Origin of the sequence: Mesorhizobium xinjiangense, from assembly GCF_009749525.1 — a bacterium.
In the GTDB taxonomy this organism is placed as follows: Bacteria; Pseudomonadota; Alphaproteobacteria; order Rhizobiales; family Rhizobiaceae; genus Mangrovimarina; species Mangrovimarina xinjiangensis.
In genome coordinates this window covers 1-56,618 of sequence record NZ_WOAC01000007.1, presented here as the reverse complement: position 1 = coordinate 56,618, position 56,618 = coordinate 1, and the positions used below count along the sequence as shown (strand labels likewise).

General features: G+C 64.2%; 53 protein-coding genes (1 of these 53 running past the window's edge). 35 read left to right on the top strand and 18 right to left on the bottom strand.

Annotated elements, in window-relative coordinates; genetic code table 11:
* Positions 1-269, bottom strand: the beginning of a protein-coding gene (locus GM909_RS09565; protein ID WP_157016158.1) for a fatty acid desaturase. It extends 691 nt beyond the left edge of the window; only the first 269 of its 960 coding nucleotides appear in the window; the start codon lies at positions 267-269; the stop codon falls past the left edge of the window.
* A gap of 256 nt (positions 270-525) precedes the next feature.
* Here GM909_RS09565 and GM909_RS09560 point away from each other — a divergent pair, with 256 nt between their 5' ends.
* A complete protein-coding gene (locus GM909_RS09560; RefSeq protein ID WP_157016157.1) occupies positions 526-1,368 on the top strand; it encodes a helix-turn-helix domain-containing protein in 843 nt (280 codons plus the stop codon).
* Between the two features lie 4 nt (positions 1,369-1,372).
* Here GM909_RS09560 and GM909_RS09555 read toward each other — a convergent pair whose 3' ends face one another.
* Positions 1,373-1,810, bottom strand: a complete 438-nt coding sequence (locus GM909_RS09555) for a YybH family protein (protein WP_198174190.1) — start codon at positions 1,808-1,810, stop codon at positions 1,373-1,375.
* A gap of 154 nt (positions 1,811-1,964) precedes the next feature.
* Here GM909_RS09555 and bmt point away from each other — a divergent pair, with 154 nt between their 5' ends.
* A complete protein-coding gene (gene bmt, locus GM909_RS09550) occupies positions 1,965-2,984 on the top strand; it encodes a betaine--homocysteine S-methyltransferase (protein ID WP_157016155.1) in 1,020 nt (339 codons plus the stop codon).
* Between the two features lie 353 nt (positions 2,985-3,337).
* Complete coding sequence (locus tag GM909_RS09545; protein ID WP_157016154.1) at positions 3,338-5,137, top strand: adenylate/guanylate cyclase domain-containing protein; 1,800 nt, start codon at positions 3,338-3,340, stop codon at positions 5,135-5,137.
* A 34-nt stretch (positions 5,138-5,171) separates the two neighbouring features.
* On the opposite strand, the gene GM909_RS09540 is transcribed toward GM909_RS09545, so the two are convergent.
* Together GM909_RS09540 and GM909_RS09535 are read right to left on the bottom strand one after the other, a co-directional pair.
* The gene (locus tag GM909_RS09540; RefSeq protein WP_157016153.1) at positions 5,172-5,804 is read right to left on the bottom strand and encodes a LysE family translocator; all 633 of its coding nucleotides are present in this window, start codon (positions 5,802-5,804) and stop codon (positions 5,172-5,174) included.
* A 167-nt stretch (positions 5,805-5,971) separates the two neighbouring features.
* Positions 5,972-7,546, bottom strand: coding sequence for a trimethylamine methyltransferase family protein (locus tag GM909_RS09535; RefSeq protein ID WP_157016152.1), 1,575 nt, complete (start codon positions 7,544-7,546; stop codon positions 5,972-5,974).
* Between the two features lie 281 nt (positions 7,547-7,827).
* Between GM909_RS09535 and GM909_RS09530 the strand changes: the two genes are divergently transcribed.
* Positions 7,828-8,529, top strand: a complete 702-nt coding sequence (locus GM909_RS09530) for a corrinoid protein (protein ID WP_157016151.1) — start codon at positions 7,828-7,830, stop codon at positions 8,527-8,529.
* A gap of 142 nt (positions 8,530-8,671) precedes the next feature.
* Here GM909_RS09530 and GM909_RS09525 read toward each other — a convergent pair whose 3' ends face one another.
* The gene (locus GM909_RS09525) at positions 8,672-8,806 is read right to left on the bottom strand and encodes an EncA/B family entericidin (protein WP_157016150.1); all 135 of its coding nucleotides are present in this window, start codon (positions 8,804-8,806) and stop codon (positions 8,672-8,674) included.
* Positions 8,807-8,872: 66 nt separating this feature from the next.
* Here GM909_RS09525 and GM909_RS09520 point away from each other — a divergent pair, with 66 nt between their 5' ends.
* From GM909_RS09520 to GM909_RS09485, 8 genes are all read left to right on the top strand, one after another.
* The gene (locus tag GM909_RS09520) at positions 8,873-9,496 is read left to right on the top strand and encodes a DUF1638 domain-containing protein (RefSeq protein WP_157016149.1); all 624 of its coding nucleotides are present in this window, start codon (positions 8,873-8,875) and stop codon (positions 9,494-9,496) included.
* Positions 9,497-9,808: 312 nt separating this feature from the next.
* Positions 9,809-10,468 (top strand): exopolysaccharide biosynthesis protein, encoded by a 660-nt coding sequence (locus tag GM909_RS09515; protein WP_157016148.1) that lies wholly within the window; start codon positions 9,809-9,811, stop codon positions 10,466-10,468.
* Between the two features lie 143 nt (positions 10,469-10,611).
* Positions 10,612-10,914: a virulence factor gene (locus GM909_RS09510; protein ID WP_157016147.1), complete on the top strand. Its 303-nt coding sequence runs from the start codon at positions 10,612-10,614 to the stop codon at positions 10,912-10,914.
* Entirely contained in the window at positions 10,907-11,494 is a 588-nt protein-coding gene (locus tag GM909_RS09505) for a methylenetetrahydrofolate reductase C-terminal domain-containing protein (protein ID WP_157016146.1), read from the top strand. Before GM909_RS09510 ends, GM909_RS09505 begins: the two co-directional genes overlap by 8 nt.
* A complete protein-coding gene (locus tag GM909_RS09500; RefSeq protein WP_157016145.1) occupies positions 11,491-12,579 on the top strand; it encodes a methylenetetrahydrofolate reductase in 1,089 nt (362 codons plus the stop codon). The genes GM909_RS09505 and GM909_RS09500 overlap by 4 nt, the downstream gene beginning before the upstream one ends.
* Before the next feature lie 65 nt (positions 12,580-12,644).
* On the top strand, positions 12,645-13,616 hold the full coding sequence (locus tag GM909_RS09495; protein WP_157016144.1) for a methyltetrahydrofolate cobalamin methyltransferase: 972 nt from the start codon (positions 12,645-12,647) through the stop codon (positions 13,614-13,616).
* A gap of 34 nt (positions 13,617-13,650) precedes the next feature.
* Positions 13,651-15,714 (top strand): ASKHA domain-containing protein, encoded by a 2,064-nt coding sequence (locus tag GM909_RS09490; RefSeq protein ID WP_157016143.1) that lies wholly within the window; start codon positions 13,651-13,653, stop codon positions 15,712-15,714.
* An 88-nt stretch (positions 15,715-15,802) separates the two neighbouring features.
* Complete coding sequence (locus GM909_RS09485; RefSeq protein WP_157016142.1) at positions 15,803-16,747, top strand: alpha/beta hydrolase; 945 nt, start codon at positions 15,803-15,805, stop codon at positions 16,745-16,747.
* Here the strand turns inward: GM909_RS09485 and GM909_RS09480 are convergent.
* A complete protein-coding gene (locus GM909_RS09480; RefSeq protein ID WP_157016141.1) occupies positions 16,725-17,621 on the bottom strand; it encodes a LysR substrate-binding domain-containing protein in 897 nt (298 codons plus the stop codon). The two genes, GM909_RS09485 and GM909_RS09480, sit on opposite strands and share 23 nt — an antisense overlap.
* A gap of 233 nt (positions 17,622-17,854) precedes the next feature.
* On the opposite strand from GM909_RS09480, the gene GM909_RS09475 reads away from it, so the two are divergent.
* The 4 genes from GM909_RS09475 (at position 17,855) to GM909_RS09465 (ending at position 19,905) form a co-directional block, all read left to right on the top strand.
* Complete coding sequence (locus GM909_RS09475; protein WP_157016140.1) at positions 17,855-18,037, top strand: hypothetical protein; 183 nt, start codon at positions 17,855-17,857, stop codon at positions 18,035-18,037.
* A gap of 109 nt (positions 18,038-18,146) precedes the next feature.
* The gene (locus tag GM909_RS09470) at positions 18,147-18,305 is read left to right on the top strand and encodes a hypothetical protein (protein WP_157016139.1); all 159 of its coding nucleotides are present in this window, start codon (positions 18,147-18,149) and stop codon (positions 18,303-18,305) included.
* A 213-nt stretch (positions 18,306-18,518) separates the two neighbouring features.
* On the top strand, positions 18,519-18,659 hold the full coding sequence (locus GM909_RS25730) for a hypothetical protein (RefSeq protein WP_198174188.1): 141 nt from the start codon (positions 18,519-18,521) through the stop codon (positions 18,657-18,659).
* Between the two features lie 307 nt (positions 18,660-18,966).
* Positions 18,967-19,905, top strand: a complete 939-nt coding sequence (locus GM909_RS09465) for a GlxA family transcriptional regulator (protein ID WP_407941274.1) — start codon at positions 18,967-18,969, stop codon at positions 19,903-19,905.
* Positions 19,906-19,951: 46 nt separating this feature from the next.
* On the opposite strand, the gene GM909_RS09460 is transcribed toward GM909_RS09465, so the two are convergent.
* The 4 genes from GM909_RS09460 to GM909_RS09445 form a co-directional block, all read right to left on the bottom strand.
* On the bottom strand, positions 19,952-20,815 hold the full coding sequence (locus GM909_RS09460) for a DUF1194 domain-containing protein (protein WP_235911787.1): 864 nt from the start codon (positions 20,813-20,815) through the stop codon (positions 19,952-19,954).
* A gap of 113 nt (positions 20,816-20,928) precedes the next feature.
* A complete protein-coding gene (locus GM909_RS09455; protein ID WP_157016137.1) occupies positions 20,929-23,442 on the bottom strand; it encodes a GcvT family protein in 2,514 nt (837 codons plus the stop codon).
* Between the two features lie 285 nt (positions 23,443-23,727).
* Positions 23,728-23,991: a hypothetical protein gene (locus GM909_RS09450; RefSeq protein ID WP_157016136.1), complete on the bottom strand. Its 264-nt coding sequence runs from the start codon at positions 23,989-23,991 to the stop codon at positions 23,728-23,730.
* A gap of 157 nt (positions 23,992-24,148) precedes the next feature.
* Entirely contained in the window at positions 24,149-26,608 is a 2,460-nt protein-coding gene (locus tag GM909_RS09445) for a mechanosensitive ion channel family protein (protein ID WP_235911785.1), read from the bottom strand.
* A gap of 192 nt (positions 26,609-26,800) precedes the next feature.
* On the opposite strand from GM909_RS09445, the gene GM909_RS09440 reads away from it, so the two are divergent.
* The 4 genes from GM909_RS09440 to soxG are packed head-to-tail and all read left to right on the top strand — an operon-like array spanning position 26,801 to position 31,984.
* Positions 26,801-28,060, top strand: coding sequence for a sarcosine oxidase subunit beta family protein (locus tag GM909_RS09440; RefSeq protein ID WP_157016135.1), 1,260 nt, complete (start codon positions 26,801-26,803; stop codon positions 28,058-28,060).
* Positions 28,061-28,075: 15 nt separating this feature from the next.
* Positions 28,076-28,399: a sarcosine oxidase subunit delta gene (locus GM909_RS09435; RefSeq protein WP_157016134.1), complete on the top strand. Its 324-nt coding sequence runs from the start codon at positions 28,076-28,078 to the stop codon at positions 28,397-28,399.
* Positions 28,396-31,404 carry a sarcosine oxidase subunit alpha family protein gene (locus tag GM909_RS09430; RefSeq protein WP_157016133.1) on the top strand — a complete coding sequence of 1,003 codons (3,009 nt, stop codon included), beginning with the start codon at positions 28,396-28,398 and terminating at the stop codon, positions 31,402-31,404. The genes GM909_RS09435 and GM909_RS09430 overlap by 4 nt, the downstream gene beginning before the upstream one ends.
* A complete protein-coding gene (gene soxG, locus GM909_RS09425) occupies positions 31,397-31,984 on the top strand; it encodes a sarcosine oxidase subunit gamma family protein (protein ID WP_157016132.1) in 588 nt (195 codons plus the stop codon). Before GM909_RS09430 ends, soxG begins: the two co-directional genes overlap by 8 nt.
* Before the next feature lie 39 nt (positions 31,985-32,023).
* On the opposite strand, the gene GM909_RS09420 is transcribed toward soxG, so the two are convergent.
* Positions 32,024-32,764: an SDR family NAD(P)-dependent oxidoreductase gene (locus GM909_RS09420; RefSeq protein ID WP_157016131.1), complete on the bottom strand. Its 741-nt coding sequence runs from the start codon at positions 32,762-32,764 to the stop codon at positions 32,024-32,026.
* A 101-nt stretch (positions 32,765-32,865) separates the two neighbouring features.
* Here GM909_RS09420 and GM909_RS09415 point away from each other — a divergent pair, with 101 nt between their 5' ends.
* Positions 32,866-33,480, top strand: coding sequence for a TetR/AcrR family transcriptional regulator (locus tag GM909_RS09415; protein WP_157016130.1), 615 nt, complete (start codon positions 32,866-32,868; stop codon positions 33,478-33,480).
* Positions 33,481-33,508: 28 nt separating this feature from the next.
* Here GM909_RS09415 and GM909_RS09410 read toward each other — a convergent pair whose 3' ends face one another.
* Positions 33,509-33,805, bottom strand: a complete 297-nt coding sequence (locus GM909_RS09410) for a MoaD/ThiS family protein (protein WP_157016129.1) — start codon at positions 33,803-33,805, stop codon at positions 33,509-33,511.
* A 9-nt stretch (positions 33,806-33,814) separates the two neighbouring features.
* A complete protein-coding gene (locus tag GM909_RS09405; protein ID WP_157016128.1) occupies positions 33,815-34,903 on the bottom strand; it encodes a WD40/YVTN/BNR-like repeat-containing protein in 1,089 nt (362 codons plus the stop codon).
* 93 nt (positions 34,904-34,996) lie between these two features.
* On the opposite strand from GM909_RS09405, the gene GM909_RS09400 reads away from it, so the two are divergent.
* Together GM909_RS09400 and GM909_RS09395 are read left to right on the top strand one after the other, a co-directional pair.
* The gene (locus GM909_RS09400; RefSeq protein ID WP_157016127.1) at positions 34,997-35,437 is read left to right on the top strand and encodes a MarR family winged helix-turn-helix transcriptional regulator; all 441 of its coding nucleotides are present in this window, start codon (positions 34,997-34,999) and stop codon (positions 35,435-35,437) included.
* Between the two features lie 18 nt (positions 35,438-35,455).
* Complete coding sequence (locus GM909_RS09395) at positions 35,456-35,815, top strand: TraR/DksA family transcriptional regulator (RefSeq protein ID WP_157016126.1); 360 nt, start codon at positions 35,456-35,458, stop codon at positions 35,813-35,815.
* Positions 35,816-35,825: 10 nt separating this feature from the next.
* Here GM909_RS09395 and GM909_RS09390 read toward each other — a convergent pair whose 3' ends face one another.
* Positions 35,826-36,536 (bottom strand): nitroreductase, encoded by a 711-nt coding sequence (locus tag GM909_RS09390; protein WP_157016125.1) that lies wholly within the window; start codon positions 36,534-36,536, stop codon positions 35,826-35,828.
* Positions 36,537-37,127: 591 nt separating this feature from the next.
* Between GM909_RS09390 and GM909_RS09385 the strand changes: the two genes are divergently transcribed.
* On the top strand, positions 37,128-38,318 hold the full coding sequence (locus GM909_RS09385; protein WP_157016124.1) for a pyridoxal phosphate-dependent aminotransferase: 1,191 nt from the start codon (positions 37,128-37,130) through the stop codon (positions 38,316-38,318).
* A 21-nt stretch (positions 38,319-38,339) separates the two neighbouring features.
* Here the strand turns inward: GM909_RS09385 and GM909_RS09380 are convergent, their stop codons facing one another.
* Genes GM909_RS09380 through GM909_RS09370 form a run of 3 tightly spaced genes read right to left on the bottom strand, consistent with a single transcriptional unit; the run spans position 38,340 to position 41,427 of the window.
* A complete protein-coding gene (locus tag GM909_RS09380; protein ID WP_157016123.1) occupies positions 38,340-39,932 on the bottom strand; it encodes a 5-guanidino-2-oxopentanoate decarboxylase in 1,593 nt (530 codons plus the stop codon).
* A complete protein-coding gene (locus tag GM909_RS09375; protein WP_198174187.1) occupies positions 39,929-40,582 on the bottom strand; it encodes a TetR/AcrR family transcriptional regulator in 654 nt (217 codons plus the stop codon). The genes GM909_RS09380 and GM909_RS09375 overlap by 4 nt, the downstream gene beginning before the upstream one ends.
* The gene (locus GM909_RS09370) at positions 40,579-41,427 is read right to left on the bottom strand and encodes a dimethylarginine dimethylaminohydrolase family protein (RefSeq protein WP_198174186.1); all 849 of its coding nucleotides are present in this window, start codon (positions 41,425-41,427) and stop codon (positions 40,579-40,581) included. The genes GM909_RS09375 and GM909_RS09370 overlap by 4 nt, the downstream gene beginning before the upstream one ends.
* Before the next feature lie 240 nt (positions 41,428-41,667).
* On the opposite strand from GM909_RS09370, the gene GM909_RS09365 reads away from it, so the two are divergent.
* From GM909_RS09365 to GM909_RS09325, 9 genes are all read left to right on the top strand, one after another.
* Positions 41,668-42,480, top strand: coding sequence for an ABC transporter ATP-binding protein (locus GM909_RS09365; protein WP_157016121.1), 813 nt, complete (start codon positions 41,668-41,670; stop codon positions 42,478-42,480).
* A 58-nt stretch (positions 42,481-42,538) separates the two neighbouring features.
* On the top strand, positions 42,539-43,321 hold the full coding sequence (locus tag GM909_RS09360; protein WP_157016120.1) for a transporter substrate-binding domain-containing protein: 783 nt from the start codon (positions 42,539-42,541) through the stop codon (positions 43,319-43,321).
* Between the two features lie 218 nt (positions 43,322-43,539).
* On the top strand, positions 43,540-44,958 hold the full coding sequence (locus GM909_RS09355; protein ID WP_157016119.1) for an ABC transporter permease subunit: 1,419 nt from the start codon (positions 43,540-43,542) through the stop codon (positions 44,956-44,958).
* 135 nt (positions 44,959-45,093) lie between these two features.
* Entirely contained in the window at positions 45,094-47,022 is a 1,929-nt protein-coding gene (locus GM909_RS09350) for an LTA synthase family protein (RefSeq protein ID WP_235911783.1), read from the top strand.
* 153 nt (positions 47,023-47,175) lie between these two features.
* Positions 47,176-48,213 carry a BMP family protein gene (locus GM909_RS09345; protein ID WP_157016118.1) on the top strand — a complete coding sequence of 346 codons (1,038 nt, stop codon included), beginning with the start codon at positions 47,176-47,178 and terminating at the stop codon, positions 48,211-48,213.
* A gap of 68 nt (positions 48,214-48,281) precedes the next feature.
* Positions 48,282-49,919: an ABC transporter ATP-binding protein gene (locus tag GM909_RS09340; RefSeq protein ID WP_235911782.1), complete on the top strand. Its 1,638-nt coding sequence runs from the start codon at positions 48,282-48,284 to the stop codon at positions 49,917-49,919.
* Complete coding sequence (locus tag GM909_RS09335; protein ID WP_157016117.1) at positions 49,909-50,958, top strand: ABC transporter permease; 1,050 nt, start codon at positions 49,909-49,911, stop codon at positions 50,956-50,958. Before GM909_RS09340 ends, GM909_RS09335 begins: the two co-directional genes overlap by 11 nt.
* Before the next feature lie 194 nt (positions 50,959-51,152).
* Positions 51,153-52,094, top strand: coding sequence for an ABC transporter permease (locus GM909_RS09330; RefSeq protein ID WP_157016116.1), 942 nt, complete (start codon positions 51,153-51,155; stop codon positions 52,092-52,094).
* Positions 52,091-53,371, top strand: coding sequence for an amidohydrolase family protein (locus GM909_RS09325; RefSeq protein WP_157016115.1), 1,281 nt, complete (start codon positions 52,091-52,093; stop codon positions 53,369-53,371). The genes GM909_RS09330 and GM909_RS09325 overlap by 4 nt, the downstream gene beginning before the upstream one ends.
* 24 nt (positions 53,372-53,395) lie before the next feature.
* On the opposite strand, the gene GM909_RS09320 is transcribed toward GM909_RS09325, so the two are convergent.
* Positions 53,396-54,565, bottom strand: coding sequence for a DUF3095 domain-containing protein (locus GM909_RS09320; RefSeq protein WP_157016114.1), 1,170 nt, complete (start codon positions 54,563-54,565; stop codon positions 53,396-53,398).
* A 196-nt stretch (positions 54,566-54,761) separates the two neighbouring features.
* Between GM909_RS09320 and aztA the strand changes: the two genes are divergently transcribed.
* Together aztA and aztB are read left to right on the top strand one after the other, a co-directional pair.
* Positions 54,762-55,589: a zinc ABC transporter ATP-binding protein AztA gene (aztA, locus tag GM909_RS09315; RefSeq protein ID WP_157016113.1), complete on the top strand. Its 828-nt coding sequence runs from the start codon at positions 54,762-54,764 to the stop codon at positions 55,587-55,589.
* 5 nt (positions 55,590-55,594) lie between these two features.
* Positions 55,595-56,461 carry a zinc ABC transporter permease AztB gene (gene aztB, locus GM909_RS09310; protein ID WP_157016112.1) on the top strand — a complete coding sequence of 289 codons (867 nt, stop codon included), beginning with the start codon at positions 55,595-55,597 and terminating at the stop codon, positions 56,459-56,461.
* The last annotated feature ends 157 nt before the right edge of the window (positions 56,462-56,618 follow it).

The window sequence follows — 56,618 nt, the reverse complement described above, 5'->3', positions numbered from 1 at the left end:
AAGGGATCCGTCAGCCGCTCGTCGGCATGATGCATCAGATGCAAGCGCTTGAAGCGGCGATAGGGATAGAAGACCCCGATCGGCAGGCCAACAAGCGCTTCGTTGATGCGCGCATCGCGCGTCGGGTGCCCGTGCAGCACCTCGTGCATGAGCGAGGACTGCAGGGCCAGCAACACGCCGAGCGCCAGGCAGGCGACAACCGGCCAGTGCGGCCACACATAGACTCCGGCCGCGGCCCAGCCGCCATAGCAAAAGACAATAAGGGCCATGGTCGGCCACTCGATTTTCAAGGGGCGTCGACCCCGCGAATGAGGCTTCATAATCTCGTCAATCGTGCAAGTGCCCGGAATCGAACGATTCCTGACACGATACTGTCAGGAGGACTTGCCTCGCTCAATGAGACAACGTGCACAATTCGGTTACATTGCGCTACTTGCAAGCAATGTGTTTTCTATTATAAACAAATGAGGTTCACGTTACCCGATGCCTCTGCGATGGGCACATATGTCGGATGAAGGAACCGAAATGGACAAACGTGATCTTTCAGGACTTTTCCGCGAGCGGCTGAGATTCCTGCTCGAGCGGTCCGGAATCAACCAGTCGGCCTTTGCCACGAGCGTCGGCATCGACCGCTCGGCGCTCTCGCAGCTCCTCTCCGGCACGTCGACGCGGCTGCCGCGCGCCGAAACGCTGCTCAACATCGCCGAAAAGCACAAAGTGTCGCTCGACTGGCTGCTCGGCCTCAGCCAGGACGAGGTGCTGACCGGTGAAATCCGCGACAGCGTCGAGATCGAGGAAGGGTCCGGCGGCTATGAACGCACCCTTCTGGCGCGCTGGCACGCCGAGGCCGCCGGCACCAAGATACGCTATGTGCCGGCCGGCATTCCCGACCTCCTGCGCACCGATGCGGTGGTCGAATACGAGGCCGACATCTCCAACCGCAGCCGCGAGGCGCAGATCGACGAGACGCAGTATCGCGTCGATTACAGCCGCAGACCCGAAACCGACATGGAGGTCTGCATGCCGCGCCATACGCTGGAGATATTCGCCAATGGCAACGGCATCTGGGCCGGCCTCGGCGTCAAGGCGCGGCGCGCCCAGCTCGAGCACATGGCCGGCCTGCTGGAAGAGCTCTACCCGGCCTTTCGGCTCTACCTCTATGACGGACGGGCGCGCTATTCGATCCCCTATACGATCTTCGGGCCCTACCGCGCCGCGATCTATGTCGGCGACCTCTATCTGGTGCTCAATGCCACCGCGACCATCCGCACGCTCGCCCGCCATTTCGACAATCTGATCCGTGCCGCCGAGGTCAACGCCCACGAGACGGCGGCCTATGCGGCCTCGCTCGCCGAACGCTGCCGGTAACCCGTCACGGCTCGAGATCGACCGCCGCGCGGAAGCTGCCGTCCATGTAGAATGGAACGGACGAATGGTCATGGACGATTTGCCATTGGCCGCTTGACCTAACAAGGCAGAGTGTCGACCTGACCCAGAACATGACCACCTGACCCGATGTCTTTTGCCGAGCCTTGGTTCGAACAAGGCCGTGGCAAATGGCCAAATCGCCATTGGTATGGATTTTGAGATCGCGCCAGTCCTGCTCGATCGGCCCGTCCCAGGTGTCCATCCATCCTTGAAACTTGGCCTCGTCGGTCCCGATCTCCGAGACGAGCGGCGGCGCCAGGTCGTAGACGACCGCATCGCGGGCATGCTGCGACAGCGCGCCGGCAGCGTCCCGCCGGCGCATCGCTTCATTGATAGTGTCCAGAACGGCCCGCACTTCGCCTTGCATTTCTTCGCGTTTCATGTCGTTTCTCCATGCGACGGACATTGGTCCTCCAAGGACGAATGACCGTCGGGCGAGCCGACATGGGCCACGCATTGTCCGCGCCGATTGACGGCGACAGACGGCCCATCTTTAATCGCTGTTCCTGTTCCTCCGCCCTTGCAGGTCAAATGTCATGGCAAATCCGATCGACGCGCTGATTGCCGAACGAGGCGTGCTGCTGGCCGACGGCGCCACCGGCACCAATCTCTTTTCCATGGGCCTGGAATCCGGCGAGGCGCCTGAATTGTGGAACGAGACCGCGCCGGAAAAGATCGCAGCCTTGCACCAGGGCTTCGTCGATGCCGGCGCCGACATCATCCTGACCAATTCCTTCGGCGGCACGCGCCATCGGCTCAAGCTCCACGATGCCCAGGATCGGGTCTTCGAACTGAACCGGCGCGCCGCAGAGATCGCCCGCGCGGTGGCCGACAAGGCATCGCGCAAGGTCATCGTGGCCGGTTCCGTCGGCCCGACGGGCGAATTGCTCGCGCCGCTCGGCGCGCTTGCCTACGAGGACGCCGTCGTCGCCTTCGCCGAGCAGATCGCCGGGCTCAAGGCGGGCGGCGCGGAAGTCGTATGGATCGAGACGATGTCGGCTCGCGACGAAATTCGCGCCGCGGCCGAGGCCGCGATCGACGCGGGGCTGCCCTACGCTTTCACAGCCTCGTTCGATACGGCCGGGCGCTCCATGATGGGGCTGGCTCCGAAGGACATACACAGCGTCGCCGACGGCCTTTCCGCCCCGCCCCTCGCCGTTGGCGCCAATTGCGGCGTCGGCGCGCCGGATATCCTGGCCTCGCTCCTCGATATCACCGCGGCCGAACCGGGCGCCACCGTGATCGTCAAGGGCAATTGCGGCATTCCGGAATTCCACGGCACCGAGATCTGCTATTCCGGCACACCGGAACTGATGGCCGACTACGCACGACTTGCCGCCGACGCCGGAGCGAAAATCGTCGGCGGCTGCTGCGGCACCTCCTTCGCGCATCTCAAAGCAATGCGGCAGGCGCTCGACGAGCACGTCAAGGGCAGCCGCCCGACGATCGACGTCGTCGTCGCCCGAATCGGCCCGCTGCGCAACAAGACGGCGGATCAAAGCGGCCCCGGTGGATCCGACACGACGCGAAGCGCTCGACGGCGGATACGCCGTTGAGATTGTCGATTTTAAGGGAGGTTCCGATTCGCAGGCGAAAGCGATCGCCTGTCCGACGCTCTTGAGCTGGCAATGTCGTTTTCACCAGGAAAGGCATATACTTCGCCCTGCCGCCGCAGGCGCTGCAATGCCGCGTGGCGCAAGGCTTCGCGCATGAGATGTAAAGCCGTGCTCGCGCATTTTTGACAGGAGACCGCAATGGTGCCCTTGGCAAAGCGGTCGCCAGCGACCACATACCGGTGGCGTTTGCCGTCCCCGCTCGAAGCCAGGCCCGCGGCGGCGCATGTCGAGCCCGATCGGTAGCGAATGGGCGCGGCCTCTCCTCGAAGGAACGTATCAACGGTCCCGCCACCATGCAGAATGAAGCCGATCACGTCACGACCGACAACGCCGGCCCGCCGCGCGTGCAACGCAGGCTCGCGGCCATCCTTGTTGCCGACGTCGTCGGCTACAGCCGCATGATGCGGGCCGACGAGACCGACACGCTGGCAAGACTGATGCGGCTGCGCCGTGAACTGGTCGATCCCAAATTGGACGAATATGGCGGCCGCATGGTCAAGTCGACCGGCGACGGCATGCTGGCCGATTTTCCAAGCGCCGTCGACGCCGTGCAATATGCCATCGAGGTGCAAAAAGAGATCGCAAGCGCGAGCGCGGATCTTCCGCCGGAAACGGCCATGCTGCTGCGCATCGGCATCAATGTCGGCGACGTCATCCTGGAGGGCGACGACATATATGGCGACGGCGTCAACGTCGCCGCCCGCCTGGAAGGCGTGGCGCCGCCAGGCGGCATATGCCTGTCCGCCACCGTTCACGACCAGGTCAGCAACAAGCTCGACCTCTCATTCGATGACAGCGGCCTGCAAATGGTCAAGAACATCTCCGAACCGATCCGGACCTATAGCTGGCGGGTCGACGGGACGCATCCGGCGCCGGATTCGGGCGCCAGGCGGACGACCGTCACGGACGCACCCTCGATTGCTGTCCTGCCCTTCAACAATATGAGCGGCGATCCGGAGCAGGACTATTTCTCCGACGGCATCACCGAGGACATCATCACCGACCTCTCCAAGGTGTCGGGGCTGTTCGTCATCGCCCGCAACTCCTCCTTCACCTACAAGGGGCGCGCCGTCGACGTGAAGGAAGTGGCACGCGAGCTCGGCGTGCGCCACGTTCTGGAAGGCAGCGTGCGCAAGGCCGGCAACCGGCTGCGCATCACCGCCCAGCTCATCGACGGCGCAAGCGGCGGCCATGTCTGGGCCGAGCGCTATGACCGCGTGCTCGAGGACATCTTCGAGATCCAGGACGAGATCACGCTCAGTATCGTGAACGAATTGAAGGTGCGCCTCGACCTCCTGGAAAAGGACCGGCTGAGCTGTCCGCCCTCGCACAATGTCGAGGCCTACGACCTCGTGTTGCGCGGCCGCGACCACCTACTCGCCCATGCCAGCCGCACAGGCATGGAAGAGGCGTCTGCAATGTTTGAACGGGCAAGGGCGCTCGATGCAAAATGCAGCCCCGCCTATTCGGGTCTCGCCTTCGCCAACATCATGTCCTACACGAACGATTGGACACAGGACCCTGACAAGACACTCGAATATGCCGTAAAAATGGCGCGCACGGCCGTCGAAGTCGGCCCCAAGGATGCCTTGGCCCGACGCGCCCTGGCGGTCGCCCTGTTGTGGAATCGCGAAATCGAGGCGGCCTGGGATGAGCTCAAGAAGGCATCGGAACTGTCGCCGGGTGACGCCGAACTGCTTGCCGTCAAGGGCAACATGCTTGTCTATCTGCATGAGCCCGACCACGCGATCACCTGCCTCGAGAAGGCGATCAAGCACAGCCCGCATCATTCGAGCATGTGGCTCTATTTCCTCGGCCACGCCTATTTCATGAAGGGCGATTTCGAGACGGCGGAACGCTATCTGAAAAAGCGCATCGAAGCCTACCCCGAGACCGACATCGCCCGGGTCATGCTCGCCTCCTGCTGCGGTTATCAGGGCCAGGATGAAGAGGCCGGACGCCTGTGGGACGAGGTCATGCAGGTCAATCCGGGCTATTCACTGGAACAGAAGAGCCGCGTCCTTCCATACAAGGACCCCGGCGACTGGGACTACTTCGTCGCCGGACTGACCAAGGCCGGCCTGCCGAAATAGCGGTCGGCCGGCGCGCTTTCACGGCACCTTGCGATCAGGTCGAAAGCGGGTTGCGGCTATCGGCCAGGATACGCGTTCCAATTCCCACGAAGCACACGCCTGCCGCCCGCTCCACCCAGTGCTTGGCGCTCGACAGTGACCGCACGACCGGTCCCGACGACATGCACAGGCTGACGAAGGAATACCAGGCGAGCGCGCAACCCGTGACCAGGACGATCATCAGCGCCATCAGCCAACCGGGCGTGCTGGCCGTAACGGATGTGGCGAACACGCTGGCAAACAGTACGATCGCTTTCGGATTGGTCAGCGTGACGAAGAGGCCGAGCAGCAGCGCGTTGCCCCGCACTCCCCTTTCCTCGCGCGATATGTCGATTTCGGCCGACTTCGTCATCAACAGCCGTATGCCGAGATAAATCAGGTAGCAGCCGCCGGCGACGCGGACGGCCCAGGCCAGCCACTCATACTGGGTCAGCACCGCCGACAGGCCCAGCATGCTGACCGCGGCGTAGAACCCCAGCCCGATCGCAACGCCGACCGTCGTCATGAGGCCGGCGGCCGTACCGCGCATCATGGAGGCGCGAACCACCGCGATAAAGTCCGGCCCCGGCAGGATCAGAGCCGGGATGTATATGGCGAAGACGCTGAGGAACGAAACGGCCGGGTCCATGGTCATCCTTGAGCGCGGTTTAGCCAAGTCACGACTCAACCATTGCCGTCGTCAGCTTGCAACGGGCTTGTGAAGAATCACCGCGAGCCCGGTCCGCGCATGGCGCTGCGCCAGACTTCGCTATGGATGATGTCGGCCACTTTAGCCCGGCCGTCCTCGGGCTTCTTTCACGTGAAGGCGTCGGGCATGGACTCCTTCTTGCGCGCCACGAAGTCCTCCAGCCCCTCGGCGATGCCCGGATCGATCGGCGGCGCCTCGTAGCTCTCCAGCCAGCGCCGCGCCAGTTCGTTGGCCCTTTGCGGTGCGGTCTTCTCGCCTTCGGCCTGCCATTGCTCGAAGGAATTGTTGTCGGCAATGATCGAGCGATAGAAAGCCGTCTGAAAGTTCGCCTGCGTGTGGCTGCAGCCCAGATAGTGGCTGCCCGGCCCGACCTCGCGGATGGCGTCCATCGCCTGGCCGTTTTCCGACAGGTCGACGCCCTCGGCCAATTTCTGGCTCATGGCGAGCTGATCGACGTCCATGATGAACTTGTCGAAACTGGACACGAGCCCGCCTTCCAGCCAGCCCGCCCCGTGCAGGACGAAATTCGTGCCCGCCAGCACCGTCGAATTCAGCGTGTTGGCGCTTTCATAGGCGGCCTGGGCATCGGTTGTCTTGGAGGCGCACAGCGAACCGCCGGTGCGGAACGGCAGGCCGAGACGGCGGGCGAGCTGGGCCGCACCGTAGGAAACAAGCGCCGGCTCCGGCGTGCCGAATGTCGGCGCGCCCGACTGCATCGAGATCGACGAGGCGAAGGTGCCGAAGACCACCGGCGCGCCCGGCCGCACGAGCTGCGTGAAGGCCGCGCCCGCCAGCACCTCGGCCAGCACCTGCGTCAGCGTACCGGCGACCGTCACCGGGCTCATCGCGCCGGCAAGGATGAAGGGCGTGATGATCGTCGCCTGGTTGTTGCGCGCATAGACCTTGGCCGCCCCGAGCATGGTCTCGTCGAAGACCATCGGCGAATTGGCGTTGATGAGGTTGATGAGGACGGTGTTCTCGTCGACGAATTTTTCACCGAAGAGGATCCTGCACATCTCCACCGTGTCCTCGGCGCGCTCCGGCGCCGTCACCGAACCCATGAAGGGCTTGTCCGACAGCGTCATATGCGCGAGCACCATGTCGAGATGGCGCTTGTTGACGGGAACGTCGACCGGCTCGCACACCGTGCCGCCGGAATGATGGATCGACGGCGCCCTGTAGGCGAGCCGCACGAGATTGCGGAAATCCTCGATCGTGGCATAGCGCCGGTTGCCGTCGAGATCGCGCACGAAGGGCGGACCGTAGACCGGCGCGAAGACGGTCGCGTCGCCGCCGATCTGCACCGAGCGCTCGGAATTGCGCGCCTGCTGAATGAATTGCGATGGTGCCGTCTTCAACAGCTCCCGGCACAGACCTTTTGGGAAATGCACCCGCTCGCCGCGCACATCGGCGCCGGCGTCCTTCCACAGCTGGAGCGCCTCGGCATCGTCGCGAAACTCGATGCCGATCTCTTCCAGAACCCGATCGGCATTGGTCTCGATGAGGCTCAGGCTCTCCTCGTCCAGCACCTCATAGGGCTTGATTCTGCGCCGGATATAGGTCTGTTGCGCGCCCGGCCCGCCGCCGCCGCGCGCCACCCTGCGCGCCGACGCTCCACCGCGCTCGCTGCGTCCACGCCGACCCGTGCCGGCTTGCCCGTCGACTGCCAGATTCTCGCCCATCATCGTCATCCCGAAATGCGTTGCGATCCAGTCAATTGCCGGCCTTTTCCGGTCGGCGGGCCATGGCTGGAATCCTCCTCGGATCGTAGCCGTTGGCCCATGCGAAACAGTCTTGCAAACGCCAAGACCTGTCGCAAAATCGACACCAAAGACGCGAAAATCGCAGTCGTTTTCGTCATGCACAGCGTCGCAAATCGGCTATGAATCGACCCGGTCTTGCTGGTTAATTAGCGAAGAATGGGAGGTCGAAAAAGGCCTCCGAGCAGCATGTGGGGCCCACGATGTCCGACGACGAAATCATCTTGTCCGAACTCTCCGACGAGGAACTCGTGCAGCAGATGCACGACGACCTTTACGACGGCTTGAGGGAGGAGATCGAAGAAGGAACGCGGATCCTGCTCGATCGGGGCTGGATGCCCTACAGGGTGCTGACCGAGGCGCTGGTCGAAGGCATGCGCATCGTCGGCGAGGATTTCCGCGACGGCATCCTTTTCGTGCCGGAGGTGTTGCTGTCGGCCAATGCGATGAAGGCCGGCATGGCCATATTGCGCCCGCTTCTCGCCGCCACCGGCGCGCCGAAGCAGGGTAAGATGGTGATCGGAACGGTCAAGGGCGACATCCACGACATCGGCAAGAACCTTGTCGGCATGATGATGGAAGGCGCCGGCTTCGACGTCGTCGATCTCGGCATCAACAATCCGGTCGAGAAATATCTCGAGGCGCTGGAGACCGAAAAGCCCGACATTCTGGGCATGTCGGCGCTTCTGACCACCACCATGCCCTACATGAAAGTCGTCATCGACACGATGAAGGAAAAGGGCATTCGCGACGACTATATCGTGCTCGTTGGCGGAGCGCCGCTGAACGAGGAGTTCGGACGGGCCGTCGGGGCCGACGCCTATTGCCGCGACGCCGCCGTCACCGTGGAGATCGCCAAGGATTTCGTCAAACGCAAGCACAATATGCGTGCCGCCGCATCCTGAGATGCCGCATGCGATGACGGGGTGGCCGTCGGACCGCCCCCTAGATCGGCCAACCTTTTCACGGAATCGGTTCGCCGATCTAACCTTTTGATTCGACGCAATTCCGAACGGAGAACCGGTTTCCACTTCTCCTGGAATTGCTCTAGTTGATGGAGTCGCCGATCGCGTCTGCGGTCTCGTTGACGTCGCGGCCGATCCCGCGCACCGTATTGGCACATGCGGTGACACCGATCGCCAGGACGACGAACAGCACCGGGACAAGGCGGGCAAGTTTCATTTCGGGGCACTCCGCATTGGATTCCTATTGGGCACTTGTGATGTGGTCCCGCCAGGAGCGTGAATTATGACACCGCGCATAGCAACTGGCCAGCGAGGCGACAAGATGTTGGTGATCGCCTGCGGCATGCTGGCGCGCGAGATCCTCGCCATAAAGACGCGGCTCGGGCTCGGCCATCTCGAACTGACATGCCTGCCGGCCGAACTTCACTATTATCCGGACCGAATCCCCGCGGCCCTCGACAAGGCGATCGTCGAGGCGAAAGCGGCGGGCTATGGCAGCATTTTCGTCGGCTATGGTGACTGCGGCACCGGCGGCGGCCTCGATCGCGTGTGCGACAGGCACGGCGTGGCTCGCATCGACGGTCCGCATTGCTTTGCCTTCTACCAGGGCAACGCGGCCTTCGCGCGGATTGCGGACGAGGACATGACCGCCTTCTATATGACCGATTTCCTGTGCCGGCATTTCGACGCCTTCTTCATGAAGCCGCTGGGCCTCGATCGGCACCCCGAACTGGCCCAGGACTATTTCGGCAACTACGAAAAACTGGTCTATCTCGCCCAGACCGACGATCGCGATCTCGACAAGGTGGCCGAAGACGCCGCCGGGATGCTCGGGCTGGCCTATGAGCGCCGATTCACCGGCTATGGCGAACTCGAAACGGCGATGCGGCAGACCGTATCTGACTGAGTGAATCGGAACCGCCGGACACCAGTGCTCAAATAACCACCATGAAAGCGTCCAACTCTTTGCGCAGGACTCTGCCGGCAAGCCGAATCGCCTGCATATCGCATGAACGTCGGGTCCGGCCACCGTCATCACGATTGCGGGCTCGATAATCCTCCCGTCTCTCGCTAAGCGCACCATATCCGCATGACAATCGAAGCTCAGTCTCCCCGACCCGCCGAAGTCCCGCCACAGGGATCGCCCACGGCGGCAAGAGCGAGAGACAATACGGCCGATCGCAGCGGGACGAGGAGGCGGCCGACGGCAAGCTCGGATATGGACAAAGTCAACGAAACGATCGTTCCGGTGCCCGTTCGGCGGCGGCGGCCGCGCCATCTCTCCGAAGTCCTGACGCTGATGGCCTGCGAAGCCACCGGGCCGGTGACGATCGGCGCCATACGTGACGCATTGGGCGATCGCAGCTTCGCCGCCCTGCTCGTCTTCTTCGCCTCCTTCAACCTGCTGCCGCTGCCGCCCGGCGCCTCCGTCCTCCTCGGCCTGCCGCTGGTGATCGTCTCGGCCCAGATGGTCTACGGCAAACGCACCGCGTGGCTGCCGCGCTTTCTCATGCGCAAGTCGCTGAGTGCGGAACAGTTCCGCGGTCTTGCCGACCGCCTCGTGCCGCGCCTGCGCCTTCTCGAACGGCTCATCCGGCCGCGCTACTGGCCCTTCTGGCGCCGGCAGGGCGACCGAATCATCGGCGCCATCGCCCTGGTGCTGGCGATCGCGGTGGTCCTGCCCGTGCCGCTCGGCAACTGGCTGCCGGCCTTCGCCTCGGCGCTTGTCGGGCTCGCCCTTTCGGAGCGCGACGGCATCCTCTTCGCCATTGGCGTGACCCTCGGCGTCATTTCGCTTGCCATCATCGCCGCCGTCGTCCTTTCGGCCGGCGCGATCCTGCATTTCCTGTGGCAGCACATGGGCATATTCCACTGGTAGCAGGCTGACGCCGGCGAAACACCGCCGATTGTCCTTTCGCGGTGTCCGCAACGTCGCTTTTGAATGCCCCCGCGTCGTCTCATAACAAGCGAGCCGCGCGGCAATGCGGCAATGCTCGGTCAAGGCAACCGAGGAGATGGCCGATGGCCGACCTGATCGTCGTCTACTGGCGCGACATACCCGCCCAGGTCATCGTCAAACGTGGACGCGCCAGCGCCAAGCGCGAACTGCCCGTGCGTTTCATCGAGGCGATCGACATGTGCGCCATGCGCTCCGGCGCGGCCGACAGCGATGCCTATCTGGCCGAATGGCGCAGGGCCCGGCCGGTCGCCGTCGGCGACGATATCGAAGCCGAAGCCGACCGTGCGGTGAGCGCGCTCGACGACAGGTATGACCGCCAACGGCTCATCGCCCTGGTCAAGGCAGGCGGACGGGACAATGTCTGACAAACGTCCGGTCGTCACCCAGGCAATGCGGGTCAAGGAAGCCGCGGCCAACAAGAGCGCCTACAATCCGGCCGACGTCTCGCCGCAACGCCGCGTGCGTTCGCATTATACCGTCCGCCTGTGGTCGGTTCGCCATTCGCGCTTCCTCGAATGGCTTTACGCGCGTTTCGCCAGCATCTTTCTGCTCTTGCACCCCTTCTGGAAGGCCGTCGGCTACGAGCGTGCTGAACGCCCCGTCAAGTTCGTCGAGCGCCATGTGAAGGGCTTTCTGTTCGACTGCCGCATGTGCGGGCAATGCATTTTGTCGTCGACCGGCATGTCCTGTCCGATGAACTGCCCCAAGCAATTGCGCAACGGCCCCTGCGGCGGCGTGCGCGCGAATGGCAATTGCGAGGTCGAGCCGGACATGCCCTGCGTGTGGGTCCAGGCGTGGACCGGTTCGCGCCAGATGATCGCCGACGATGCCATCTTCGACGTCCAGAAGCCGGTCGACCAGTCACTGCGCGAGACCTCGGCCTGGTTGCGGGCAACAGCCGAAGCCGCCGCCCAGAAAGAGCATGGCCGGAAGGAGGCCGCATGACCCCGGGCGACGTCAATCCGGCCGGCGTCGATCTGCCGCTCGAGCCGCTGCCGGGCCATTCCTCGCGCGGCAGGCTCGAACGCGTGCTCCGACGCGGCGAATTCGCCGTCACGGCCGAACTCAATCCGCCCGACAGCGCCAACGCGCAGGACGTCTTCGAGCGTGCCGCGGTCTTCGAGGGGTGGGTCGACGGCATCAATGCGGTCGACGCCTCGGGCGCCAACTGCCATATGTCGTCGGTCGGCATCTGTGCTCTCCTGACCCGCATGGGCATTGCCACGATCATGCAGATCTCCTGCCGAGACCGGAACCGCATCGCCATCCAGGGCGATGTTCTGGGTGCGGCGGCCATGGGGGTCTCCAACATCTTGTGCCTGACCGGCGACGGCGTGCAGGCCGGCGACCAGCCCGGCGCCAAGCCGGTCTTCGATCTCGACTGCATGTCGCTTATGGAAACCGTGCGCATCATGCGCGACAACGGCAAGTTCCTGTCCGGGCGCAAGCTGACGACGCCGCCGGAGGTCTTTTTGGGTGCGGCCATCAATCCGTTCGCCCCACCCTTCGATTTCCGCCCCCACCGCCTGGCCAAGAAGATCGCCGCCGGCGCCCAGTTCGTTCAAAGCCAGTATTGCTACGACGTGCCGATGTTCCGCGATTACATGCAGCGGGTGCGCGATCTCGGCCTGGCCGAGCAATGTTTTATTCTGTGCGGCGTCGGCCCGCTGGCCTCGGCGCGCACCGCACGCTGGATGCGCGCCAACGTGCCCGGCGTTCACATTCCCGACTCCGTGGTCGAGCGGCTGGAAGGCGCACAGGACCAGAAGAAGGAAGGCAAGCGGCTCTGCATCGACATCATCAACGAGGTCAAGGAGATCGGAGGCGTCTCCGGAATCCACGTGATGGCCTACAGACAGGAAGAGTTCGTCGCCGAGATCGTCGCCGAATCCGGCGTCTTGAAGGGGCGTCAGCCATGGCGACGCGAGTTCCGCCCCGACGACGTGCTGGTGGCCGAGAAGCTCGACCACATCCTGCATGACGAAGAAGCCCAGTCACCCGTCGACATGGTCAAGCAGGCGGCGCATTGACCCTGACGACGACACCACGACACGCAACGGCCGCGCGGCCGAAGACCAAATTCGGAGAATATTGAATGACCCGCACCATCGTCGCCTCCGCAACCAGGGAAGTCGTTATCGGCTTTGATCGGTCCTTCTGCGTGATCGGGGAACGCATCAATCCGACCGGGCGCAAGAAGCTGGCGGCCGAGATGATCGAAGGCAATTTCGAGACGGTGAAACAGGATGCGCTCGACCAGGTCGCGGCCGGCGCGACAATGCTCGACGTCAATGCCGGGGTGACCGCGGTCGACCCGAACGCCACGGAGCCCGGCCTTCTCGTCCAGACGCTGGAGATCGTCCAGGGCCTGGTCGACGTGCCCCTTTCGATCGACAGCTCGGTCACCGCGGCGATCGAGGCGGCGCTGAAGGTTGCCAAGGGGCGCCCGCTGGTCAATTCGGTCACCGGCGAAGAGGAGAAGCTCGAGGCGATCCTGCCGCTGGTGAAGAAATACGACGTGCCGGTGGTGGCGATCTCGAACGACGAAACCGGAATTTCCATGGATCCCGACGTGCGCTTCGCCGTCGCAAAAAAGATCGTCGAGCGGGCCGCCGACCACGGCATCGCGCCCCACGACATCGTCGTCGATCCCCTTGTCATGCCGATCGGCGCGCTGGGCGACGCCGGTCGTCAGGTCTTTGCGCTGCTGCGCCGCCTGCGCGAGGAGCTCAAGGTCAACACCACCTGCGGCCTTTCAAACGTCTCCTTCGGTCTGCCGCATCGCCACGGCATCAATGCCGCCTTCATCCCGATGGTGATCGGCGCCGGCATGACGAGCGCCATCATGAACCCCTGCCGTCCCCAGGAAATGGAGGCCGTGCGCGCAGCCAATGTGCTGGCCGGCACGGACAGGGACTGCATGACCTGGATCAAGACCTACAAGGACCACAAGCCGGCCGCGCCCGGACAGCCGGCGGCATCCGCAGCGGTCAACACGCCGGGCGGAGCGACTGCCGCAGGCGGGCGGCGGCGCGGTGGCAGGGAGGCGCGGCTGGCGCGGGGTTAGGCCCCGTCCACGCGATGGCCATGCGGAAGACGAGATGAACCGCCCTCCCGACCTCACCGACCCGCTGGTGCTGTTCATGCCGTCGGGCAAGCGCGGGCGCTTTCCCAGGGGCACGCCGATCCTCGACGCCGCGCGCGAACTCGGCGTCTATGTGGAAAGCGTGTGCGGCGGCCGCGCCACCTGCGGGCGTTGCCAGGTCGTCGTGCAGGAAGGCGCGTTCGCCAAGCATAAGATCGTCTCCTCCAGCGACCACGTGTCTCCGATCGGGCCGAAAGAGATGCGCTGCGCGGAAAAGCGTCGAGTGCTGGAAGGCCGGCGGCTTTCCTGTGCCGCGACAATCGAGGGCGATCTGGTCATCGACGTGCCGCAGGATTCGGTGGTCAATGCGCAGATCGTCCGCAAGGCCGCGGTCGACCGGCTGATCGAGCGCGACCCGGCGGTGCAGCTTTGCTATGTGGAGGTGGACCAGCCTGACATGCACAAGCCGCTCGGCGACCTCGACCGGCTCAAGGCGATGCTGGAAAAGGATTGGGGCTGGCAGGACCTGCTTGTCGAGCAGCATCTCCTGAGCAAGGTCCAGGGCATCTTGCGCAAGGGCAACTGGGGCGTGACCGCGGCGATCCACCAGGACATGGAAACGGCCCGGCCAACCATCATCGACCTGTGGCCTGGCCTGCACAACGAAGCCTATGGCATTGCCTGCGACATTGGTTCAACGACGATCGCCATGCATCTGGTATCGTTGCTTTCCGGCCGCGTCGTGGCGACGTCCGGCGCCGCCAATCCCCAGATCCGCTTCGGCGAAGATCTCATGAGCCGGGTCTCATATGTGATGCTGCATCCGGAAGGTCGCGGGGCCATGACGAAGGCCGTGCGCGACGCCATCAGCGATCTTGCACGGCGTGTCTGCGAGGAAAGCGGCGTCGATCCCGACGACATCCTCGACGCCGTCTTTGTCGGCAATCCGATCATGCATCACCTCTTCCTCGGCATCGACCCGACCGAGCTCGGCCAGGCCCCCTTCGCTCTGGCCGTATCGGGCGCGGTCCACAGCTGGGCCAGCGAAATCGGACTGAAGATCAATTACGGCGCGCGTGTCTATGTCCTGCCCTGCATCGCCGGCCATGTCGGCGCCGACGCCGCCGGCGCCACGCTTTCCGAGGGTCCGCACCGCCAGGACCGCATGATGCTGCTCGTCGATGTCGGCACCAATGCCGAGATCGTGCTGGGCAACAGCGAGCGCGTGGTCGCCGCTTCCTCGCCAACCGGGCCGGCATTCGAGGGCGCCGAGATATCCTCCGGCCAGCGTGCCGCTCCCGGCGCCATCGAGCGCGTGCGCATCGACCCCGTCACGCTGGAACCGCGCTTCAAGATCATCGGCTCCGAAAGATGGTCGGACGAGGAAGGCTTTGCCGAGGAGGCCGACAAGCTCGGCATTACGGGCATTTGCGGCTCGGCCATCATCGAGGTGGTGGCGCAGATGTACCTGGCCGGCATTGTCTCGGAGGACGGGGTGATCGATGGCACGCTAGCAACCAGAAGCCCGCGCATCGAGCAGACCGGGCGGACCTACTCCTACCTGTTGCACGACGGTGCTCAGCGCATTCTGGTCACCCAGAACGACGTGCGCGCCATCCAGCTCGCCAAGGCAGCGCTCTATGCCGGCATCAAGCTCTTGATGGAAAAGCAGGGCGTCGACCATGTCGACACGATCTGTTTTGCCGGCGCCTTCGGCTCCTACATCGACCCGAAATACGCCATGGTCCTCGGCCTCATCCCCGATTGCGACCTCAATGAAGTCAAGGCGGTAGGCAACGCCGCCGGCACCGGTGCCCTCATGGCGCTCCTGAACCGCGATCATCGCCGCGAGATCGAGCGCACCGTACGGCGCATCAACAAGATCGAAACGGCTCTCGAATCCAAGTTCCAACAACATTTCGTCGACGCAATGGCCATTCCCAACAAGGTCGACGCCTTTCCCAAGCTGTCCGAAGTTGTCGATCTGCCGGCACGCAAGACGACGGAAACGGCCGACGGCTTGGCGGCGCCGCGGCGGCGGTCGCGCGAGGAGCGCATGGCGCGGCGAAACCGCGCTTGAAGACCGGGGCCCGGCTTGACCGCGCCGCGCATCCGACCTTCACTGCCGGCCAGAGCATCGGACACCGATGCTTGCAGCGGAAGACGCAATGCCGAGCATCAAGAGCCATCTCGTCGCCCTCGTCCTGAAGCACACGCGCAAGAAGGCGTTTCGCAGCGCCGAGGCCTTCCGCGACCGCGTCGCGGCCGCGCGCAGGCTCGAAGACCATCGCCCGCCGCGCGCCATCGCCACGATGCTGGATATCGAGGAGACTGCGATCGACGGCTTTCCGGTCTACGACGTCTCGCCCCGCGCGCCGGTCGGGACGCGCCGGTTGCTTTACCTGCATGGCGGGGCCTATTGCTTCCAGATGACTGCCTATCACTGGGGCCTGGTTGCCGAAATGGCGACGAGGCTGGCCTGCAAGGTAACGGTACCGATCTATCCCCTGGCGCCGGAGCACGATTTCCATGCCATGCTCGCCATGGTCATGAGCACCTATCGCGCGATGCTCGAAGCGACCCCGTCCCGCGATATCGTCTTCATGGGTGATTCCGCCGGCGGCAATATGGCACTGGTCGTGACGATGACGGCGGCGGAGGCCGGCATGCCCCTGCCCGCGCGCCATGTGCTGATCTCGCCAGGGACCGACATGACAGTGACCAACCCTGAGACACGGGCGGCCGCGCTCACCGACCCCTGGCTGGGCATTCCAGGCGGATTGGAGGCCGTTCGCCTCTATTGCGCCGGCATCGACGTGGCCGACTGGCAGATCAGCCCGATCCACGGCGACCTGTCCGTTCTGCCGCCCACGATCATCCTTTCCGGCACACGCGACCTGCTCTATCCCGACACGCTTTTATTCGTGGAGAAGGCGCGTCGGGCCGGCGTTGAAATCGAACTGGTGACCGGCAAGGGCATGATTCATGTCTGGCCGCTGATCGAAATGCCGGAGACCCGGATGGCCAGGGACCGCATCGTCGCCTGGCTGCAAGCCGGCGACGCCGCGCCGGCAGCCTCCGGCAGACAGCTCAAAAGCGTCCCGTCTGCTTGAAATTCTCGAATGTCGCGCGAATGTGGTCGGCCGCCGCGCATACCGGAGCGGCGGCGTCGGGCGCAACCATCATGGCCAGATTGTAGTCGGCAAGCTCCGGCATGCCGTCTTTTTCGCCGAGCGCCACGATGTCGTTGCCGATGAACGATTTGGGCAGCGGCGCGACAGCGAGATCGGACAGGATCGCCGCCCTCTGCCCTGCCGTATGGGCGCTCATATAGGCAACGCGATAGTTGCGGCCCACATTGCCCAGCGCCTCCAGCGCGTTGGCCCGCCACACGCATCCATCTTCCCACACCGAGACGGGCAGCGGATCGCGCAAATGCGCCGTCCCACCGAGCGCGCCGGCCCACACGATCGGCTCCGTCAGCAGCACCTCCGCCTCGCCCGGCAGGTTGCAGCCACTGGTAAACAGGGTGAGATCGAGCTGGCGCTCGGACAGACGCCGCTTCAGATTGATGGATTGATCGACAGTGACGTCGACGGCGATCGCCGGATGCGTCTGGGCGAAACGCTTCAGGATCGTCGGCAGCACCCGTTCGCCATAATCGTCCGGCGAGCCGAGCCGCACCACGCCGCGGATATCGGGCATGACGAATTTGGAAACCGCCTCGCGGTTGATCGCCAGCAGACGACGCGCAAAGCCGAGCAGCAGTTCACCGTCATTGGTCAGCTTGACCGAACGCGCGTCGCGCGTGAACACGGCGCGCCCCAACATCTCCTCCAGCTTCTTGATCTGCATCGACACGGCCGAGGGCGTGCGGAACACCGCCGTGGCGGCCAGCGTGAAGGAACCGGTTTCGGCGATCGCCACGAAGGTGCGCAGAACATCCAGCTCGAGCAACGGCAAGGGGTGATTCACGGGAGCATTCATCGGTAGCCTCTTTCAATTTCCCTGAACCAAAGCATAATTGCTTTTCGTTTGATTGAACTTCAAACGATCCCCATAGTCAAGGCGTTCCGCTCGCGATGGCATGGCATTGCTGACATGATTGCGAAACAGAAATGCCATCAAACCGCTGCTGAACGGAAAAAACGCTGCCACAGTCCGGCAGCATATTGGGAGATGACGATCAGTCGTCGCTCGGGCATTGGAAGGAGAAAGCAATGTCTATCCTCAGCACCATCAGCCATCTGGCCGTTGCCGTTCGCGAACGTCGCAGCCGCGCCCGCACCGAGCGCATCATCGGCACCCTGCCCGCCGACATCCGCAAGGATATCGGTTGGCCGGACACCTGGGACCGGCGTGCGCGGGAAATTGTGCGCAATCCGGAATGGTACGGCAGATAGACCGTGCCGCATCTCACCAGCATCCGCAGCGGCTGATCCGTCCTCTTTCCCTACCCGAATCAGTCGCTGCGGTTCGCCAGCGCAGCACCGCAAAGCAGGAGCAAGGACAATGCGGCTGTTTGAATCTCTCAGGAACTTCGCCATCGAGTTCGACGCCATCATGGATCACGCACGCACCGGGCGTCCCGATCCGCGTTATCGGGACAATGGTGCGCCGGCGGCGCCATTCCCGCAAACCGCGGCCGGGTCGGCGATGCGGCGCCGTTGAACCGCATGCGCAACTGGGATCGCTTGGGCGCAATGAGACCGATGCCATGCGCCAGACACGCCATCGAGGAATGTCGCATTTCCCATGCTCCGCTTCGCATTTTCCGGCGCGGTGCACATGCGGACATTCTATCTCTGACGGCGAAACGAGGCGCCTCGGTCGAAATGCGTGAAGGCGGACCCGTGTAACCGGCCATTTTCATGGAGCAGCGCAATGAGACTTTTTGCACGTTTTCTCGCAATCCGCCCCAGCACCAACCTGACCACCGCCCTGGAGCGTCAGCGCCTCAGCAGGACGATGCCGGGCCAGACCGGCGCCTTGGCCGCGTCGCGTCTCGGTTATGTCGTGAGCTGATCCGGGGGCGCACGGATCACCCTTGGAACCCGCAAACCCGGCAGCGCCCGCTGCCGGGTTTTTTCGTCTGCCGGGCCCGGCGTAAGCAACCATCGGCATACTATCAGCCAATGCACCGCAACGGGCACAAATTTTCTTTGCCGAAACATATGTATAGCATTGACATAGCAGGGTCTTGAGGACCAGATTTGATCATTGGCGGCAGGATTCTGGGAGCCTGTCCGCGGTCCTTTCGCGCGAGGGCATCGTGAACGCTAAATCATCTCTCAAGAGGTCGATCGTCTTCTACCTCGTTCCTGATTTCACGATGGTCGCATTCGCGACAGCGCTGGAACCGCTGCGTTCGGCCAATCGCATGCTGGGCTATGAGGCCTATAGTTGGCGGCTGGCCAGCCTGGACGGAACTCCTGTCCGCGCCTCCAATGGCGTCGAGTGCGGGGTCGAAACATCTCTGGAGATCGAGCGCCGCAAGCTCGCAGGGCCGGAACGCCCGACTATGGTCGTTGTGTGCGGCGGCATCGATGTCGAAAAATACACGAACAAGACCGTCTTTGCGTGGCTGCGCGAGGAATATAATCGTGGCGTGGCGATCGGCGGCCTGTGTACGGGCGCCTATCTGCTGGCCGCCGCCGGTCTCCTGTCGAACAAGCGCTGCGCGATCCACTGGGAGAATCTGCCGGGCTTTGCCGAAAAGTTTCCCAAGGTCGATGTTTATGCCGACCTGTTCGAGATCGACCAGAACATATACACCTGCGCCGGCGGCACCGCGGCGCTCGACATGGTGCTCAAGCTCATTGGTGACGATTTCGACGACAATCTGGTGAACCGCATCTGCGAGCAGATGCTGACGGACCGCGTGCGCAGTCCGACCGACCGCCAGCGCCTGCCACTGCGGGCCCGGCTTGGCGTGCAGAATTCGAAGGTGCTTTCCATCATCGAGCTGATGGAGGCCAATCTTGCCGAACCCCTCTCGCTGATCGAGATCGCCGACAGGGTCGGCCTGTCGCGTCGCCAGATCGAGCGGCTGTTCCGCCAGGAGATGGGTCGCTCACCGGCCCGCTACTATCTGGAAATCAGGCTCGACCGGGCCCGCCACCTGCTTGTCCAATCGTCCCTGCCGGTGGTCGACGTGGCAGTGGCTTGCGGCTTCGTCTCCGCGTCGCATTTTTCCAAGTGCTATCGCGAGCTTTATGCCCGCTCACCACAGCAGGAACGCAACGACCGCAAGCAGTTGCTGGTGGCCTGAGCCGTCGGGACCCGGCGCAGAGCGCGCACATCGCGACGCAAGCCTGTCAGTTGTCATCCCAAAGGAGCGAGCGGTTGCGCCACATGCGCTCGCCGATCAGGCAATCGTAGCCCTCGACATGCGCCGCGGCTAGATGGACCGGCCGCCGTTCCTGAGCTTCGGGCGCAGGCGCAGGAATGGGTCCTGCCAGCTCCAACACAAGCTTGCGCCGAACGGCATCCGGAAAATGCGACCATTCATTGACCGGAACCATGAAGGCACCCTGACCTCCGATGACGCAAGCGCTATAGTAGATGTCGAGGTCCTCGACGTCGAAAGCCGTCGTCAGCCCGTCATTCGTCATCAGGGGCAAACCGTTGACCGTTATGCCCTTGGCGACAACATCGTCACGCGTCAGATGCACCGGCGGGCCCTGATTGTTCGGCCCGTCGCCCGACACATCGATGACGCGCTTCAGGCCGCGGTAGCCGTTGTCATCGAACAGCGTGGCGGAGAACCGGAGGGCGCCGGATATTGACGTGCGCCGAGCCCGGCTCGGCGGAATGGCCGTCAGCCTCGAGGCGAAAGCCCTGGCTTCATCGGACGAGGCAATGCGCGTCCAGGGCACGACGACGCGTTGCGTGGCGTTGCCGGCCCATTCGACATAGGTCACCGCGATCTTGCCGTGCACCCCATCGAGGATCGCCTGAATGACCCGATCGTTCTCTAGCGCTGCGGCGTAGCCGTGACGCTGGATCTCAAGCTCGTCGAAGGACATGGAGAGCGACACGTCGACGGCAAGCACGAGCTCGACGTCGACGACCTCATCGACCTCAAGTTCCTCGCCGGTCTGAGCAAAGAGTGTCGCCGGACACGTGGCAGCCAACGTGCCGAGCATCAATGCTGCAATCAGACCAGTTCTCGACCACATGTGCCGATGATAGGCGATAACGGCCTGTTGCAAAGCGCAAGGTCGGTCCAAACCTTCACAATTGCGAGATCGGCCGAAACATCTGCGCCACTGGTTGTTCGCCGCCCTGCCGCTTATCCGGCTCGCAAGGCGTGGTTGTCGGGATCGAAAGGGCTTTCCGGAATCACGCGCGCCTTGTGCAGCTTGCCGAGTATCCTGATCTCAAGCTCCGTGTCGGCACCAGTATGTTCGGGCCGCACCATGGCGAGCGCCAGGCTTTTGCCCACCCGCCAGCCATAGCCGCCATGCGTGGCACGCCCCACCAGCGCGCCGTCGCGATAGATCGCCTCGTTGCCACGCGCGTCGGCATCGGTGATGCCCTCCACCTCCAGCGTGACATAGGTCCATTTCGGCCCGGCCTCGCGCAGGCGCAGCAAGGCGTCGCGGCCGAGGAAATCGCCCTTTTCGGGCCGCACGAAACGGTCGAGCCCGCTTTCCCAGGCCGAGTATTCGATCGACAGTTCGCGCGGGATCAGCCGATAGCTCTTCTCGATCGCCATCGCCGTCATGGCGCGGATGCCGAAGGGCTTGATGCCATACTCCGCCCCCGCCTGCATGATCTGGTCGAAGATTGCGTTCTGCTGCTCGATCGGATGGTGCAGTTCCCAACCGAGTTCGCCGACGAAATTCACCCGCAGGGCATGCGCCGTGGCCGCGCCGATGGAAATGCGCTGTCCCGACAGCCACGGAAAATCCGCATTGGCGAGACTGGTGCGTGTCAGTTTCTGCAGGATGTCGCGGCTCTTCGGCCCGGCCAGCACGAGCACGCCCCATTGGGTGGTGACCGGGAACATGCGCACGCTGCCGTCCGCCGGCATCAGCTTCGCCAGGACATCGTGGTCGTGCGCCTCGAAGCCGCCGGCCGAGACGAGATAGAAGCCGGTCGGCTGCCGGTAGACGGTGAACTCACTGCGCACCCCGCCATCCTTGGTCAGCAGATGACAAAGCGCGATGCGGCCAACCTTTTTGGGGATGCGGTTGGCGAAGATGGAATCGAGCCATGCCTCCGCGCCCGGGCCTGCGACCCAGCATTTGGCAAAGGCCGACATGTCGAGCAGCCCCGCCCGTTCATGAACGTTCCTCACCTCGTTGCCGACATGCTCAAAATAGTTCGAGCGGCGGAACGACCACTTTTCCACGATGCGTCCATCGTCGAGCGGCGCTGCATGATTGTGGCCGGTGATGACATCGGCGCCGACGCCGAGTTCGTCGGCGGGGATCTCGTAGCCTTCGGGCGCGAACCAGTTGGGCCGCTCCCACCCATAGACGGAGCCGAAGACCGCGCCGAGCCGCTTCATGCGGTCGTAGCATGGCGTCGTCCTCAGCGGCCGCGCCGCGGCGCGCTCCTCGTCCGGATAATGCATGGTGAAGACGTTGGCGTAGGCTTCCTCGTTCTTCTCGATGAGATAGCCTTCGCTTGCATATGATCCGAAGCGGCGCGGGTCGACGCCCATCATGTCGATGGTCGGCTCGCCCTCGACGATCCATTCGGCCAGTTGCCAACCAGCGCCGCCGGCAGCCGTCACACCGAAGGAATGGCCCTCGTTGAGCCAGAAATTCTTCAGTCCCGGCGCCGGCCCGACGATCGGCGAGCCGTCCGGCGTATAGGCGATGGCGCCGTTATAGACCTTCTTGATGCCGGCTTCGCCGAATGCCGGCACGCGCGCGATCGCGGTTTCGATGTGCGGCATCAACCGTTCCAGATCTTCCTGGAAAAGCTCGTATTCACTGTCGTCGGAAGGCCCGTCGACATAGCAGCACGGCGCGCCCTTTTCGTAGGGGCCAAGCAGCAGGCCGCCATTCTCCTCGCGCATGTACCAGGACGAATCGGCTTCGCGCAGCACGCCCATCTCCGGCAGGCCCTGCTTCTTGCGTTCCACGATGGCAGGGTGCGGTTCGGTGACGATATACTGGTGCTCGACCGGGATCACGGGCACGTCGAGCCCCACCATACGGCCCGTCCGGCGTGCGAAATTGCCGGTTGCCGAAACGACGTGCTCGGTCTCGATCTCCCCCTTGTCGGTCCTGATCAGCCAGCGTCCGTCAGGCAGCGCCTCGATGGCCGACACAGTGGTGTTGCGATGGATCACGGCGCCGCGGTCGCGCGCGCCCTTGGCCAGGGCCTGCGTCAGGTCGGCGGGCTGGATATAGCCGTCGTCCGGGTGCTGGATGGCGCCCAGAAGGCCGTCGGTTTCGCAAAGCGGCCAGATCTCCTTGACCTGCTGCGGACTGAGAATATTGACCCGGACGCCGATCGTCTCGGCAATGCCAGCATAATACAGGAACTCGTCCCAGCGATCTTTCGTGCGCGCCAGGCGGATGTTGGAGCATTGGGTGAAACCGACATTCATGCCGGTCTCCTCCTGCAGCTCCTGATAGAACTTGACGGAATATTTGTGGATCTGGCCGACCGAATAGCTGACGTTGAACAGCGGCAAGAGCCCGGCGGCATGCCAGGTGGAGCCTGATGTCAGCTCCTTGCGCTCCAGGAGAACAACGTCCGACCAACCCTTTCTCGCCAGATGATAAAGCGTCGAGACGCCGACGACGCCGCCCCCGATGACGACCGCGCGCGCTTGGCTCTTCATGGCCGCGAAACTCCCCGAAAATCCGGCTGCGACCGGTCTTGCCCGTCGCCTTCCAGTGCCTCACTCCCGCGGACAATAGGCCTGCGACCGGGGCTGCATTCGGCCTGATTGCGACATCGCCAAAATCGCGCGCGACGCCTTGGCCGACGGTGCCGCCGTCCTGCGGTGAGCAGCGGCTCACCGTGGAAGCAGATCTGTGGCGCAGACATTGATTGTGGGTGGCAGCGCCGAGAAGCGATCGGTCGGATATGCGGGCGTCAGCCCATCGTCACGCAGGCCGTGACGTCAGCGAATCCGGGCTTTGCCGTTGGAAATCTCGATCGTCTCCTTGCCCGTCAGCGCCTCGCGGTCACCATTTGGCATGGTGACGAAGCAGCCCGAAGGACAGAACTCGACGGTTTCGCCGGCCGCGATGGGCAGCTCGGTGCGCGATCCCCCCTCGCTCACGATCAGCGTGCGCGGTTCGGAGTCGTTGTTGATGGCACGGGCGGCGAATGCCGCCCCATTCAGGGCAAGCAGTGAAACCAGCACCAAGACGATCCTGTTCATACCTCGTTTCCCGGTGTCGCCACCGCCCCCAATTGCTGCACGGCCAAGAACGGCCCATTCACTCCCGTCCGCGCCTCGAATTCGGACGGACTTCAAATCGATCGCATCAGTCTATAGGCAATCCGACCTGAACGCCACGTGAACGGCCAGGCCGGGATCAGGCCGTGCCATCAGGATCCGGCCGGCGTCGTCGCTTCGTCCCGATCTCCGTTTCTACTGCATCGATCGGCTGCAACGCCGATTTGGTCGTATCGGAGCGGATATGAATATCCTGCTGCGGGAACGGGATTTCTATGCCTTCCCGCGCGAATGCATCGACGATCGCGAAACGGATGTCGGTTTGTACGGAAAGGCCGTTGAGCACGTCGGAAAGATAGAATCGCAGCTCGAAGTCGAGCGACGATGCGCCGAAATCGGCGAAAAACACGAAGGGTTCGGGGTTCTTCAGGACAAGCGGATGGTTTTGCGCCAGTTCCATGAGAATATCGTGCACCTTGCGCACGTCGCTTCCATAGGCCACGCCAATCTTGATCTCGATGCGCCCGAGCTTGTTGCGATGGGTCCAGTTGCCGACCGCCGCATTGATCAGTTCCGAATTGGGCAGGATGACCGTCTGGCGCTGGAACGTCTCGATCTCCGTCGCACGCACATTGATCCGCTTGACGGTCCCGGTGACGGCGCCGGCTTCGATCCAGTCGCCGGCCTGGAACGGCCGCTCGGCGAGAAGGATCAGGCCCGACACGAAGTTGGAGACAATGTTCTGCAACCCGAAACCGACGCCCAGCGAAAGCGCGCCGGCCACCAGTGCCAGGCTCGACAGGTCGATTCCGGCGGCGGAAATGCCGACGATCGCCGCCAGGGCTATGCCCGCATATCCGACCGCCGTCTTGATCGAATTGCGCACGCCGGGATCGACCTTGCCGCGCGCCATGACCGAACCGTCTAGCCAGCCCTGGAACCCGCGAGTCAGGAAATAGCCGACGACGAAGACGAAGATGCCCGTCAGGATGCCGATCAGCGAAAAGGTCATCGAGCCGATCGTGATGCCGCTGAAAAAGCGATAGGCCCAACCGGATATGTCGGCCCACTGGAAGCCCCATTGCAGGATGATGAGCGGCAGGCCGATGACGCCGATCAGGATGTAGATGAGGATGCTTGCGACCACGCTGAGCTGGTCGAGGGTCGTGTCCTCGAGGCGAAATGTACGTTGCAGATAGCGCCCGAGCGACGTGTTGACGAACGTATCTTCCGCCGACAAGGCGCCGGCCGATTGAAATCCGATATACATCGTGGCGATGATGGCGCCGGTAACGACGATCTGCTGCGAGAGGAACCGCGCAAGGCCGAGATAGCCGAGGACGGCGGAGATGATGGTGATGACGCCGAGCCCAAGGAATATGTAGTTGAGCAGGGTGAACCTGGGGCTCTCCTCCCCCTCGCCCGCCTCGACCGTTTGGCGCGGCCGCACCAGTCCGATCAGGATCAGCAGGACGCCCACGATGACCGTCGCCACGAGGCTCTTGACGACGGTGAGAGATAGCGGTGAGCCAAGCACTTCGTTGACGACGTTGAGAAAATAGTCGAGGCCCGTCGTCACGGCGGTGAGGCATGCCAGCCAGTAGAGTTTGGTCGCCGTCGACGTGTCGATCGGCGCAAGTCTCCAGGTCTCCAGCCGAGGCGAAAGGGCCGCCCATGCCAGCCTCGAAACGAAAAAGACGATCAGCGTGACCTGGAAGAAACCGGCAAGCAGTTGCCCCATGTCCTCGCGCAGGATGTTGAAATGCTTGTAGAGCCCATAGGTCAGGCCAAAAAATACCGACAGCGCGAATGTCGGCAGCAAAGTCGACCAGAATGCCACCGAAAGCCGCGACAAGTAGCTCGGGCTTTCTGCGCTGACGTCCCTGCTGATCAGATGACCGAACAGCCGCCTGCCGCCGACGAAGATGACACCGGCCGCCGCCAGGGAGAAAAAGGTTGCCCAAAGCAACGATTGCAGTCTGAAGTTAACAACGAAACGCAGCCATGACGAGCTGCGCCGATATAGGCTCTCCACTTCCTTGGAAAGATCGTCCACCACTTGCGGGCTGACTGCGGCAGAGATGTCATAGCGCCGCCACAGCGTCGCGGCGAACAGATCGCGGCGAAGCTCGTTGATCTGTTCGATCATGCGGTTGACGCGAAGGGACAGGCTTTCCGCCTCGCCGATCAACGCATTGATCTGCGCCTTTTCATTGCTCAACTGGACGCGCTCGTCGCTGATCGCCTCGGGCTCCGGCGGCATGCCGTCGCCCGGTGGCGACCCGAGTTGCTCGAGGCGCGTATTGATTTCCTGAAGCCGCGGCCGGAAGGCGACGGCACTCTCGAGCACCTGGCCTGCCAAGGTCTCCAGTTGGCCGCGGTACTGGACAAGCAGCGCGTCATTGTCGGAATTGAGCTCCACCCTGCGCGCCAGCTCGTTCGCTTCACGAACATAGCTTTCGACGACGGGCTTTTGCTCTTCATAGATTTGCGCCGGGTCGACGCCGATAGCCTGCGCGAAACTCCTGTCGAGCGCGGCCACGAAGCATAATACCACGAACAACAATGTGAAGAATGGCTGCAAGCGCATGTTCGGCATCGGTATCCGCATTCCGGGCGCCATTGGATCGAAAGCAATGCATAAAGTGGCCGATCGCCTGCGGCAAGTCATCGCTTGTCGGCATCGGGCTCTGGCTTCAACGTCGGAGGGCCGATAAGCCATGGCGGATTTCTGGCTTTCGGCACCAACGCCGTTCTATAGTCTCGCATCATCCGGTACGGACGGAGATTCATGGCGGAATATTCGGCACTGTCGCTCCTAAAGCATGCCTGGTCGGGAAACCGGGATTGGCGGCCGGCCTGGCGCAAGCCAGAGCCAAAGCCTTCCTACGACGTGGTGATCGTTGGCGGCGGCGGGCACGGACTCGCCACAGCCCATTATCTGGCCAAGGAGCATGGAATCACCAACGTCGCCGTGCTCGAGAAGGGCTGGCTGGGTTCGGGCAATATCGGCCGCAACACCACCATCGTTCGATCCAACTACCTGCTTGGCGAATCGATCCGCTTCTACGATTTCTCGGTCAAGCTGTGGGAGGACCTGGCACAGGACCTCAACTACAATGTGATGTTTTCGCAGCGCGGCGTGCTGAACCTCGCCCATTCTCCCGGCCAGGCCGACGACTTCATCCGGCGCGGCAACGCCATGCGCCACGACGGCGGAGACGCCGTGTGGCTCAACCGCGACGCGATCGCGCGCAAGGTTCCTGGCCTCGACCTCTCCGGCTCGGCCCGCTTCCCCGTTGTCGGCGGTCTCCTGCAGCCGCGCGCCGGCACCGCGCGCCACGACGCGGTGGCCTGGGGATTTGCCCGCGCCGCCGACCGGCGCGGCGTCGACATCATCGAGAATTGCGAGGTGACCGGTTTTGTCCGCGACGGCGAGCGCATCACCGGTGTGACGACAACGCGCGGCGAGATTGCCGCCAAGAAAGTCGCCGTCGCCGTGGCCGGCTCGACCGGTCGCGTGATGAAGCTGGCCGGCATCGAGCGACTGCCGATCGAAAGCCATGTGCTGCAGGCTTTTGTATCCGAAGCGCTGAAACCCTTCGTCGACACGGTTGTCACCTTTGGCGGCGGCCATCTCTACATGTCGCAGTCCGACAAGGGCGGACTGGTCTTCGGCGGCAACCTCGACGGCTACAATTCCTATGCCCAACGCGGCAACCTGCCGGTGGTGGAAGAGGTGATGAGCGAGATGGTCGCCCTGTTTCCCGGGCTGGCGCGGGTGCGCCTGCTGCGCTCCTGGGGCGGCGTCATGGACATGTCCATGGATGGCTCGCCGATCATCACCACCGGGCCCCTGCCCGGCATGTATCTCAACACCGGCTGGTGCTATGGCGGCTTCAAGGCAACACCTGCATCGGGCTGGTGCTTTGCCTGGACGATCGCCAAGGACGAGCCACACCCCCTCAACGCGCCATTCACACTCGACCGTTTCCAACGCGGCATCCTGACCGACGAGAAGGGTCAGGGCGCAACGCCGCAACTACATTAGAGATTGCCATCAAGCATGTTGATTAACTGCCCCTATTGCGGACCGCGCGATCTTTCCGAATTCACCTATCGAGGCGATGCGAACCGCACACGCCCGGCCGACACCTCCACCGACCAGGCGGCGTGGAACGCCTATGTCTATGAGCGCGTCAACACGGCCGGTGATCACCCAGAATACTGGCAGCATTCCGGCGGATGCCGCAGCCACATCCTCGTGATGCGTTCCACGCTGACCCATGAGATCGCCAGCGTCAGCCTGGCGCGCGGGCAGAAGAAGGCTTCTGCCAGGCGGCAACAGAAGAAACGCCCGGCGCGCCGGCGGCAGGAAGACCGCACGTGAGCGCGCGACGCACAGCAGGCGGCGGCCGCATCGACCGCACGCGATCGGTGCGCTTTCATTTTGACGGCAAGGCCTATACCGGCTTTGCCGGCGACACGCTGGCCTCCGCGCTCCTGGCCTGCGGCCTCACGCTGCTCGGCCGCTCCTTCAAGTATCATCGTCCGCGCGGTCTCGTTTCGGCCGGCTTTGACGAGCCGAATGCGCTGGTGACAATCCTGCGCGGCGATGTGCGCGAAGCCAACATTCCCGCCACCATGATCGAGATCCATGACGGGCTGGTCGCCGAGAGCCAGAACCGCTTTCCTTCGCTCGACTATGATCTCGGCGCCATCAACCAGCTTGCCGGCCCGCTGTTTTCGGCAGGCTTCTACTACAAGACGTTCATGGGCCCCGCCATCGGGCCGCTCAAGGGCACGCGGTTGTGGATGCTATGCGAACCCTTCATCCGCCGTGCCGCGGGCCTCGGCCGCGCCGGCTACGCGACCGACAGGGTGCGCTATGAGCGCATGAACGCCTTTTGCGACGTGCTCGTCGTCGGCGCCGGACCGGCCGGCCTGATGGCGGCAAAGACGGCCGCGGCAAAGGGCGCCCGCGTGATCCTCGCCGAGACCGATCCCGTCCTCGGCGGCTCGGCGAACTGGTCGAACGAGACGATCGACGGTGAGGATGCGTCGCAATGGGCAGCGCGCACCGCCGAAGCATTGGCGGAGACGGACAATGTGCGGCTGCTGCCGCGCACGACGGTCTGGGGCTATTATGACGGCAACACACTTGCCGCGCTCGAGCGCGTTGCCGACCACAAGCGCGTCCCGGAAAACGGCGAGCCGCGGCATCGCCACTGGACCATCCGCGCGCGCCACGTCGTGCTGGCGACCGGCGCGCTCGAGCGGCCCATCGTCTTTCCCGGCAACGACCGTCCCGGCGTCATGCTGGCAAGCGCGGCCGCCCGCTACGCCGGGGAATTCGGCGTATTGCCGGGGGCGCGCGTCGCCATCTTCACCAACAATGACAGCGCCTACGCGGCGGCCCGAGCGCTGCAGCGGCAGGGCGCGGCGATCTCCGCCATAATCGACACGCGCCCGAACGTTTCGGAGACGGCCGCGGGGCTTGCAAACGAGGCCGACGCCGAAGTTCTTACCGCCCACGCCGTCGTCGCGACCAAAGGCGGGCGCAGTCTTTCCGGGCTTCTGGCCCGCACCTTCGATTACCAGACCGGCCGGTTCGGCGAGGCGGTGCGCGAGATTCAGGCCGATTGCCTGGTCGTTTCCGGCGGCTGGTCGCCGGTCATCCACCTGGCCAGCCAGGCCGGCACCGCGCCCATCTGGGACGACGCGCTGCAAGCCTTTCTTCCGCCTGAACCGACGCAGAAATGGACCGGAGCCGGCGCCTTTCTGGGTCATTTCTCGACTGCCGAAGCGCTCGCCGACGGGCATGCAGCCGGCCAGGCCGCGGCCGGCGGGGCCAAGGCCCGCAAACCGGCTCTTCCGAAGGTCGAATCCCTACCGGTCGACCCGACGCCGGCGCCCGTCTACGAGGTCGCTTCGCCCGACGGAAAGGGCGGCAAGGCCTTTGTCGATTTCCAGAACGACGTGACGGCCGATGACGTTCGTCTGGCCCACCGCGAGGGCTTTCTGTCCGTCGAGCATCTGAAGCGCTATACGACGCTCGGCATGGCGACAGACCAGGGCAAGACATCCAATATTCCAGGCCTCGCCATCATGGCCGAGGCGCGCGGCATTTCCATTCCCGAGGCAGGCACCACGCGCTTTCGCCCGCCCTTCACGCCCGTATCGCTCGGCGCGCTTGCCGCCGAACGTTACGGTGAACTCAAGCCCGACCGGCTGTCGCCGATGCATGACTGGCATGTCGAGAACGGCGCGACCATGTATTCTGCCGGCCTGTGGTATCGCCCGCAGATCTACGGCAAGGCCGGCGAAACCGTGGAGCAGGCCTATGTGCGCGAGGCGGCAGCGGTGCGCCGATCGGTCGGCATCGTCGACGTCTCCACGCTCGGCAAGATCGCGGTTCAGGGGCCGGACGCGGCCGCATTCCTCGACCGGGTATACACCAACATGTTCTCCACCCTGCCGGTCGGCAAGGCGCGTTACGGCCTGATGCTGCGCGAGGACGGGCTGGCGCTCGATGACGGTACGACATGGCGGCTCGGCGAAAACGACTTCCTGATGACGACCACGACGGCCAATGCCGGCAATGTCATGCAGCATCTGGAATATTTCCTCGATATCGTCTGGCCGGATCTGAAGGTGACGCTCACCTCCGTCACCGACGAATGGGCGGGCGCGGCCGTGGCCGGACCGAAGTCGCGCGACGTGCTTGCCGCCTGTGTCAGCGGTACCGCGCTCGACAATGAGACCTTGCCCTTCATGGGCATCGTTCATGGCGAGATCGCCGGCGTTGCGGTGATGATCTGCCGCCTCTCCTTCTCCGGCGAGCGCGCCTACGAGGTCTATTGCCGTGCCGGTTTCGGCCGGCATGTCTGGGAGACATTGATCGAAGCCGGCAAACCATTCGACATCGTCCCCTATGGCCTCGAGGCGCTCGGCGCGCTGCGCATCGAAAAGGGCCATGTCACCGGCGCCGAGATCGATGGCCGGACGACGGCGCGCGATCTCTATCTCGACTGGATGCTGTCGAAGAAGAAGCCCTTTATCGGCTCCATGATGATGGACCGCGAAGGTCTCGTCAGCGAGGAGCGCGCGCGCCTGGTCGGTCTTGTCTCGCTCGACAACCAGCCGCTCGGCGGCGGCGCGCATATCGTCGAACACAACGACCCGCACGCCATTCGCGATTCGATCGGTCATGTCACGGCAGTGTGCTATTCGCCCGCCCTCGGCAAGTATATCGCGCTGGCCCTCGTCAGGCGGGGCAAGGCGCGCCACGGCAGCCGCGCCTATATTTCCGATCCCCTGCGCAGGCGTTTCGGACCGGTCGAGATCGTCAGCCACCACTTTTTCGATCCCGAAGGGAGCCGCATGCATGGTTGAACCCCTCTCGCCGCTGGAAACGGATTGGAAGCCGGGACATTACGGACATGTGGCGAACGGCGCGGGTGTGACCCTGTCGCAGACGCAGCCGGGCTCGATCGTCCAGGCGGCCGCATTTGCCGGCGAAGAAAAGACATTGATTGCAGCGCTCAAGGACGCCACCGGGCTCGCCCTGCCGGACGGTGCCGGCGCAGGCGTTATCAACGGCGCCAGGGCCGCCTTCGGGATCGCGCCGGGCCGCTTTCTCCTCGTCGATCAGGCCGAAGGGCTGGCGGATACGCTCTCATCCGCCGTCCAGGCCGACACCGGCACGCTCACCGATCTCTCGCATGGGCGCACGGCGATCCGAGTCGCCGGAACGAGCGCGCAATGGGTGCTGGCAAAACTCTTCGCCATCGACTTCGCGCTCACCGCCTTTCCCGTCGCAAACGGTTGCTCGACCGCGCATCACGACATCTTTGCCCACATCCAGCGCACGGGCGAGACGCAATTCGACCTCTACGTCTTCCGCTCTTTCGCCCGTAGCTTCTGGAAATCCCTTTGCCATGCCTCAGAGGATGTGGGTTATCAGGTGAAATAGGCCCGTCGATCGTCGATCCCGGGCGGGCCGTACGCGGCCTCAGATATTCGCACCGCCGTCAATCGTGAACTCCGCGCCCGTGACACCGCGAGCGTCCGGGCCGGCAAGCCAGGCAACGAGTCCGGCCACCTCCGAGGCCTCGCCGAAGTGCGGGATGGCCATCAGCGCCCGCTGTTCCTCGGCGCCCGGACCGTCGGCCGGATTCATCTCCGTATCAGTGGACCCCGGATGCACGATGTTGGCGGTGATCCCTTTCGGCCCGACTTCACGCGCCAACGCCTTGGTCATGCCGGTGAGCGCGGCCTTGCTCATCGAATAGAGGCTGAGCCCCGCATCGGGCATGCGCACGGCGAGATTGCTGCCGATGGAGACGATCCGCCCGCCTTCGCCCATATGGGCCAGCGCCGCGCGCGAGGCGGCGAAGGCCGCCCTGACATTGACGTTCACGGTCTCGTCGAAATCGGTGAGCGTCAGCGTATCGACGGGGCCGACAAGGAAGATTCCGGCATTGTTGACCAGAATGTCGAGCCGCCCGAAGGCACTGACCGTCTCCGTCACCGCCTCTTCGACCGCGGCCACGTCGCGATTGTCCGCGGCTATGGCCAATGAGCGCCGACCCATCGCCTCGATCGCCTGCGCAACGTCATTGGCGCGCGCGGGCGAACTGGCATAGGTGAACGCCACATCGGCCGCCTCTTCGGCGAGTCTCTTGGCGATGGCCGCACCCATGCCACGGCTTCCGCCAAGGATCAGTGCCACTTTTCCAGCCAGTCGGGACATGTCGGAATCTCTTTTCTGTATTGATCGGTATACAATACCTGCCAAGCTTGCCGAACACCGTCAAGCGATTTATGTATTGTTTGACACAATAAAGGTGTGTGATGTCCGCAAGAGGCAGGCCGAGAGGGTTCGATCGTGAGGAGGCGCTCAAGCGCGCCATGAGCGTGTTCTGGGCAAAGGGTTATGACGGTGCGTCCCTGACCGACCTTACGTCGGCCATGGGCATCAACTCACCGAGCCTCTATGCCGCATTTTGCTCCAAGGAAGCGCTTTTTCGCGAAGCCGTGGAGCTCTACAAGCGGACCCAGGGCACTGAGATTTGGACCAGTCTGGACGATGCCCCGACCGCGCGCCAGGCGATCGAGCACTTCCTGCGCAAAACCGCCATTTCCTACACAACGCCAGGCATGCCGCCCGGCTGCCTCATTGTGCTCGGCGCGTTGCCCGAAAGCGGCACCAACGCCGCCGCTTGCGCCGAGTTGCGGGAAGAACGCGCGGACAATGTCGAGCAGTTGCGGCGCCGACTGGAACGGGCGCAAGCCGAAGGCGAACTGCCGGCGGGCGCCGATTGCAGGGCAATTGCGGCTTTTTATGCGACGCTGCAGCAGGGCATGTCGATCCAGGCACGCGACGGTGCCGACAGGGACAGGCTGATGGCCATCGCAGAGGCCGGCATCGCGGCCTGGGACGGCCTTGCCGGCTCTCCTTCGGATTGAGTGTCCCTACCGCGGGATACCGGCGCCCTCACCCGCCGCTGATCGCCGTCAGGACGAAGACCTCCATGCCAGGCCGCAGCCGCGTTGCCAGCGTGGCGCGCTCGCCGTCGACGAAGATGTTCATATGCTTGCGGATGGCCGGACGCGTGTCGCAAATGCGGCCGCGCATGCCGGGCCAGCGCCGGTCGAGTTCGTCGACCATCTCGTCCACCGTGGCGGCCTGCAATTCGACCTGGCGGGCCGATCCGGGAAACAGGTCGACCAGTACGCCCGGCAGCCTGACGACGAGCGTCGGAGAATCCTTTCTGTCTTGGGCGGCAGCCATGAAACCTCGTCAAGAATCGTGTTCGACGACCATTGTCTCGACCGACGAAATGGTCGGCAGGTGCCGGGCGATCTCGGTCCAGCTATCGCCCTCGTCGGCGCTGGCGAAGACCGAGCCGCTGCCGGTGCCGAAATAGACGCCCGCCGGTTCCATCACATCGGTCGTCATGGCCTGGCGCAGAACGCCGAAATAGGCATCCTCTTGCGGCAGCCCCTCGCGCAGGTCCTGCCAGCTCGCACCACCGTCGCGCGTGCGCCACACCGCCGCCTTGCCGTCGGGCATGAAACGGCCGGCCGAATCGCCGTTGAGGGGAAGCAGAAACAGCGTCTCGGGATCGCGCGGATGGGCCGCCGCCGGAAAGCCGAAACTCGACGGCAGTCCGTTCTCGATGCTTTCCCATGTGCGTCCGCCATCGTCACTGCGATACATGCCGCAATGGTTCTGCTGGTAGAGCCGCCCATTCGACCCCGCCGCCATGACGAGGCAGTGCACGCACTGGCCGAATTCGGGGTATTTCTGATCGTCCGGAAAGAAGTCGGCCCGCGTGCCACGGTTGCGCGGTTCCCAGTGCGTCCCGCCGTCGTCGCTGGCAAAGACGCCGGCTGCAGAAATGCCGACCCAGATGCGGTTCGCATCATCGGGATGCGGCACCAGCGAATGCAGGATCAGGCCGGCTCCGCCGGGGTTCCATTCAGGCCGCGAAGGATGGTCGCGCAACCCCGCAAGGTGGCGCCACGTGCGTCCGCCGTCGCGGCTGTGGAAAAGGCCTGCCGGCTGCACCCCGGCATAGAGGCCGCCATGGCCCGATGCGAGGCTCCACACGGTACTGACCGGCTCCTCGCCCTGACCGTAAGCCAGACCCTCGCTCGAATGCGTCCAGCTTTCTCCCAGATCCTCCGATCGCCAGACCGCGGGGCCGAACCATTCATTGCCGCCGGCTGCGTGGATTGCCCCGGTCGCGGCATCGCCGATCGCATGATGGATCGGCCAGGTGCTGCAATAGGGACCGCGCAGAGCCCAGGACCTGCGGCCTTCATCGCCCTCGGCGATAAAGAGCCCCTTTTTCGTACCGATAAGCAGAAGGATGCGCTTTCCCATGCCGGATTCCCTCCCTCACGAATGGCCTGCACAGCGACAACCGTTCGCCGCACTTGCATCAAGTGAATAAGTTGATATCAACACGATATGGACATGTCAAAACCTTTGCCACCCGATCATGACACCACGCTGCATGTGCGTGACCACTGCCTGTGCCTGCATACGCAGCGCGCCGCGCGTCGCCTCGCCCGCATGTTCGACGATGCGTTGAGACCCGTCGGCATCACCAATGGCCAGTTTTCCCTGATGATGAGCCTGAACCGCCCGCAACCGGCACGGATGAAGGAGATCGCTGACTTTCTGGCCATGGACCGGACCACACTGACCGCGAACCTCAAGGCGCTCGAGCGGCGCGCGCTGGTCGCAATCGCCGTCGACCCAGACGACAGGCGCGGCCGGCTGCTCACGCTCACCGATGACGGTCTGGCGACACTTACCGAGGCCATGCCGATATGGCGCGAGACCCATGGCGCCCTGGAAGCCGGGCTTGACGATTGCGATATGCTGCGCCGGCAATTGCAGCTATTGTCCTGATCGCAGTGGGGAGAACGAATGGCCGAACCCGATCAGGCGGAACTGAAAACGACGCTCGGCGCGTTGCTCGAAGCCGAACTGGCAGAATTGGACGCACAATCACGCGACACGGAAGACCATCGCGCTCCTGTCGAGCTCGACCAGCAAAGTGTCGGACGCGTGTCGCGGATCGACGCATTGCAGGTCCAGGCCATGGCGCAGGCTGTCGAGCAACGCCGCAAGTCGCGCATCGCGCGTATCCGCGCCGCCCTCCGGCGCATGGGCGAAGGCGAATTCGGCTACTGCGCCGAATGCGGCGAATTCATCGGCATCCGCAGGCTGGAGACGGATCCGACGGCACTGACATGCGTTGCGTGCGCGTCCGGACGCAGCAGCTGAAGCTGCCCCTCTACTCCACGAAGGTGACGAACTCTTCGAGTTCGGCACGCTCGGTGCGCAGGCTGTTTTCCGGCTTCGTCTCGTCCTCGTAGCCGAGTGCCATGCCGCACACCACGATCTCCTCGTCGGGAATGCCCAGCACCGGCCTGATCTGGCGGTGATAGGGTGCGAAGGCGGCCTGCGGGCAGGTGTGCAGCCCCCTGCCCCGCGCGGCGATCATGATCGACTGCAGGAACATGCCGTAATCGATCCACGAACCCTTGTTGAGACGCCGGTCGATGGTGAAGATCATGCCCACCGGCGCGTCGAAAAAGACAAAATTGCGGTCGTGCTGAGCACGCATCCGGTCGACGTCGCGCCGCCCGATGCCGAGCGCGCCGTAAAGGTCAAAGCCGACGGCGCGCCGGCGCGCCAGATAGGGCTCGAAGAACTGGTCGGGATAATATTTGTACTCGTCCCATTCGGCCTTCTCGGCCCGAATGCCCGAATTGAGGATCGCATCGGCGATCGCGCGCTTCCTGGCGCCCTTGGTCACATAGACTTTCCAGGGCTGCATATTGGTTCCCGAAGGCGCGCGCGAGGCGACCTTCAATATGTCTCGGATCGTCGCGTCATCGACGGGATCGGGCAGGAAAGCGCGCACCGAACGGCGCGAGACGATCGCCTCGTCGACGAACTCAGCTTCGTCAACCGGTTCGGTTTTCTTGTCCGGAGCAAGCATGAGCCGTCCTTTCGGTGCCTAGTGGTTCGATTCGGACATCTGCATCCCGCCATGTCAAGCAATCAAGCAAATGTCCGAAGCAGAGGGCCCGCTAGTAACAAATTGATTCTACTGGAGTTTTTAACTTGACATTTGAGATGGCGGCCGACGCAGACCGAGCACTCGAATGTCAAATTCGCTCCATTCGCCTGTCCTTCGCACATCGCACCCAATTGGTCCAATACCGGCCCATGTGCCAGCACAGACTTGTGCACAAGCCGAAAGCCTAACCGTCACTTATGACTGTCTTCTTGCCGGCTTCGTTAACCGCTCCCCGGCCTCTTGTGAACCCATGATCCGACCATGGCCTGCGCGCAGCGTCGGAACATCCTTGAAGCGTGTCATGCGTTGACTCCACGGCCCGAAGCGCGCAATGCGGCGTCAGGAGAGTTGCGGCACCCGGGTGGACAATCCGGCCATGCCGCGCATGCTGCGGCTCGGGGGCACCTGCAGGCGATCACCCCGCATGACTGCGGCCAATGTTTTGGACGCCGGCCCGCTGATCAAGCCGCGCCCGGGTCACGAAATGCCGACTGTGTGAGAGTATCGACCATGCCCAAACCCTCATCCCGAATCACAGGCATCAGCCCCTCCGGCAAGGACGGCTGGGAGGTGCATTTTTCCGCCATGACCCGCAAGCAGGCGGGAGAGGACATCATGATGCTGTCGGTCGGCGACCACGACTTCGACACGCCCGTCGAAACGGTGGAGGCCTGCGTGACGGCCGTGCGCGCCGGCTATCATCACTATACCCAGCTTCCCGGCGTGCCGAGATTGCGCAAGGCGATGGCGAGCGTCTCGACGCAATGCACCGGCGTCGCCACGGCTGCCGACGAGATACTGGCCACGCCCGGCGGGCAACTCGCGCTTTACGCCGCCGTTCAAGGCGTGCTCGATCCGGGCGACCACGCGATTGTCGTCGCGCCCTATTATGCGACCTATCCCGGGACGTTCCGTGCCGCTGGCGCCGACTTCAGCGTCGTCGAAGCTAGGGCCGATAACGGTTTTCAGCCGGCCGCCGACGATATCGCCGCGGCGCTGCGCCCCAACACCAAAGCGATCCTCATCAACACGCCGAACAATCCGACCGGCGCAATCTATACGCGCGACACCCTCGAAGCGATCGCCGAGATCTGCCGGACTGGGGACCTGTGGCTTCTGTCGGACGAGGTCTACTGGACCATTACCGGCGAGGCCGAGCATCTCTCGCCGCGCGCCTTGCCGGGCATGGCGGAGCGCACCCTGGTGATCAATTCCATGTCGAAGAGCCACGGCATGACCGGCTGGCGCATCGGCTGGCTCACCGGCCCGGCCGATTTCATCACGCAGCTCATCAACCTCAACCTCGTGACCACCTACGGCTTGACCGATTTCGTCAGCCGGGCCGCGACACAAGCGCTTGAAAAGGCTTACGGGGTCGCTGAGATCGCGGCGCGCTACGATGCCCGCCGCTCGGCCTTCATGAAGGCGATCGAGGGCATGAACGGGGTGCGCGTACGCGGCTCGAAGGGCGGCATGTACGCCATGCTCGATATTGCCGCCATCGATCCCGATTGCGAGCGCTTTGCCTGGGGCCTGCTGGAAAGCGAGAAGGTCGCGGTCATGCCCGGCCTTTCCTTCGGCGAGGCGGCGCGCGGCCATATCCGCATCAGCCTGTGCCAGAGCGACGAGGTGCTGGCCGAAGCGGCGGCCAGGCTGCGCCGCTACGTGGCCTCCTATGGTGACGCGAGACGGACGGCCTGACGGAGCATCGCTGACAGGGGTCTACAGGAGCGGATCGTCGACGATTTCGATCAGCGCCGGCCCGTCCTTCGCCGCGGCACGTGCGACAGCCGCGGCCAGACCGCCGAGACGGTCGATACGTTCGGCCTGCAGGCCGTAGGCTCGCGCGATTGCCACGAAATCGGGCGCGGACGGCGTGACTCCGACCGGAGCGATCTGCACGGCGCGCATCGCCGCCTCGATCTCCTGATAGCCGCGATTGTTCCAGACGACGAAGATCACCTTCGCCCGCTCGTCGAGCGCCGAGCCAAGCTCGGCCAGCGTGAACTGCAGCCCGCCATCCCCGGTCAGGCAGACGGTCGGAGCCTCCGGCCGGCCGATTGCCGCGCCGATGGCGGCGGCGGGACCGTAACCGAGCGCCCCGTAGCCGGTCGCCGCGTTGAACCAGCCCCCGGCCCGGTCGTGATCGTAGAACAGATTGGCCGCGTAAACGGCCTGCGTGGAGTCACCCACAATCATCGCACCGGGCAGAGCATCGCGCACCGCCTCGATCGCACCGACATGTGCCCGGTAGCGCGCGCCGATCTCCTCCCAGGCGGCCGCCCGGCAAGCACCCGCCCGCTCCTGCCCTATCCGCTCGTCGCGCCGCGGCGCCTTCAGCAAGGCCGTCAGAAGCGCCTCGCTGGCCAGATCGCTCGGCGCTGCAATGGCAACGTCAGCCGGTTGCCGGGCAAGCTGTGCCGGGTCGATATCGATGCGCACCAGTTTGCGCAGATTTGGAAAGCCGCCATCGCCATTCATGTCGTAGTCCGTGGGACCGAACTCCGTGCCGATGGCGAGCACGACGTCGCTGTCTGCCACAAGCGCGCGAACCGCATCGAGACTCGGACTGGCCGGCACGAGGAGCCGATGGCCATGCATGAGACCGCGGGCATTCGTCGTCGCCACCACCGGCGCGTCGAGACGTTCGGCCAGCGCTTGAACCGCCCGCGCCGCGCCGCGTGCCCCGCCGCCGACGAGGATCGCCGGACGTTGAGCCACTGCAAGCAAACCGGCGGCGGATTCGATATCTGCCGGGTCGGGCAATGGTCCGCCGGGCGGCGCGGCAACGTCGAAATTTCCTTCGAACGCAAGCCCCATGACATCAGTCGGGATCTCGATATGGACCGGCCCAGGCCGCTCGCTTGCAAACAGGACAAAGGCCCGCTCGAGTGCCTGGGCGAGCTCAGTGGGCTCCTCAACGCGCATCGATAGTCGGCAAAAGCTCGCCATCATGGCGCGCTGGTCGGGCAATTCGTGCAGGAAACCCAGACCCTTGCCGAGGGTGTCGCGCGCATTGACGCCCGAGACGACCAGCATGGGAATGGAGTCGGCGCGCGCCTGCGCCATCGCGGTGATCGCGTTGGTCAGACCGGGTCCGGTGATGACGAAGGCGACGCCCGGCTTGCCCGTGGCCCGTGCATAGCCGTCGGCCATGAAGCCCGCCGCCTGCTCGTGGCGCGGCGTGACATGGCGGATTTCCGAGGTCGCCAGACCCCGATAGAGCTCGATCGTATGCACCCCGGGGATGCCGAAGACCGCCTTCACGCCATAGGCTTGCAAGAAGCGCACCAGCGCCTCGCCGACCGTCGTCATTGGATGGCTTCTCCTTCGCTTTGCAGTTCAACGCCGAGCAGCGCCTCGACGGCCTCAAGCCCCGTATGCGCCAATTCACCGGCGCCAAACATCTCGCCGGCCATGCAGCCCTCGATCCACAGACCGTCAATGACGGCATTGATCGCGATCGCGTGACGGCGAAGCTCGGATTGCGTCGCCGTCCGTCCGTCCGCCGCCAGCACCTCGGCGACCAGCGCCTCGACCTCGTCGCGGAAGCCGAGATAGCCTTCGCGGTGGGTCGCCGCCAGGTCGGGATCGGCGTGCACGCGCCCGATGAAGCCGGCCCACAGGGAAAAGATGCGCACATCGATGATGGGCGCGGCGAGATTGGCCGCGACAAAGGCGGCGAGCCGGCGATGCGGGCTCGAATCCTCCATCACCAGGGCGGCCTTCGCCTGCTCCGTCATGCGCTTGACGATCGTCGCATAGGCCGCCTGAAGGAGGTCCTCCTTGCCCGGGAAGTAATGGCGGATGAGACCGGCCGTCACGCCGGCGCGCAGCGCGATCGCGCGCACAGTCGCGCCTTCGAGGCCGTGCTCGGCCACACAGTCGAGCGTCGCCTCGATCAGGTCCTGACGCCGCCTTTCCTCGCCCTCGCGGCGGAATTTCCGGCGCCCGCCTTCCGTCATTGCCGCAGGATCGGCCGCGTCAGGCAGGTCGGGCCGCCCTCGCAGGCGATGCACAATGCGTCCGCCTCGAAAGTGGCGACGGTGCAGCCGGCCGCTTCCATCGCTGCCTTCGTCTTGGGAAACCCGCCCACCGCGATCACCTCCCGAGGCTTCGTCGGCAGCACGTTGAGGCTCAGGCCGTTGCTTGCCGAAAACTCCGCCGCATCGCCCTCGACCAGCGTGATGCCGCGCGCTGTCAGCTCCTGCCAGAACGGGGCCGGCAAAAGCGGCGAGTAGACCAGTGCAAGATCGTCGGCGAGCGGGCTGATGACCGACATCAGATGCAGGCACGCCTCCTCGCCCTGCCACAATGGCAGGTCGTAGCCATAGACGGTAACGCCGATCCGACCCAGGATGTTGGCCAGCTGCTGGATGCCTTCCTGATTGGTTCGCACGCCACGCCCGACGGCCAGCGTCTTTGCGTCGAGCCAGACGCAGTCGCCGCCCTCGACCTGACCGGGCGCCGCAATGCGCCCGAGCACCGGAATGCCGAGCCGTTCATAGGCCGCCGCGTGCAAGTCCGTCTCCGGCATTCTCAGCGCCTTGCCCATCGACAGGATCACCGCGCCCTCATCGGTCATCAGCGACGGATCATGCGTGAAGACGGAATCGGCAAGCCCGTCGCCATTGTCCTCGATCCACTCGATCTCGGCGCCGGACGCGGTGACAAGACGGGCAAGCGCGTCATGCTGCTCGCCTGCCCGCACCGCATCGAAGCCCGGTCCGTAATGCCACGATTGTCGGTCCGCGCCCTGCATCGCGTTGTGTGCCGAACGCATGAGGACACGCCGCATGGGCGCCGCCATAGACTGGGAACCATATGATTTCACAGGAAAATCTTTCCGAAATAGGTGGGTTGAACCTCGTCGGGAGTATTTATACACTTGCATAACAAGGTCGCAAGTGTGCTAATAGGGCCAAGAACAAATCAGCCACGGCTCCACATCCGGTCGGTGCCTGGCACACAGAAACAGGGGACCGAGCACCATCGTTATGACAGGCCGATCGCGACGGAACCGATGCGCCCGCCGCCCGGGCGGGGTGCGATGAGCGATACAACCAGCGCAACTGCCGACAGGGCACGGGCCGACGAGGCGGCCGAAGCCATCCACGTCGAAAACCTGCACAAGCGGTTCGGCGAACTTCACGTGCTCAAGGGCGTTTCGCTGTCGGCGCGCGACGGTGAAGTGATCGCCATCATCGGCGGCAGCGGCTCCGGCAAGTCTACCCTGCTGCGCTGCATCAACTGCCTCGAAAATCCCACAAGCGGCACCATCCGGGTCAACGGCGAGGAAATCCGCCTCAGAAAGGACGGCGGCGGCGACCGCATACCGGCCGACCGCAAGCAGATCGAACGCATACGCTCGCGTCTCGGCATGGTCTTCCAGAGCTTCAACCTGTGGAGCCATATGACGCTTCTGGAAAACGTCATCGAAGTCCCGGTCCATGTTCTCGGCGTGGCGAAAGCGCAGGCGACCGAAACGGCTGAAAGCCTGTTGGAGCGCGTCGGACTGGCCGACAAGCGCGACGTCTATCCGTCATTTCTGTCCGGCGGCCAGCAGCAGCGCGGCGCCATCGCCCGGGCGCTTGCCGTGCAGCCGCGCGTCATGCTGTTCGACGAGCCGACCTCGGCGCTCGACCCGGAACTGGTCGGCGAAGTGCTCAAGGTGATCGCCGACCTGGCACATGAAGGGCGCACCATGGTGCTGGTCACCCATGAGATGAAGTTCGCCCGCGAAGTGGCTTCGCATATTGTCTTTTTGCACGACGGGGTCGTCGAGGAGGAAGGCCCGCCGGAACAGCTTTTCGGGGCGCCGAAATCCGAGCGGCTGAAACAGTTCATCCGCACCGTTTCGTAAGGTACCGGGGGACTCGGGAACCACTCAACAAGACACGCAACAAGAACGGGAGAAAAAGATGAAATCACTCTTGAAGGTCGCAGCCGGAGCGCTGTTGCTCGGATCCGTTGCCGTCGGCCACGCGCAGGCAGAGAAAATCACAGTCGGCATGGCGCCGGAGCCCTACCCGCCATTCGCCTCGCCGGACGCGTCGGGCGAGTGGAACGGCTGGGAGATCGAGATGATCCACGCCTTGTGCGACGAAGCAAAATTCGACTGCGAGATCAGCATGACGGCCTGGGACGGCCTCATCCCGGCGCTCAACTCGAAGAAGATCGACGCGATCATCAATTCGATGTCGATCACCGCCGAGCGCATGAAATCAATCGATTTCTCCGAAAAATACTACAACACGCCGACCGGCGTCATGGGCCCCAAGGGCATGGAATTCGAGGCCACGCCGGAGGGCCTCGAGGGCAAGATCCTCGGCGTGCAGGTGTCGACCGTCCATGAGGCCTACGCCAAGGAGCACTTCGCCGACAGTGTCGCCGAGATCAAGGTCTACCAGACGCAGGACGAGGCGCATGCCGACCTGGCGGCGGGCCGCGTCGATGCCGTGCAGGCGGATTCGCTGTCGCTGGCTGCGTTCCTGGAGACCGATCAGGGCAAGGCATGCTGCGAGATGAAGGGCGATGTCGCACCGGACGAGGACATTCTCGGCCCGGGCGTCGGCGTCGGCCTGCGCAAGGGCGACGATGCATTGAAGGAAAAGTTCAATGCCGCCATCAAGGCCATCCGCGCCAACGGAACGTATGACGAGATCACGAAGAAATATTTCGATTTCGACATCTACGGCGAGTGAGCGGGGGCAACACTCGCTGCGGCGCGCCGGGCAGGTCCCGGCGCGCCATTGGCCCGCCCTTTCGGCAGGACCGCAAGCAGTGCGTGAGGGCACCGTCACGCAGCGCCGAAAGTCACCGTGCTCCCTCTAGCGCGCGTTCGCTTCAAACAGAAACGTTTGAAGCAAAGATATGCGCGCCAGATGGATGGCCTCATTCGCGGCCGCAACATCCGAGTTAGATGTCGATCGAATCCTTTCTCCTCCCACTCGCCCAGTCGGGCATTGTCGAACTTCTCTGGCCCGTTCCGCCGGGTTGGGGCGGCAATCTGCTGCGCGGACTGGGCAATTCGGTGCAGATCGCGCTCGGCGCCTTCGGCATGGGGATCGTCATCGGCACGACCGGCGCCTGGTGCAAGCTCTACGGCAATGCCGTCGTCAAGGATCTGTTCGAGGTCTACACCACCGTCGTGCGGGCCGTGCCCGAACTCGTGCTGATCCTGCTGCTCTACTATGCCGGCACCGATCTGGTGAACCGTGTGCTGGAATCCATAGGCTACCCGCCGATCGACATTGGCGGACTGGCGGCCGGCATCGGCGTGCTCGGCGTCGTCCAGGGGGCGTACGCGACCGAGGTCATCCGCGGCGCCATCAAGTCCATTCCGCAGGGCCAGATCGAAGCAGCCCGTGCCTATGGCATGTCGCCCTTCCTGCTCATGCGGCGCATCACCCTGCCGGCCATGTTGCCCTATGCCATTCCAGGGCTGGCCAATCTGTGGCTGATCGCCACCAAGGATACGGCCCTGCTGGCGGTCGTGGGCTTCAACGAACTGACGCAGGAAACCCGGATGGCCAACATCATCGAGGTCACCAACGAACCGCTCCAGCCGGCGCGCACCTGGTTCAAGCCGCACCGCATCGTGCTCATCGCGCTCGCCGTCGGCCTCATGGCATGGGCGGCGCTCACCATGCGCTGGGACTGGATCCCCGACTATGCGCCGTTGGCCGCCGAAGGGCTCTGGCGGACCATCTGGATCCTGATCGTCACCTGCATTCTCGGCTTTGCGCTGGCCGTACCGCTGGGGCTCGCCCAGGCCGCCGGTCCGCGCTATCTGGCCGCACCCGCGCGCGCCTTCTGCACCGTCATCCGCGGAACGCCGCTGCTTCTCCAGTTGTGGCTGCTCTATTACGGGCTCGGCTCGCTGTTCCCGCAATTTCCGTGGATCCGCGGCTCCGAGCTCTGGCCCTATCTGCGCCAGGCATGGCCCTATGCCGTGTTGTCGCTGACACTGTCATTCGCCGGATATGAGGGAGAGGTCATGCGCGGCGCCTTCGCCGGCGTGCCCAAGGGGCAATTGGAGTCGGCGCGCGCCTTCGGCATGAGCCGCTGGAAGGTGCTGCGGCGCATCTGGCTGCCCCAGGCCATCTATCGCGCCCTGCCGACGCTGGCCGGCGAAACAGTGCTGCAGCTCAAGGCGACACCGCTGATCGCGACCATCACCGTCGTCGACATCTACGCCGTGTCCAGCCGCGTGCGCCAGGACACCTTCATCATCTACGAGCCGCTGCTGCTCCTGGCGCTGATCTATCTGATCATCACCGGGGTCATCATCCTCATATTCCGCTGGCTGGAAAACCGCGTCCCCTCGCGTCTCGGCTGATATGCGCCCTCAGGGAACGGCCATTTCGACATCCTGCGGCGGCCGAATCCGTCATGCGGGCGCGTTGTACTGGCGCACATGACAAATTGATGACATTTTTATGAACCCCCTATAACCCGTTCTGGGAGATGGTGGTTGTTCAGCTTTGTGACACCAAAGGCGCGCGACGCAACGCGTGCGTCAAGCCGCATAAGAAGCGTCCTGCGACACCGCAGCACGCGACGCACCGGCGTGGCGTTGCTCCTGATTTGCATCACCGTCTTTCTCGTCGAAGCCATTGCGCGTTCCTCGCTCGCCGGCGCATGGGGCTTTTTCGTCGAGCCGCACCACCCGGCATTGGGAACCGTGATCGCAATGGCGGTTCTTCTGCTGCTCGGCGATGCGCTGTGCGGGCGCGCCCTGATGGGGTTCCTGATCCTGGCACCGCTCACATTGGGTCTGGCCTGGATCGGCGCCGAAAAGGTGCGCTATCTCGGCGATCCGCTCTATCCAAGCGATTTTCTCTATGCGCGCCAGATCGTCGACCTGCTGCCGCTCCTGATACGCGAGCGGCCCCTCGCCGCGGTTCTGGCGGCGCTGGGCGTGGTCGTCTCGGTCATCATCCTTCTGCGCATCTGGCTGGTGCGGCGCCGCTTGTTTGCGCCCCTGCGCCTGCGCGACAGGGCGTGGCGCGTCGCGGTCGCCGTGCCGGCGATCCTGCTGTTTGCCTCGATGACCGACTACCACAGCCTCTCCTGGGCGCGCGAGCGGCTCTACATCTGGCCCATCATGTGGGACCAGCAGGAAAATTACGACCACAACGGGTTCGCCCTCGCCTTCGCCCTCAACGTGCCGATGGCCAATGTGTCGGCGCCGCCCGGCTATTCCGCGCCGGCCATGGCGCGCATCACGGACGGCATCGGCCCGACCGGCACCGCCAACCCGCTGGCCGCCGGCCGCCAACGCCCGGACGTCATCCTCATCATGAGCGAATCCTTCTGGGACCCGACCCGCCTGCCGGGCATATCGATCGAACCGGATCCAATTCCGACGATACGCGGTATGCAGTCGGGACATATCTTCTCGCCCGAATTCGGCGGCATGACCGCCAATGTTGAGTTCGAAGCGCTGACGGGCTTTTCCAACGCCTTCCTGCCCTACGGCAGCATTCCCTATCAGCAATATGTACGCGGCGAGATGCCCTCGCTGGCGACTTTCTTCAAGCGGCAGGGCTATGTCACGCGCGCGTTCCACCCCTTCAAGGCCTTCTTCTGGAATCGCGGCAACGTCTACGAGTCCTTCGGCTTTGACCGGTTCTACTCCTATGAAAAGCTTCCGTCGCTGAAAAAGCGCGGCAAGCTCGCCTCCGACGCGGCTCTGATCGACGAGATGATCAGGCATGCCGACACCACCTCGGCGCCCTTCTTCTATTTTGCCGTTACCTTGCAGAGCCACGGGCCTTACGAGCCCGATCGCTATCCCGACAGTTCCCTGCGCATCCGCGGCGCACCCGACGCCAAGACGCGCGGCACGATCGCGACCTTTGCCCAGAACATGGCCGATGCCGATGCAAGCTTCGCCAGGCTGATCGAATGGGCCGAGGCACGCAAACGCCCCACCGTGATCGGCTTTTTCGGCGATCATCTGCCGCCGCTTGGCAAGAACTACGCCAGGACCGGCATGTTCAAGGGCCCGGTGGCCGAGCGCATCGGACCGGCATCCAAGCTGCTCCCGGCCCGCGAAACGCCGCTTGTCCTGTGGTCGAACACGGGCGGAAGCGACACCAAGCTCGGAACCATCAGCCCCGCCTTCGTCCCGCTCTACCTTTTGAGCAAGGCTGGACTGGAGCATCCCTATTACACGCAGTTCCTCGGCCGGATTCACGAGCGCTTCGATGTCATCGACCGGCATTTGCTGATCGAAGCGGGCGGAGATTCGCACCAAGCATGGCTGAGGAACGGGACGCTCGACCCGTTGCTGGATGAATACCGGCTGCTGCAATACGATACCATGTTCGGGCGCCGCCACGCCCTGCCGAAAATGTTTCCCGATATGCAGCCCTGGCCGGTCCAGCCGGCCAGCTGACGACCAAGCTTGCCGGACCTCGCCTCGCCCGCCAAAATGCGCCTCTACGATCCGTGAGCACCATTGCGGGCGTGACGGGTTTCGCATACGAGCAGACGAAACATTTGGGAACGGAAACAGCCCGGCGATAACAAACCAACCAGAGATGGAACCATGACCAGAACATTTGCGAAATCGTTGAACGGCGGTATTTCCCGCAGAACCCTCGTCAAGACCGCAGGAGCGGGCGCGGCCGTTCTCGCCGCAGGCAGCCTGCCCGGCCGGCTCTTCGCCCAGGAACCCCTAAAGGTGGCCGCGATCTACACCGTGCCCGTCGAGCAGCAATGGGTAAGCCGCATTCACAAGGCCGCCAACGCGGCCAAGGACCGCGGCGATATCGAGTATGTCTTTTCGGAAAACACGTCCAACAGCGATTATGAGCGCGTCATGCGTGAATATGCCGAAGCCGGTCACCAGTTGATCGTCGGCGAGGTCTTCGGCGTCGAGGATGCCGCCCGCACGGTGGCCGCAGACTACCCCGATACGGCCTTCCTGATGGGCTCGAGCTTCAAGCCGGACGACGCCCTGCCCAACTTCGCCGTCTTCGACAACTACATCCAGGACGCCTCCTACCTTTCCGGCATCATCGCCGGCGCGATGACGAAGTCGAAGAATATCGGCATGGTCGGCGGCTTTCCGATCCCCGAGGTCAACCGCCTCATGCACGCCTTCATGGCCGGCGTGCGCGAGATTGCGCCCGACGCGAAGTTCCAGGTCTCCTTCATCGGGTCCTGGTTCGACCCGCCCAAGGCCAAGGAAACGGCATTCGCCCAGATCGATGCCGGCGCCGACATCATGTATGCCGAGCGCTTCGGCGTCTCCGACGCCGCCCAGGAAAAGGGTGTTCTGGCCATTGGCAACGTGATCGACACCCAGGCCGACTATCCCGAGACTGTCGTGGCGTCCGCGCTATGGCATTTCGAGCCGACGCTCGAACATGCGATCGCCGAGGTCAAGGGCGGCACGTTCAAGGCAACGGACTACGGCCTTTATTCCTTCATGAAGGAAGGCGGTTGCTCGCTCGCTCCCCTCGGCACCTTCGAAGGCAAGGTGCCCGACGATGCCCTTGCCCTGGTGGCGGAGAAGGAAAAGGCGATCAAGGACGGCTCGCTCGTGGTGGAAATCAACGACGAGGAGCCGAAGTCGAGCTGATGGCAGCGACCTCTCCCCCTTGAGGGGAGAGGGGCCCGCAAAGCGGGCCGGGTGGGGTCGCCGCGATCATGCGCGACCTCATTGAACAGCGCCGACCAACACGCAAGCCGAGCACTGCCGACATGACCCCACCCGGCCCTTCGGGCCACCCTCCCCTCAAGGGGGAGGGGGACCCTCGCCAAGGCATCGTCCTTAGCCTTTGCGGCATCACGAAGCACTTCGGCCCGCTGGTCGCCAATGACGCGATCTCGCTCGACATCAGCGCCGGCGAGGTCGTGGCACTGCTCGGCGAGAACGGCGCCGGCAAGACGACGCTGATGAACATCCTGTTTGGCCACTATGTCGCCGATGAAGGCACGGTGGAGGTGTTCGGCCACCCCCTGCCCGCCGGCGATCCGCGCGCCGCGCTCGATGCGGGCGTCGGCATGGTGCATCAGCATTTCACCCTGGCCGACAATCTGACGGTGCTCGAAAACATCGTTCTGGGAACCCAGAGCCCCTGGCGGCTGCGGCTCGACCGGGCCGGTGCCGAAAGGCGCATTAAGAAGCTGGCCGCCGATTTCGGCCTCGAGGTCGATCCCGGCGCGACAGTCGCCTCGCTCACGGTGGGCGAACGTCAGCGCGTCGAGATCCTCAAGGCGCTCTATCGCGATGCGCGGATATTGATCCTCGACGAGCCGACTGCGGTCCTGACTCCGATCGAGACCGAGGCGTTGTTCGCAACCTTGCGGCGCATGGTGGCCGATGGATTGTCCGTCATCTTCATTTCGCACAAGCTCAACGAAGTCATGGCGATCAGCGACCGCGTCATGGTGCTGCGCGCCGGCCGGCTTTCCGGCGAACGCCGGACGAGCGAAACCACCCGGCAGGAACTGGCGACGCTGATGGTCGGTCAGGAAATCGTCCCGCCACCGGTCGAGCCGGTGCCGCGCGGTCCCGCGCTGCTGACGCTCGACAGGGTCGCCACGCCGTCTCAGGGCGCGCGTTCCGGACTGCGCGACATCTCGCTGTCGCTCAATGGCGGCGAGATCACCGGGCTGGCCGGCGTTTCGGGCAACGGCCAGGCGGCACTGGCCTCCCTCATTTCCGGTACCGATGCGCCAGCCTCCGGCACCATCGCGATCGCCGATACGGCCGCGGCCGCCTGGTCGCAGGCCGAAGCCTTGGCGCATGGCGTCGCGCGCATTCCCGAGGACCGCCACGGCACCGGCACGATTGCCGATATGAGCATCACCGAAAACGCGATTTCGGAGCGCTACCGCGATCCTCGCTTCTCCCACCATGGGCTGCTCGATTGGTCGGCCGCGCGCGGCTTCGCCGAGGAGATCATCGCGGAATACGACGTCAAATGCCCCTCGCCCGACGCGCCGATCCGGCTTTTGTCGGGTGGCAACATGCAAAAACTGATCCTCGGTCGGGCCCTGGCGCCCAGTCCGAAGATCATTTTGGCCAGCCAACCGACGCGCGGTCTCGATGTCGGCGCGATCGCCTATGTGCACAGCCGGCTTCTTCAAGCGCGCGCCAATGGTGCCGCCATCCTGCTCATCTCGGAGGATCTCGACGAGATATTGACCTTGTCGGACCGCGTCCTCGTCATGTTCAAGGGCAGGCTCTCCGCCCCCTCGGCGCGCGGCGAACGCTCCATCGGCGAGCTCGGCGAACTGATGGCCGGCCACGGCATGGAGGAGGCGAGCCATGCGGCTTGAGCCGAAACCGGCGCCATCGCTCGCCGCAACGCTGGCCTACCCGGCCGCCGCCATCGTCGCGACATTTCTGATCGCTTCCCTGCTGGTGCTGGCGGCGGGTGCGTCGCCCTTTTCGGTCTTCGCGCTGGTCGCCAAGGGCGCGGCCGGGTCGCAATTCGCCATCATGGAGACGCTGACGCGCGCCACGCCGCTGATCTTCACCGGCCTGGCGGTCGCCGTCGCCTTTCGCGCCAAGCTGTGGAACATCGGCGCCGAAGCCCAGCTCTATGCCGGCGCTGTCGTCACGGTGGTGCTCGGCACCGGCGCCCTGCCGCTTCCCGCGCCGATCCTCATCCCGCTTCTGATGGTTGCCGCGATGGCGGCCGGCGCCCTTCTCCTGTTCGGGCCGGCGATCCTGAAAACCCGTTTCGGCGTCGACGAGGTGGTCACGACGCTGCTTTTGAATTTCATCGTGCTGCTCTTCGTCTCGATGCTGCTCGAGGGACCGCTCAAGGATCCGATGGGCCTTGGCTGGCCGCAATCGCCGAAACTGATCGCCGAGGCGCGTCTGCCGCGCATCATCCAGGGCAAACGCCTGCATTACGGCTTCGCCGTCGCACTGGTCTCCGCTTTCATCGTCTGGGTCATCATGAAAAAGAGCACGCTCGGCTACGAGATGCGCGCCGTCGGCCACAATCCGCAAGGCGCACGCTTTGCCGGCATCCCCGTCAACGCCACGCTGATCAAGACGGCGCTGTTGTCGGGCGGGCTGGCTGCGCTCGCCGGCTTCTCCGAGGTCTCGGGCCTGAAGGGCAACCTGACGCTCGATCTTTCGCCCGGCTTCGGCTACACCGGCATCGTCGTGGCGATGCTCGCCATGCTCAATCCGTTGGGCGTCGTCATATCCGCCATCTTCGTTGCCGGCATCTTCGTCGGCGCCGACGCCATGAGCCGATCGGCCGGCGTGCCGAGCTACATCGCCAATGTGATGACGGCCACGGCGCTCCTGACGATGGTCACGGCGATCATGCTTTCCAGGTACCGGGTGCGGTGGAGGTAGGGGATGAAGTGCGCCTTCTTTACCCTCCCCCTTGAGGGGAGGGTCGTCGAGAAAACGGAACGACCTGAAGTTCGTGAGACGGGGTGGGGTGGGGAAAGGCAGCGCTCGGCGCCAGAAGAACGTCGAGCACGACCTCTGCGCCCCCACGCGGCCGCTTCGCGGCCACCCTCCCCTCAAGGGGGAGGGAAGCACTAGTGGAAGCGTTCGACATCCTGTTCACCGCGACCTTCTGGACCGCCGCGATCCGCATTGCCTCGCCGCTGATCTTCGCAACCATGGGCGAACTGATCTGCGAGCGCGCAGGCGTGCTCAATCTCGGCATCGAAGGCATCATGGTGGCGGGCGCCTTTGCCGGCTGGTTCGCGGTCTATTCTGGGGCCGACCTTTGGACCGGCGTCGCCGTGGCGGCTGCGACCGGTGCGGCGTTCGGCCTGCTGCATGCCACGCTGACCGTACCTTTCGGCCTGTCGCAGCATGTCGTCGGCATCGGCGTGACGCTGCTGGCGACGAGCCTGACCTATTTCACCTATCGCCTCGCCCTGCCCGAGGTCTCCTCGCCGCCGAAGATCGAACCATTCCAGCCATGGCCGATCCCGCTCCTGTCCGACATTCCGGTCGCCGGCCCGGCATTATTCTCCCAGACCCCTTTCACCTATCTGGCCTATGTCACCGTGGCGGCGGTCGCCTGGGTGCTTTATCGCACGCCGCTCGGCCTTGCCGTGCGGGCCGCCGGCGAAAGTCCGGCTGCCGTGGAGGCGCAGGGTATCTCGGTCACCGCCATCCGCGTCGGCGCGGTCATGGCCGGCAGCGCGCTGATGGCCGTTGGCGGGGCCTTCCTGACCCTGTCGGCGTTCAACTCTTTCTTCTTCGAGATGGTCAACGGGCGCGGCTGGGTCTGCATCGCGCTGGTCGTCTTCGGCTCCTGGCGGCCCGGCAAGGCGCTCCTCGGGGCGATCCTCTTCGCCGCTTTCGACGCCTACCAGATCCGCCTGCAACAGGTGGCGGGCTCGGTCGTGCCCTATCAGGTCTTCCTGATGATGCCCTATATATTGTCGATCCTGGCGCTGATCGTGGTGGCGCGCCGCGCCACCTATCCCAAGGCGCTGATGATCCCCTACCAGAAAGGCGAAAGATGAGCTTTGACCTGATCGTCAAGGGCGGCATCCTGCCCGACGGCAAGACAGCCGATATCGCAATCGCCGGCGAGCGGATCGTGGCGATCGAACCAGGGATCGACGCCGAAGCGGGCCGCATCGTCGATGCGACGGGCAATCTCGTCGCGCCGCCGCTGGTCGATCCGCATTTCCACATGGACGCCACGCTGTCCTACGGCTTGCCGCGCATCAACGCCTCGGGCACGCTGCTGGAAGGCATCGCGCTGTGGGGCGAATTGAAGCCGCTGCTGACGCATGAAGCGGTCAAGGAACGGGCGCTCGCCTATTGCGACTGGGCCGTCTCGATGGGCCTGCTCGCCATTCGCAGCCATGTCGATGTCTGCGACGACCGGCTGCTCGCGGTCGAGGCGCTGCTGGAGGTGAAGAAGGAGGTTGCCCCCTATATCGACCTGCAGCTCGTCGCCTTCCCCCAGGACGGCTTCTACCGCTCGCCCAATGCGCGCGAAAACACCATCCGCGCACTCGACATGGGGCTCGACATCGTCGGTGGCATTCCGCATTTCGAGCGCACCATGGCCGATGGAACGCGCTCCGTCACCGAGTTGTGCGGGATCGCTGCCGAACGCGGCCTGATGGTCGACATGCATTGCGACGAGACCGACGATCCCAACTCGCGCCATATCGAGCAACTGGCCTACGAGGCGCAGCGCCTGGGACTGCAGGGGCGGGTGAACGGCTCGCACCTGACCTCCATGCACTCCATGGACAATTATTATGTCTCAAAGCTCCTGCCGCTGATTGCCGAGGCGGGCGTTTCGGCCTGTCCGAACCCGCTCATCAACATCGTCATCCAGGGCCGACACGACACCTACCCGAAGCGCCGCGGCATGACGCGCGTGCCCGAAATGCTGGAAGCCGGCATCAAGGTCGGATTTGGCCAGGATTGCGTGCTCGACCCGTGGTATCCGCTCGGCACGGCCGACATGCTCGACGTCGCCTTCATGGGCCTGCATGTGGCGCAGATGACCAGTCCGGCCGACATGCGCCGGTGCTTCGACATGGTCACCCGGACCAATGCCGAGATCATGGGGCTCGATGACTACGGGCTGGAGGTCGGCAACAAGGCGAGCCTCGTCGTGCTCGACGCAGGCAATCCCGTGGAGGCGATCAGGCTGCGCCCCGAACGGCTGTGCGTTGTCGCCAAGGGCAAGGTGGTCGCCGAGCGCACGCAGCAGAAGACGCGGCTCAGCCTGCCCGACCGGCCGAACGAGGTCTGGCGACGCCATCAGGCAGGCTGAGATCAACGCCATTGCAGCGCGTTGTCAGCCGGCGTCTTGCGGCTGCTTGATGGCCATGGCCGCGGTCGTATATCCGCCCGAGGCGCCATCGACGAAATGGACGTGATCGTCACGGCCGAAGGACGGCACGATGCAGGTCATGATGGCGGCGTCCTGATCGAACAGCCCGTAGCTGACGATACCGGCCCGCGATGCCTCCTCGAGGATGGCCTCGATCCGCCGCCGTGTCGCGGCGTCACAGTCGAGTGTCATCTTCAGCCCGTCCTCGTATTTGCGGAAATCCGCGTTGTTCGACACCGACTGCGTGTAGTGATCGGGATCGAACGCGCCGACGCGCAGATGAAGGCGGAAGATCAGCGCGCCGAAGAGCGTCACCAAGAAGAGCTTCAGCTTGCACCAAAGAAGCGATCCGCCGGCGCGCCGGGCGCATGCCTCGATCGACACTCCCTTCGCGGGCCAGGCCAGGCGCAGGCGCGAGGTTTGCGCCGGGTTGCCATCCAGTTCGAGACTTGCGGTCACGTCCACAATGCGCCGCATCATGCCTTCCACATCGGCCGCAGGCGCGCCCGCAACGGGCAGTGCGAGCACGGACAGGATGCTGCCGTGCTGGGCGCGGATCGGCGTCCAACGGCACGAAAGCCCGGCAAGATCGGGAAATGCGCCGGCGGGCGCCGGCTCGACGCGATATCGGCCATCCTTCATGGCGCGCTCGGCCCAGGCAACGCCGCCACCAGTGAACATGGCGTAGTCGACCTCGTTCGAAGCGCCGTAGCGCGCTACGGCAACATCCCACCCGGCGGCGCGTATATCCGTGGCCGGTACGATCGCGCCACGCATCTCGAAGCCGAATTCGTCGGCCGCCCAGCGCAACACGCGCGCCAATGCGTCGCGCACCCGCTCCTGCTGGCTTCTTGGAAATGCGAACGACGCCCCGTCGCCGCCAAAGACATAGGGAAACCGCTCATCGCCGGCGGCATTGATCTGGGCGGAAATGACCGCGCCGCCGACCGTGTTCACCTCCTTGTACCTGCCCTTTGCGATATGCCCAGTTGAGCCGACAATGTCGGCCACACCGACACACCAGTCATCCGGAAGCGGGGTGTAGACGGCCGCATTCGACAGGCTCTTGAAGTCCTTTTGAACGGGAAGCGAGTCGTAGAAGCTGCTGCTCGCTGCACTGCTCGGCGTGTCCATGGACGCGTTCGACCTCACCGCTCCTCACGATTACCAGCCAATACCCATAGTCCAATCCGTGGGCGCCCAAAAGGCGGTACAATCAAAAGACCCCTCAGCCACCGATGACTGATTCATATCTCCTTCCATGCTCAGGCATATTGACGAATGTAATAACATCACATAGGCAGGCACGGATTGCCGCCGGAACGCTGCCATGACCGAACCCGCACTTGCGTTTGACGATCTGACACTGGGCTATGACAGCCATCCCGCCGTTCATCACCTGACCGGCGCGGTGGAGCGCGGATCGCTCACCGCCGTCGTCGGGCCCAACGGATCGGGCAAGTCGACATTGATGAAGGGTATCGTCGGCGTGCTGGACCCCATGGAAGGCGCCGTCACCGTCGGCAAGGGGATGAAGATCGCCTATCTGCCGCAGCAATCCGAGATCGACCGCTCCTTTCCCGCCCGGGTGCTCGACCTGGTGCGCCTCGGCCTGTGGCGCGAGCGCGGGCTTCTGGGCCGCTACACGAGACAGGACGGCGAGCGCATGACGCAGGCCTTGTCGGCCGTCGGCCTGACTGGGTTCGAGAGCCGGCCGATCGACACGCTGTCCGGCGGCCAGATGCAGCGCACCCTTTTCGCTCGGGTCCTGGTGCAGGATGCCGATCTCATTCTGCTCGACGAGCCGTTCAACGCGGTCGACGCCAAGACGATCGGCGACCTGATCGCGCTGATCGAGCGATGGCACGGAGAACGGCGCACCGTCATCGTCGTGGCCCACGATCTCGAGCTTGTCCGCGCGCATTTTCCACAGACACTGCTTCTGGCGCGCCAGAAGGTTGCCTGGGGCATGACGGCCGAGGCGCTGAAAGCGGAGAATCTCTTGCGCGCGCGGCGCTTCAACGAGGCGTGGAGCGAGGACGCGCCCTGGTGCGAAGAACATGACGGCCACGCGCATCCGCACCACCAACACCCGCAAGGCGGCGCCGGTCCGCACGAAAGCGTCGATGCGCCCCATTCCCAGAAGGGAGCGGCCTGAGCCCCATGTATGAGTTCCTCGTTGCCCCCTTCGTGGAGTTCGGCTTCATGCAGCGCGCGCTCGCCGGCTCGCTGCTTCTGTCGCTCTCCTCATGTCCGGTCGGCGTCTTCTTGATGCTGCGCCGCATGAGCCTGACCGGCGACGCCATGGCGCATGCGATCCTGCCTGGCGCTGCGGTCGGCTTCCTGTTTTTCGGCCTCCAGATCCTGCCGATGACCATTGGCGGCCTGGTGGTCGGCATGGTTGTGGCGCTCGGCGCCGGCGCGGTGTCGCGCTTCACGGTGCAGAAGGAGGATGCCTCGATGGCCGCCTTCTACCTGATATCGCTCGCACTGGGTGTGCTCATCGTCTCGCTGCGCGGGTCCAGCGTCGACCTCATGCATGTGCTGTTCGGCACCGTGCTTGCCCTCAACAACGAGGCCCTTACGCTGATTGCCGCGATCGCCGCCATCACGGTCGTCACCTTGAGCATCTTCTGGCGCGGACTGGTCGCGGAATGTCTCGATCCGCTGTTCCTGCGCTCGGTCAGCCGCATCGGCACGCCGGTGCATTTCATCTTCCTGGTGCTGGTGGTGCTCAATCTCGTCGGCGGGTTTCAGGCGCTCGGCACGCTGCTTTCGGTCGGGCTGATGATGCTGCCGGCCGCCGCCGCTCGCTTCTGGACGCTGCGCGTGGAGCCGATGTGCCTGTTGGCGCTCGCCATCGGCATGGTTTCCTGCGTCGCCGGCTTGCTTGTCTCCTATCATTTTTCCCTGCCCTCGGGTCCGGCAATCATTCTCTCCGCCGGCGCGATCTATCTGGCGTCCATCCTCCTGGGCACGCGCGGTGTCGTACTGACCCGCTACCACCGCCATCACCATCGCACCGCCTGACGCGCTTTTGCGCGATGCACGAAGCCGGCGGGCAATGCCTGTTCTCAATGGATTTGCCCCGGCCTTTGAGCTAGCAGGTTGCTGAAGAAGCCGCCAATTTTGCCGGCATTTCTTTGATGGGCGTTTTCTGGCGTGTCTTTACGTGATCCTTGCGATG

What these genes read in the sequence shown, in the direction of transcription:
- GM909_RS09390 (WP_157016125.1), bottom strand. Translation starts at nt 36,536, where the DNA reads ATGCTTGCTCCGGACAAGAAAACCGAACCGGTTGACGAAGCTGAGTTC.
- GM909_RS09370 (WP_198174186.1), bottom strand. Translation starts at nt 41,427, where the DNA reads ATGGCGGCGCCCATGCGGCGTGTCCTCATGCGTTCGGCACACAACGCG.
- GM909_RS09500 (WP_157016145.1), top strand. Translation starts at nt 11,491, where the DNA reads ATGACCCCGGGCGACGTCAATCCGGCCGGCGTCGATCTGCCGCTCGAG.
- GM909_RS09415 (WP_157016130.1), top strand. Translation starts at nt 32,866, where the DNA reads ATGTCCGCAAGAGGCAGGCCGAGAGGGTTCGATCGTGAGGAGGCGCTC.
- GM909_RS09525 (WP_157016150.1), bottom strand. Translation starts at nt 8,806, where the DNA reads ATGAAACTTGCCCGCCTTGTCCCGGTGCTGTTCGTCGTCCTGGCGATC.
- GM909_RS09405 (WP_157016128.1), bottom strand. Translation starts at nt 34,903, where the DNA reads ATGGGAAAGCGCATCCTTCTGCTTATCGGTACGAAAAAGGGGCTCTTT.
- GM909_RS09460 (WP_235911787.1), bottom strand. Translation starts at nt 20,815, where the DNA reads ATGTGGTCGAGAACTGGTCTGATTGCAGCATTGATGCTCGGCACGTTG.
- GM909_RS09485 (WP_157016142.1), top strand. Translation starts at nt 15,803, where the DNA reads ATGCCGAGCATCAAGAGCCATCTCGTCGCCCTCGTCCTGAAGCACACG.
- GM909_RS09515 (WP_157016148.1), top strand. Translation starts at nt 9,809, where the DNA reads ATGGACAAAGTCAACGAAACGATCGTTCCGGTGCCCGTTCGGCGGCGG.
- GM909_RS09365 (WP_157016121.1), top strand. Translation starts at nt 41,668, where the DNA reads ATGAGCGATACAACCAGCGCAACTGCCGACAGGGCACGGGCCGACGAG.
- aztA (WP_157016113.1), top strand. Translation starts at nt 54,762, where the DNA reads ATGACCGAACCCGCACTTGCGTTTGACGATCTGACACTGGGCTATGAC.
- GM909_RS09445 (WP_235911785.1), bottom strand. Translation starts at nt 26,608, where the DNA reads ATGCCGAACATGCGCTTGCAGCCATTCTTCACATTGTTGTTCGTGGTA.
- aztB (WP_157016112.1), top strand. Translation starts at nt 55,595, where the DNA reads ATGTATGAGTTCCTCGTTGCCCCCTTCGTGGAGTTCGGCTTCATGCAG.
- GM909_RS09335 (WP_157016117.1), top strand. Translation starts at nt 49,909, where the DNA reads ATGCGGCTTGAGCCGAAACCGGCGCCATCGCTCGCCGCAACGCTGGCC.
- GM909_RS09540 (WP_157016153.1), bottom strand. Translation starts at nt 5,804, where the DNA reads ATGGACCCGGCCGTTTCGTTCCTCAGCGTCTTCGCCATATACATCCCG.
- soxG (WP_157016132.1), top strand. Translation starts at nt 31,397, where the DNA reads ATGGTTGAACCCCTCTCGCCGCTGGAAACGGATTGGAAGCCGGGACAT.
- GM909_RS09380 (WP_157016123.1), bottom strand. Translation starts at nt 39,932, where the DNA reads ATGACGACGGTCGGCGAGGCGCTGGTGCGCTTCTTGCAAGCCTATGGC.
- GM909_RS09385 (WP_157016124.1), top strand. Translation starts at nt 37,128, where the DNA reads ATGCCCAAACCCTCATCCCGAATCACAGGCATCAGCCCCTCCGGCAAG.
- GM909_RS09475 (WP_157016140.1), top strand. Translation starts at nt 17,855, where the DNA reads ATGTCTATCCTCAGCACCATCAGCCATCTGGCCGTTGCCGTTCGCGAA.
- GM909_RS09410 (WP_157016129.1), bottom strand. Translation starts at nt 33,805, where the DNA reads ATGGCTGCCGCCCAAGACAGAAAGGATTCTCCGACGCTCGTCGTCAGG.
- bmt (WP_157016155.1), top strand. Translation starts at nt 1,965, where the DNA reads ATGGCAAATCCGATCGACGCGCTGATTGCCGAACGAGGCGTGCTGCTG.
- GM909_RS25730 (WP_198174188.1), top strand. Translation starts at nt 18,519, where the DNA reads ATGAGACTTTTTGCACGTTTTCTCGCAATCCGCCCCAGCACCAACCTG.
- GM909_RS09455 (WP_157016137.1), bottom strand. Translation starts at nt 23,442, where the DNA reads ATGAAGAGCCAAGCGCGCGCGGTCGTCATCGGGGGCGGCGTCGTCGGC.
- GM909_RS09510 (WP_157016147.1), top strand. Translation starts at nt 10,612, where the DNA reads ATGGCCGACCTGATCGTCGTCTACTGGCGCGACATACCCGCCCAGGTC.
- GM909_RS09545 (WP_157016154.1), top strand. Translation starts at nt 3,338, where the DNA reads ATGCAGAATGAAGCCGATCACGTCACGACCGACAACGCCGGCCCGCCG.
- GM909_RS09490 (WP_157016143.1), top strand. Translation starts at nt 13,651, where the DNA reads ATGAACCGCCCTCCCGACCTCACCGACCCGCTGGTGCTGTTCATGCCG.
- GM909_RS09505 (WP_157016146.1), top strand. Translation starts at nt 10,907, where the DNA reads ATGTCTGACAAACGTCCGGTCGTCACCCAGGCAATGCGGGTCAAGGAA.
- GM909_RS09480 (WP_157016141.1), bottom strand. Translation starts at nt 17,621, where the DNA reads ATGAATGCTCCCGTGAATCACCCCTTGCCGTTGCTCGAGCTGGATGTT.
- GM909_RS09440 (WP_157016135.1), top strand. Translation starts at nt 26,801, where the DNA reads ATGGCGGAATATTCGGCACTGTCGCTCCTAAAGCATGCCTGGTCGGGA.
- GM909_RS09555 (WP_198174190.1), bottom strand. Translation starts at nt 1,810, where the DNA reads ATGAAACGCGAAGAAATGCAAGGCGAAGTGCGGGCCGTTCTGGACACT.
- GM909_RS09345 (WP_157016118.1), top strand. Translation starts at nt 47,176, where the DNA reads ATGACCAGAACATTTGCGAAATCGTTGAACGGCGGTATTTCCCGCAGA.
- GM909_RS09470 (WP_157016139.1), top strand. Translation starts at nt 18,147, where the DNA reads ATGCGGCTGTTTGAATCTCTCAGGAACTTCGCCATCGAGTTCGACGCC.
- GM909_RS09435 (WP_157016134.1), top strand. Translation starts at nt 28,076, where the DNA reads ATGTTGATTAACTGCCCCTATTGCGGACCGCGCGATCTTTCCGAATTC.
- GM909_RS09560 (WP_157016157.1), top strand. Translation starts at nt 526, where the DNA reads ATGGACAAACGTGATCTTTCAGGACTTTTCCGCGAGCGGCTGAGATTC.
- GM909_RS09420 (WP_157016131.1), bottom strand. Translation starts at nt 32,764, where the DNA reads ATGTCCCGACTGGCTGGAAAAGTGGCACTGATCCTTGGCGGAAGCCGT.
- GM909_RS09340 (WP_235911782.1), top strand. Translation starts at nt 48,282, where the DNA reads ATGCGCGACCTCATTGAACAGCGCCGACCAACACGCAAGCCGAGCACT.
- GM909_RS09400 (WP_157016127.1), top strand. Translation starts at nt 34,997, where the DNA reads ATGTCAAAACCTTTGCCACCCGATCATGACACCACGCTGCATGTGCGT.
- GM909_RS09355 (WP_157016119.1), top strand. Translation starts at nt 43,540, where the DNA reads ATGTCGATCGAATCCTTTCTCCTCCCACTCGCCCAGTCGGGCATTGTC.
- GM909_RS09465 (WP_407941274.1), top strand. Translation starts at nt 18,967, where the DNA reads ATGGTCGCATTCGCGACAGCGCTGGAACCGCTGCGTTCGGCCAATCGC.
- GM909_RS09320 (WP_157016114.1), bottom strand. Translation starts at nt 54,565, where the DNA reads ATGGACACGCCGAGCAGTGCAGCGAGCAGCAGCTTCTACGACTCGCTT.
- GM909_RS09450 (WP_157016136.1), bottom strand. Translation starts at nt 23,991, where the DNA reads ATGAACAGGATCGTCTTGGTGCTGGTTTCACTGCTTGCCCTGAATGGG.
- GM909_RS09360 (WP_157016120.1), top strand. Translation starts at nt 42,539, where the DNA reads ATGAAATCACTCTTGAAGGTCGCAGCCGGAGCGCTGTTGCTCGGATCC.
- GM909_RS09520 (WP_157016149.1), top strand. Translation starts at nt 8,873, where the DNA reads ATGACACCGCGCATAGCAACTGGCCAGCGAGGCGACAAGATGTTGGTG.
- GM909_RS09395 (WP_157016126.1), top strand. Translation starts at nt 35,456, where the DNA reads ATGGCCGAACCCGATCAGGCGGAACTGAAAACGACGCTCGGCGCGTTG.
- GM909_RS09530 (WP_157016151.1), top strand. Translation starts at nt 7,828, where the DNA reads ATGTCCGACGACGAAATCATCTTGTCCGAACTCTCCGACGAGGAACTC.
- GM909_RS09325 (WP_157016115.1), top strand. Translation starts at nt 52,091, where the DNA reads ATGAGCTTTGACCTGATCGTCAAGGGCGGCATCCTGCCCGACGGCAAG.
- GM909_RS09535 (WP_157016152.1), bottom strand. Translation starts at nt 7,546, where the DNA reads ATGGGCGAGAATCTGGCAGTCGACGGGCAAGCCGGCACGGGTCGGCGT.
- GM909_RS09375 (WP_198174187.1), bottom strand. Translation starts at nt 40,582, where the DNA reads ATGACGGAAGGCGGGCGCCGGAAATTCCGCCGCGAGGGCGAGGAAAGG.
- GM909_RS09495 (WP_157016144.1), top strand. Translation starts at nt 12,645, where the DNA reads ATGACCCGCACCATCGTCGCCTCCGCAACCAGGGAAGTCGTTATCGGC.